The 57145-nt window shown below is 70.7% G+C and carries 50 protein-coding genes and 1 pseudogene (1 of these 51 cut by a window edge); 31 read left to right on the top strand and 20 right to left on the bottom strand.

The features are described from left to right. Together AQJ91_RS21935 and AQJ91_RS21940 are read left to right on the top strand one after the other, a co-directional pair. Positions 1–393 (top strand): annotated as a pseudogene (locus tag AQJ91_RS21935) (IS5/IS1182 family transposase); the annotation flags it as partial. Beyond that, positions 390–689 (top strand): hypothetical protein, encoded by a 300-nt coding sequence (locus AQJ91_RS21940; protein WP_234382744.1) that lies wholly within the window; start codon positions 390–392, stop codon positions 687–689. The pseudogene AQJ91_RS21935 and the gene AQJ91_RS21940, both read left to right, overlap by 4 nt. Positions 690–849: 160 nt before the next feature. Here AQJ91_RS21940 and AQJ91_RS53695 read toward each other — a convergent pair whose 3' ends face one another. From AQJ91_RS53695 to AQJ91_RS21960, 5 genes are all read right to left on the bottom strand, one after another. Continuing rightward, a complete protein-coding gene (locus tag AQJ91_RS53695; RefSeq protein WP_159054623.1) occupies positions 850–1368 on the bottom strand; it encodes a hypothetical protein in 519 nt (172 codons plus the stop codon). Then, positions 1365–2933: a S1 RNA-binding domain-containing protein gene (locus AQJ91_RS21945; protein WP_234382751.1), complete on the bottom strand. Its 1569-nt coding sequence runs from the start codon at positions 2931–2933 to the stop codon at positions 1365–1367. The genes AQJ91_RS53695 and AQJ91_RS21945 overlap by 4 nt, the downstream gene beginning before the upstream one ends. A 22-nt stretch (positions 2934–2955) precedes the next feature. After that, positions 2956–3315, bottom strand: a complete 360-nt coding sequence (locus tag AQJ91_RS21950; RefSeq protein ID WP_067024399.1) for a hypothetical protein — start codon at positions 3313–3315, stop codon at positions 2956–2958. A gap of 72 nt (positions 3316–3387) precedes the next feature. Beyond that, the gene (locus AQJ91_RS55840; RefSeq protein WP_234382753.1) at positions 3388–4263 is read right to left on the bottom strand and encodes a hypothetical protein; all 876 of its coding nucleotides are present in this window, start codon (positions 4261–4263) and stop codon (positions 3388–3390) included. Positions 4264–4645: 382 nt separating this feature from the next. After that, entirely contained in the window at positions 4646–5122 is a 477-nt protein-coding gene (locus AQJ91_RS21960) for a GNAT family N-acetyltransferase (protein WP_067024402.1), read from the bottom strand. Positions 5123–5176: 54 nt separating this feature from the next. Between AQJ91_RS21960 and AQJ91_RS21965 the strand changes: the two genes are divergently transcribed. Then, positions 5177–6001, top strand: coding sequence for an exodeoxyribonuclease III (locus AQJ91_RS21965; RefSeq protein WP_079085110.1), 825 nt, complete (start codon positions 5177–5179; stop codon positions 5999–6001). Positions 6002–6061: 60 nt separating this feature from the next. Here AQJ91_RS21965 and AQJ91_RS21970 read toward each other — a convergent pair whose 3' ends face one another. Both AQJ91_RS21970 and AQJ91_RS21975 read right to left on the bottom strand, forming a co-directional pair. After that, positions 6062–7321 (bottom strand): recombinase family protein, encoded by a 1260-nt coding sequence (locus tag AQJ91_RS21970; RefSeq protein WP_234382756.1) that lies wholly within the window; start codon positions 7319–7321, stop codon positions 6062–6064. Positions 7322–7571: 250 nt separating this feature from the next. Next, positions 7572–8192: a MerR family transcriptional regulator gene (locus AQJ91_RS21975; RefSeq protein ID WP_067024410.1), complete on the bottom strand. Its 621-nt coding sequence runs from the start codon at positions 8190–8192 to the stop codon at positions 7572–7574. Positions 8193–8357: 165 nt separating this feature from the next. Here AQJ91_RS21975 and AQJ91_RS21980 point away from each other — a divergent pair, with 165 nt between their 5' ends. From AQJ91_RS21980 to AQJ91_RS21995, 4 genes are all read left to right on the top strand, one after another. Beyond that, entirely contained in the window at positions 8358–9947 is a 1590-nt protein-coding gene (locus AQJ91_RS21980; protein WP_067024413.1) for a flavin-containing monooxygenase, read from the top strand. Further along, positions 9944–10870 carry an alpha/beta fold hydrolase gene (locus AQJ91_RS21985; RefSeq protein WP_067024416.1) on the top strand — a complete coding sequence of 309 codons (927 nt, stop codon included), beginning with the start codon at positions 9944–9946 and terminating at the stop codon, positions 10868–10870. The genes AQJ91_RS21980 and AQJ91_RS21985 overlap by 4 nt, the downstream gene beginning before the upstream one ends. Then, complete coding sequence (locus AQJ91_RS21990) at positions 10867–11751, top strand: SDR family oxidoreductase (protein ID WP_067024419.1); 885 nt, start codon at positions 10867–10869, stop codon at positions 11749–11751. Before AQJ91_RS21985 ends, AQJ91_RS21990 begins: the two co-directional genes overlap by 4 nt. Positions 11752–11840: 89 nt before the next feature. After that, complete coding sequence (locus tag AQJ91_RS21995; protein ID WP_067024422.1) at positions 11841–12083, top strand: hypothetical protein; 243 nt, start codon at positions 11841–11843, stop codon at positions 12081–12083. A gap of 149 nt (positions 12084–12232) precedes the next feature. Here the strand turns inward: AQJ91_RS21995 and AQJ91_RS22000 are convergent, their stop codons facing one another. Beyond that, a complete protein-coding gene (locus AQJ91_RS22000) occupies positions 12233–15460 on the bottom strand; it encodes a S41 family peptidase (RefSeq protein ID WP_067024425.1) in 3228 nt (1075 codons plus the stop codon). Between the two features lie 166 nt (positions 15461–15626). Between AQJ91_RS22000 and AQJ91_RS22005 the strand changes: the two genes are divergently transcribed. After that, the gene (locus AQJ91_RS22005) at positions 15627–16226 is read left to right on the top strand and encodes a TetR/AcrR family transcriptional regulator (protein WP_067024428.1); all 600 of its coding nucleotides are present in this window, start codon (positions 15627–15629) and stop codon (positions 16224–16226) included. A gap of 100 nt (positions 16227–16326) precedes the next feature. Continuing rightward, on the top strand, positions 16327–18576 hold the full coding sequence (locus tag AQJ91_RS22010; protein ID WP_067024431.1) for an MMPL family transporter: 2250 nt from the start codon (positions 16327–16329) through the stop codon (positions 18574–18576). A gap of 166 nt (positions 18577–18742) precedes the next feature. On the opposite strand, the gene putP is transcribed toward AQJ91_RS22010, so the two are convergent. After that, complete coding sequence (gene putP / locus AQJ91_RS22015) at positions 18743–20329, bottom strand: sodium/proline symporter PutP (protein ID WP_079085111.1); 1587 nt, start codon at positions 20327–20329, stop codon at positions 18743–18745. 195 nt (positions 20330–20524) lie between these two features. Here putP and AQJ91_RS22020 point away from each other — a divergent pair, with 195 nt between their 5' ends. The 3 genes from AQJ91_RS22020 (at position 20525) to AQJ91_RS22030 (ending at position 22466) form a co-directional block, all read left to right on the top strand. Continuing rightward, the gene (locus AQJ91_RS22020; RefSeq protein ID WP_067024848.1) at positions 20525–21031 is read left to right on the top strand and encodes a YbaK/EbsC family protein; all 507 of its coding nucleotides are present in this window, start codon (positions 20525–20527) and stop codon (positions 21029–21031) included. Next, a complete protein-coding gene (locus tag AQJ91_RS22025) occupies positions 21028–21873 on the top strand; it encodes a DMT family transporter (RefSeq protein WP_067024434.1) in 846 nt (281 codons plus the stop codon). Before AQJ91_RS22020 ends, AQJ91_RS22025 begins: the two co-directional genes overlap by 4 nt. A 143-nt stretch (positions 21874–22016) precedes the next feature. Continuing rightward, positions 22017–22466, top strand: coding sequence for a hypothetical protein (locus tag AQJ91_RS22030; RefSeq protein ID WP_079085112.1), 450 nt, complete (start codon positions 22017–22019; stop codon positions 22464–22466). Positions 22467–22468: 2 nt separating this feature from the next. Here the strand turns inward: AQJ91_RS22030 and AQJ91_RS22035 are convergent, their stop codons facing one another. Continuing rightward, positions 22469–22918 (bottom strand): HIT family protein, encoded by a 450-nt coding sequence (locus AQJ91_RS22035; protein WP_067024438.1) that lies wholly within the window; start codon positions 22916–22918, stop codon positions 22469–22471. A 354-nt stretch (positions 22919–23272) separates the two neighbouring features. Between AQJ91_RS22035 and AQJ91_RS22040 the strand changes: the two genes are divergently transcribed. Genes AQJ91_RS22040 through AQJ91_RS22050 form a run of 3 tightly spaced genes read left to right on the top strand, consistent with a single transcriptional unit; the run spans position 23273 to position 27108 of the window. Beyond that, on the top strand, positions 23273–25357 hold the full coding sequence (locus AQJ91_RS22040) for a zinc ribbon domain-containing protein (protein ID WP_067024441.1): 2085 nt from the start codon (positions 23273–23275) through the stop codon (positions 25355–25357). Between the two features lie 43 nt (positions 25358–25400). Then, entirely contained in the window at positions 25401–26777 is a 1377-nt protein-coding gene (locus AQJ91_RS54485) for a TIR domain-containing protein (RefSeq protein ID WP_067024444.1), read from the top strand. Positions 26778–26832: 55 nt separating this feature from the next. Next, positions 26833–27108, top strand: a complete 276-nt coding sequence (locus AQJ91_RS22050; protein WP_067024854.1) for a DUF1876 domain-containing protein — start codon at positions 26833–26835, stop codon at positions 27106–27108. Between the two features lie 23 nt (positions 27109–27131). Here AQJ91_RS22050 and AQJ91_RS22055 read toward each other — a convergent pair whose 3' ends face one another. The 6 genes from AQJ91_RS22055 to AQJ91_RS22080 form a co-directional block, all read right to left on the bottom strand. Beyond that, positions 27132–28292, bottom strand: a complete 1161-nt coding sequence (locus tag AQJ91_RS22055; RefSeq protein ID WP_067024446.1) for a serine hydrolase domain-containing protein — start codon at positions 28290–28292, stop codon at positions 27132–27134. 111 nt (positions 28293–28403) lie between these two features. After that, complete coding sequence (locus tag AQJ91_RS22060; RefSeq protein WP_067024448.1) at positions 28404–28850, bottom strand: organic hydroperoxide resistance protein; 447 nt, start codon at positions 28848–28850, stop codon at positions 28404–28406. 107 nt (positions 28851–28957) lie between these two features. Then, positions 28958–29440, bottom strand: a complete 483-nt coding sequence (locus tag AQJ91_RS22065) for a MarR family winged helix-turn-helix transcriptional regulator (protein WP_067024450.1) — start codon at positions 29438–29440, stop codon at positions 28958–28960. A gap of 10 nt (positions 29441–29450) precedes the next feature. Next, entirely contained in the window at positions 29451–30227 is a 777-nt protein-coding gene (locus tag AQJ91_RS22070) for an energy-coupling factor ABC transporter ATP-binding protein (protein ID WP_067024452.1), read from the bottom strand. Further along, positions 30215–30976: a cobalt ECF transporter T component CbiQ gene (gene cbiQ / locus AQJ91_RS22075; RefSeq protein WP_067024454.1), complete on the bottom strand. Its 762-nt coding sequence runs from the start codon at positions 30974–30976 to the stop codon at positions 30215–30217. The genes AQJ91_RS22070 and cbiQ overlap by 13 nt, the downstream gene beginning before the upstream one ends. A gap of 4 nt (positions 30977–30980) precedes the next feature. Beyond that, positions 30981–32039: an energy-coupling factor ABC transporter permease gene (locus tag AQJ91_RS22080; RefSeq protein ID WP_067024457.1), complete on the bottom strand. Its 1059-nt coding sequence runs from the start codon at positions 32037–32039 to the stop codon at positions 30981–30983. A gap of 178 nt (positions 32040–32217) precedes the next feature. Here AQJ91_RS22080 and AQJ91_RS22085 point away from each other — a divergent pair, with 178 nt between their 5' ends. Then, positions 32218–32577, top strand: a complete 360-nt coding sequence (locus AQJ91_RS22085) for an SsgA family sporulation/cell division regulator (protein ID WP_067024461.1) — start codon at positions 32218–32220, stop codon at positions 32575–32577. 6 nt (positions 32578–32583) lie between these two features. Here AQJ91_RS22085 and AQJ91_RS22090 read toward each other — a convergent pair whose 3' ends face one another. The 3 genes from AQJ91_RS22090 to AQJ91_RS22100 form a co-directional block, all read right to left on the bottom strand. Next, positions 32584–34266, bottom strand: a complete 1683-nt coding sequence (locus AQJ91_RS22090; RefSeq protein WP_067024465.1) for a penicillin-binding transpeptidase domain-containing protein — start codon at positions 34264–34266, stop codon at positions 32584–32586. Positions 34267–34366: 100 nt separating this feature from the next. Continuing rightward, a complete protein-coding gene (locus AQJ91_RS22095) occupies positions 34367–35998 on the bottom strand; it encodes a penicillin-binding transpeptidase domain-containing protein (RefSeq protein WP_067024469.1) in 1632 nt (543 codons plus the stop codon). 128 nt (positions 35999–36126) lie between these two features. Next, positions 36127–37869, bottom strand: a complete 1743-nt coding sequence (locus AQJ91_RS22100) for a dolichyl-phosphate-mannose--protein mannosyltransferase (RefSeq protein ID WP_067024472.1) — start codon at positions 37867–37869, stop codon at positions 36127–36129. A gap of 96 nt (positions 37870–37965) precedes the next feature. Between AQJ91_RS22100 and rsmI the strand changes: the two genes are divergently transcribed. The 14 genes from rsmI to galK all read left to right on the top strand — a co-directional run bounded on the left by rsmI (position 37966) and on the right by galK (position 55841). Continuing rightward, positions 37966–38814, top strand: a complete 849-nt coding sequence (rsmI, locus tag AQJ91_RS22105; RefSeq protein ID WP_067024474.1) for a 16S rRNA (cytidine(1402)-2'-O)-methyltransferase — start codon at positions 37966–37968, stop codon at positions 38812–38814. Between the two features lie 287 nt (positions 38815–39101). Further along, the gene (locus AQJ91_RS22110; RefSeq protein WP_067024477.1) at positions 39102–39524 is read left to right on the top strand and encodes a hypothetical protein; all 423 of its coding nucleotides are present in this window, start codon (positions 39102–39104) and stop codon (positions 39522–39524) included. A 46-nt stretch (positions 39525–39570) separates the two neighbouring features. Beyond that, on the top strand, positions 39571–40464 hold the full coding sequence (locus AQJ91_RS22115) for a TatD family hydrolase (RefSeq protein ID WP_067024480.1): 894 nt from the start codon (positions 39571–39573) through the stop codon (positions 40462–40464). A 300-nt stretch (positions 40465–40764) separates the two neighbouring features. Beyond that, the gene (locus tag AQJ91_RS22120) at positions 40765–42138 is read left to right on the top strand and encodes a ubiquitin-like domain-containing protein (RefSeq protein WP_324618020.1); all 1374 of its coding nucleotides are present in this window, start codon (positions 40765–40767) and stop codon (positions 42136–42138) included. A 35-nt stretch (positions 42139–42173) separates the two neighbouring features. Beyond that, the gene (gene rsmA, locus AQJ91_RS22125; protein ID WP_067024857.1) at positions 42174–43067 is read left to right on the top strand and encodes a 16S rRNA (adenine(1518)-N(6)/adenine(1519)-N(6))-dimethyltransferase RsmA; all 894 of its coding nucleotides are present in this window, start codon (positions 42174–42176) and stop codon (positions 43065–43067) included. Then, entirely contained in the window at positions 43064–43966 is a 903-nt protein-coding gene (locus tag AQJ91_RS22130) for a 4-(cytidine 5'-diphospho)-2-C-methyl-D-erythritol kinase (protein WP_067024486.1), read from the top strand. Before rsmA ends, AQJ91_RS22130 begins: the two co-directional genes overlap by 4 nt. Positions 43967–44183: 217 nt before the next feature. Continuing rightward, on the top strand, positions 44184–45293 hold the full coding sequence (locus AQJ91_RS22135) for a peptidoglycan recognition protein family protein (protein ID WP_324618018.1): 1110 nt from the start codon (positions 44184–44186) through the stop codon (positions 45291–45293). An 83-nt stretch (positions 45294–45376) separates the two neighbouring features. Continuing rightward, positions 45377–47179 (top strand): ABC-F family ATP-binding cassette domain-containing protein, encoded by a 1803-nt coding sequence (locus AQJ91_RS22140; protein WP_067024492.1) that lies wholly within the window; start codon positions 45377–45379, stop codon positions 47177–47179. Between the two features lie 235 nt (positions 47180–47414). Further along, positions 47415–49262, top strand: coding sequence for an outer membrane protein assembly factor BamB family protein (locus AQJ91_RS22145; RefSeq protein WP_067024494.1), 1848 nt, complete (start codon positions 47415–47417; stop codon positions 49260–49262). Positions 49263–49336: 74 nt separating this feature from the next. Further along, positions 49337–51181: an outer membrane protein assembly factor BamB family protein gene (locus tag AQJ91_RS22150; RefSeq protein WP_079085114.1), complete on the top strand. Its 1845-nt coding sequence runs from the start codon at positions 49337–49339 to the stop codon at positions 51179–51181. Between the two features lie 279 nt (positions 51182–51460). After that, positions 51461–52168, top strand: coding sequence for a helix-turn-helix transcriptional regulator (locus tag AQJ91_RS22155; protein ID WP_079085115.1), 708 nt, complete (start codon positions 51461–51463; stop codon positions 52166–52168). A gap of 470 nt (positions 52169–52638) precedes the next feature. Continuing rightward, positions 52639–53700, top strand: coding sequence for a galactose-1-phosphate uridylyltransferase (gene galT / locus AQJ91_RS22160; protein ID WP_067024501.1), 1062 nt, complete (start codon positions 52639–52641; stop codon positions 53698–53700). Next, the gene (gene galE / locus AQJ91_RS22165) at positions 53697–54659 is read left to right on the top strand and encodes a UDP-glucose 4-epimerase GalE (RefSeq protein WP_067024503.1); all 963 of its coding nucleotides are present in this window, start codon (positions 53697–53699) and stop codon (positions 54657–54659) included. The genes galT and galE overlap by 4 nt, the downstream gene beginning before the upstream one ends. 30 nt (positions 54660–54689) lie before the next feature. Beyond that, a complete protein-coding gene (galK, locus tag AQJ91_RS22170) occupies positions 54690–55841 on the top strand; it encodes a galactokinase (RefSeq protein ID WP_067024505.1) in 1152 nt (383 codons plus the stop codon). Positions 55842–56008: 167 nt separating this feature from the next. Here galK and AQJ91_RS22175 read toward each other — a convergent pair whose 3' ends face one another. Further along, positions 56009–56464: a GNAT family N-acetyltransferase gene (locus AQJ91_RS22175; protein ID WP_079085116.1), complete on the bottom strand. Its 456-nt coding sequence runs from the start codon at positions 56462–56464 to the stop codon at positions 56009–56011. Positions 56465–56734: 270 nt separating this feature from the next. On the opposite strand from AQJ91_RS22175, the gene AQJ91_RS22180 reads away from it, so the two are divergent. Next, positions 56735–57145: the 5' portion of a LuxR C-terminal-related transcriptional regulator gene (locus AQJ91_RS22180; RefSeq protein WP_067024508.1), read on the top strand. Its footprint extends 357 nt past the window's final position; 411 of the gene's 768 nt are visible here — the first part of the coding sequence; the start codon lies at positions 56735–56737; the stop codon falls past the right edge of the window.

Below are 57145 nucleotides of genomic sequence, written 5' to 3' on the forward strand. Positions count from 1 at the left end.
TTGGGCCTCGTCATCGACTGCGTCGTACTGCCCGCCTCCGCGCATGAGAACACCGCCGGCATCGCCCTGCTGGACGGTGTCGCCGCGCAGTGCGACACGGTGGCCAAGGCCCTGGTCGACCAGGGGTTCAAGAAGAGCGTCGTCGATCATGGCAAGAACCTGGGCGTCGACGTCGAGATCGTCGAGCGCAACCCGGCCGGCGAGGGCTTCGTTCCGCAGGCGAAGCGATGGATCGTGGAGCAGACGAACGGGATCTTGATGTTCTACCGCCGTCTCGTACGCGACTACGAACACCGGCTCGCCTCCTCCCGCTCCCGCGTCCTGTGGGCGATGACCTCCGTCATGAGCCGCCGCCTCACCAGAGCCACCATCACCGGCTGGAGGGCCGAATGAGCGAGAACCAGCAGGTCAAAGCCATCCTGGAACACATCGAGACCCGCGAGCGTGAACTGGCCGACCAGGCCGGGCAGTTCCGGGCCCGCATCGAGGAACTCACCGCGCAGCTCGGCGAGATCGAGGCGGAGAGCGAGAACCTGCGCACCACCCGCAAGACCCTTCTCGCTTTCCCCGCGCTCTCACCCACCCCCGAGCCGGAGCGTCCCGACATTCCGGACCACCCTGCCTACCAGCAGATCCTCACCGCCCTGGCCGACGCGGGCCGGCCGATGCGCGCCCGCGACCTCTGCTAGGCCCTCGACCTGCCGATCCTCCCGAAGAACACCGAAGGCATCCGCTCCAAACTGAAACGCCTGGTCAGCCGCGGCATCCTCGAAACCGAACCCGGCCTGTTCACCCGCCCCGCCGCCTGAGGGCAACACCGTGTCCGCGACCAGCAGCCCTTCCCCAACCTCAACCACGAAACGGACAAGAGCTCACGTTCCGCACTCTGAGAACGTTCGCTACCGGAGGCAGTGGCTGGCGCCCGGCTGGGGCCTTGACCGGCCAGCGCCTGAGCAGAAGGCTGACCCATTGCTGCGGCGTCCTCGGCGACGGGTCCTTGCGGGACGCAGGCAGTGGCGGGGGTGGCGTCCAGATTCGCCCTGCCTGTTCGATGTGACGCAGCATCCATGCCCGCGCCTCCGGGCCGGCGGTGTTCCAGACCCAGCTCATCGGTCGTTCGGCCATCGCCTGATCGAAGCTCTCAGGGGACTTGCCCCGACGGGACGGCTTCCTGGGGCGTGGCCGCGCGACGTCCGGAAGATTGTGGCTCAAGTTGGCCAGGAATCTGATGCGGTCCAGAGCCTCGTCAGGGGAGTTGTCCTGCGCCACGTGCTGCGCGCCTCCGGCCAGATGGCGGATCTCGGTGAACGCCCTGGCCGCCAGAAGCGCGGCTATGTCCCGGTCAAGCTCGGCCTCCTGGCCCCTCATGCCGATCCGTCCTTACTGCCGCCCTCAGGGCGGGTTGTGCGGGCCTGGGCGTGCGACAAGGCAATGCGGCGGCGCGCGATATCGACCTCAATGATCTTCACGGTGAGGGCGTCACCGACCTCGATGTCTTTCTCGGACGATGCATTCAGCTCGCTGGTGTGCACCAGCCCCTGGAAGCCGTCCTCTCGGTCTTCGATGCGGACGAACACGCCGAACGGGACGATCTTGGTGACCGGTCCGGTGACCACCTGCCCGATTCGCTGTGCGACCTGCGGCCACGGGTCTTCCTGCACTGCTCGGAGCGACAGAGGCACTCGTTCCCGGACCATGTCGACGTCGAGGACCTCGGCTGTGATCTCCTGGCCGACGCTGACGACGTCGGACGGGTGGTTGATCGGACGCCAGGACAGTTCCGGAATGTTAATCATTGCGGTGAAGCCGCCGATGTCCACGAAGGTGACGCCGAAGCTGGCGATGGTCACGACCGTGCCGGTGACAACCTGGCCGCGCCGCAGGGTCTTCAGGAAGGCCCAGTCCCGGTCGCTGGGCGTTGGTTCGGTCTGCCAGCGTGCGCGGAGAACGCCGTCCCCGTCGGGCAGTACAGCGGTGAACAGCGGGTGCCGCTCATCGGTAGCCAGGGATACGACGCCGGCAGCACGCGCGCTGGTGATCTGGGAGGTCGCTGCCTCGAATCGGGTCTCGTCCACGACCATGCTGCTGATCCGCCCGTCCTTGTCCTCCCAGAGGATTTCCATCAGGCCCTCCTTGGGCAGAGAGCCCATGGCCGCGTCTACGTCGGTGAGCAGGTCCGGCCACACGGCCAGTTGGGCGCGAGGGGCCAGCTGGGAGCGCACTGCCTCGATGTCGTCGCGGGTGAGGCGGTGCCAGCGGGAGGCGTTCGCGGCGTAGGTCTCCTCCAGGAACGTGGCGCGGTGGGCGCTGACCGTCCAGTGCAGGCGGGCCCAGAAGTCGGCGTCGGCCGGGCGCTGTACGTGCTGAGGGGCATCGGGGGCGAAGTCGTACGGCGATGCGTGCAGGCGTTCCGGGAAAAGTCCGAGCGAGCGGGTGCGGGCCAGCGCCGCTTCGCAAGGGCGGCTGCTGCCGATGTAGAGGTACTGGTCCCAGCCGACGTGCACGGTGAATGCCCCCTCCGCCTCCAGACGGCACCAGGCGCCGTTGTCGCGGAGCATGGCCCGGACGAGTTCCAGGCCGGCGGCCATCGGTACCAGGGCACCGTCGTGGAACCCGGTGAGGCCAGCTGGGAAGAGGTCGGCCAGGCCGTAGCCGTCGACCGGTGGCTCCAAGCCGAAGTGGGCGAAACCGCCGATCTGCGGCTCGCGTATGGCCAACTGGTCGACACCGGACTCTTCGGCGAAGGCGGCGATGGCCTGCAGGTATGCGGTTTCGACCGGTCCGTGGTCACTGGTCGCAGGCTCGACGCCGGCGTAGTGGCCGTGCTCATCGCGGTCGGCAGGGTCGTACTTGGTGACCTGGTAGACGTATGGCAGCACGTCACTGCCCGCCGGAGGTTGAAGGCGCTGCTGCTGGGGCCTGGTGGCGTTCAAGGACGCGGTACACCGTGCCGGGTCAGACGTCGAGGCGGTGAAGGATCTGTGTGAACTCGTCGGACTCGATCAGACCGGTGAGTACCTGGATCATGTTGCTGATGCCAGGATCGCGGACGATCAGACCGTCCGAGCACCAGAAGTAGCGGCCTCCCAGGGCTTCCCCGCTTTCGGCCCATCTCGCCATAATGGCCTCGACTTGTCCGAGGGTGATGATGGTCGCGCTCCAGCGGGATCCGTCCTTCAGGTCCACGAAGACGTCGATATTGTCCACAGATTCCAGATCCTCGCCGGAGTTCGGCAGGAAAGCGGCTTCGAAGTGCTCAGTGCGAACCCGGTACCAGGGCCCGTCCCAGCGGCCCGGCTGTGTGCTGTGGCTCATCGGGCGAGTGTGCCGGGCTGAACCGTCCGGCTCAACTGAGTTCTCCGGGCACCCTTCACGCCGAGGTGCGGTTCACGGGACAGGGGCGTACGGCGGGATGGTCCAGCGCAGTACCGTTTCGCCTGCGCGGGCTTCGATGGTGGCAGGGTAGACCTGTCCGTGAGCCCGCTCTCCGCGGTGGCGTATGGAGTGGTCCCCGGGATCCCAGCCGAGACCGAGCACTGGGCATCCGCCCAGGTCGATGGCACCCGCCAGCAATGGGTGACTCCAGCCGGCTCGGTTGAATCGGTGGAAGTCGGTGTGGGCGTCCACGGAGATCATCAGCCCGTTGCCGGGGCCTTCCTGGGTCCAGGCCCTGAGCCGTTCGGCGACCGCTTCGGCCTCGGCCAGGGGGAGGTCGAGCCACCCGCGCGGCCCGTGTCCGCTGGGGTGCTGCGGGATGCGGTCACCGCCGAACTGCGCATGGACGGTGTCTTCGTACTTGCCCCAGTAGGTGACGTCCGCCAGGCCGTCGGTGGACTGTCCGTCCAGGCCGGTGAAGTCGTCCAGCGCCTGAGCGTCGCCGAGGACCATGCCACATCGGTCGACCGGCAGGTCGCCGAGCTGCAGGGGTTCGCCGTCTTCGGAGCCGGGCCAGGGCAGGGCGAGGTCGACCTCCAGGACGGCGATCGTCGGTTCCCCGTCGAAGGGTGAGGCCGATGTCTGGGCCCGAACCTGCAGGGGCCGGTCTGCGGCGGCTGCTACAGCGATCGCCTCGCACATCCAAACAGACGGCTCACTGCCCTCGGGTCCGTGCAAGTGCCCGCCGCCGGTGGCTATTACGATCCGGGCCCGCTCGGACAGCGGCCGGCCCACCTGCGGCCAGTAGTCGATCCAACCCGCCATCCCCAGCACGAGCATCCCGGAGGGCGCGGTGACGGTGCCCAGGTCGACATCGGTCTCAGTCATCTGCTGATTGAACAGGCACGGAACCGAAAGGATCAAGGTGCCGTCGCGTCCGCGGTCCGCGTGGAGTGGTCCTGCGGGGGTGCGCTGCTGCGGCAGGAGCGGGCCGAGGTGCAGGTGGCGATCCCTGCGACGGGACACGAGTGGCCGCCCCATCAGCGGGAAACGATCTCCGGGCAACTGGGAAGCGATCTTCAGCCGCTTCTGTCCCGCCTGGCCAGCGGTACTCGTGAACACCCCACCGCAGCACTGTTCACGAGTCAACTCGTAGACGGTTCAATGAGATCCCGTCCGATCGCTTCGATCGGACGGGATCTCGGCGTTTCCTGGCGCAGGACTTCACGGGCCTGCGGCGAGATCAGGACAGCGACTTCTGCAGCGCCCTCTACAGCGCCTTCGCGAAGCACCGGCTCGACTCGTAGTCGCGGTAGTAGCCGAACTTGGTGCACGGCTCGTAGCCGCTGGACGTGTACAGGGCTATCGCCTCCGGCTGCTTGGTGCCGGTCTCCAGGACCATGCGGATACGGTCGGCCGCGCGCGCGTCCTCCTCGAGCGCCGCCAGGATGCGCCGTGCGAGCCCCTGCCCGCGCGCCTGCTCGATGACGAACATCCGCTTGACCTCGGCGTCCCCGTCCAGGTTGCCCTCGCCGTTCTCGTCCCGAACCCGCCAGGCGCCGGAGGCCACGGGCACGCCCAGCGCGTCGTACGCGATCAGGTACAGCCCGTTCGGCGGGTCGAAGTCGGACGCGTCAAGGGGCGTGGCGTCGCCGCCGTCGCCGTAGCGGACGTCGTACTCGGCCTGGACCTGGTCGTTGAGCTTGACGGCGTCGGGGTGGTCGAAAGAGACCCGGCGAATATCCATGCCGTTTACCGTATATCAATGCGGTAAAGTGGTTCCAGGGCAGGACCGAGTCCAGTGTGCCGGTATCGTGCCGGGGTGCTCACTGTGACCTCTGTCAACGTCAATGGACTGCGCGCCGCCGCGAAGAAGGGCTTCGTGGAGTGGCTCGCCGACACCGAAGCCGATGTGCTGTGCCTGCAGGAGGTGCGCGCCGAGCCGCAGCAGCTGCCCGAGCAGGTCCGCACGCCCGACGGCTGGCACGTCGTGCACGCCCCTGCCGCGACCAAGGGTCGCGCCGGCGTCTCCCTCTATACACGCCGCGAGCCCGACCGTATCCAGGTCGGCTTCGGGTCGGGCGAGTTCGACGGCAGCGGGCGCTATGTCGAGGCCGACCTGCCGGGTGTGACGGTTGCCTCGCTCTACCTGCCCTCCGGCGAGGTCGGCACCGAGCGGCAGGACGAGAAGGTGCGCTTCATGGGCGAGTTCCTGGCGTATCTGAAGGGGCTCAGGGAGCGGGCGGCCGCCGACGGGCGCGAGGTCGTGGTCAGCGGGGACTGGAACATCGCCCACCAGCAGGCCGACCTGAAGAACTGGCGCGGCAACACCAAGAACTCCGGGTTCCTGCCGGAGGAGCGGGCGTGGCTCGGGCAGGTCTTCGATCCGGCCGACGGCGGTTACGTCGATGTCGTACGGGCGCTGCATCCGGATGTGGAGGGGCCGTACACGTGGTGGTCGTATCGGGGGCGGGCCTTTGAGAACGATTCAGGTTGGAGGATCGACCTTGCCGTGGCGAGCCCCGGGCTCGCAGTGCGGGCTGTCAAGGTGGTTGTGGAGCGGGCGGCCAGCCATGCGGAGCGGTGGTCGGACCACGCGCCTGTGACTGTGGTGTTCGACAGGTGACATGGGCTGTGCGGGGCGCTCCGAGATGTCACGCGCCCCGCACAACCCGCCCGACAGGCCTCAGTTGTGCTGCCGTGTCTCAGGGCGTTCCCCGAGCGTGAAGGTCAGGCGAGAGGTGTCCGGCCCGGCCAGCCGGTCCGGTCCACCGCCCGACTGTCCCTTGGTGACTGTGACGCGAACTCCGTCCCTGAGGAGTTGCTCCCGTGTCACCACGCCGTCCGTGGCGAACACCTCGCGGTAGCGGCCGACGGTGTAGTCGTCCAGCCAGTCGGCGCGCACAGCTGCGGGAGCGGGGCAGGTCGTGCCGCGGGCAGAAGCACGGCAGACATAGTCGCCGTATGCATAGGCCTTCCGTGTGGCGAAGTACATGCGGCCGCTGCACCCGGCGCAATACGCGACCCCGATCAACAGGGATGTCTCCCGGCGCTTGGGGTGAATCCCGTTCGAGCGGGTGTCGAGGATGCCTTGGAGAGCTTGGAACTCCTCCTCGGCGAGCAGCGGTGGGCCGATCAGCACGGGTGAACCCTCTGCGTCACGGACGGTCTTCCCCCTGTGTACCCGGTGTCCCCTCAGCGTCGGCGTGCGGAGGATCTTGGACAAGCTGCCTGCTGTCCAGCGGAACCGCTCGAAGTCACGTCCGTGGCGCCTCCCACCCATGGGGCGTCCTTGAAGTTGGGCATGGCGGTCGCGTGGTACCGGAACGCCCGCGGCTTCGAGTTTGCGGGCGATGGTGACCAGGGACAGTCCCGAGTGCACGTCGTCCACAATCGCGCGGACAATGGCGACGGTCTCCGGGTCAGGAGCGAGACACCAGCCGACACCGGAGGGATGCGGCGCCTTCTTGTACCCGAACGGAACAAGGCCGCCGCCGTATCGGCCCGTCGCGCGCAGCACTTCGTGGGTGCTGGCGAGACGAGCGGAAATGGCGCGAGTCTCCTGCTCGGCTGCGTAGGCCAGATTCATGCAGCGGCGGATGGCGTCGCCATCCACCTGTGGCGTGACCACGAGCCGCTGCTCTTCGGGCATCCCGAAGATGAGTGTCGTTGCGTGCTTTTGGCCCCACTCGATCAACTCGGACATGTGGACAACGGATCGTGCAGCGCGGTCCACATGTGACCACACGATGGCGTCGTATTCGTCCGGGCACCGCAGCCAAGACGACAAGGAAGGCCTCTCGAAGGGGGACATCTTGCGTGCAGATACCTCGAGATCCGTGGCTTCGGCGATGAGCCTGAAGCCCAGTTGCTCGGTGCACAGCTGGATTGAGGCACGCTGCCTACCGGGTGAGGTGGTCACTTCGGTCAGGTTGCTGAGACGCACGGCTCCCAGAGCTCGCGGGTATTCGGTGGGAGCCGAAGCCGGCTGCGGGGGCTGAGGACTAGGCTTGGACATGTCGGCGCTCCGTGAAGTGTCGGCCATACCCCGGGGCTGGTAGGACAGTCGCCGGGGCCTTTTCGATCTCACTCTCGGAGTGCGAACGCGATTCCGTCTGTGATTCTCTGGAAAGTGCCTCGATGGAGTGAACATTGGTAAATTGCTGGACATTTGAGAAGTCGGCTCTTCTCGGGGGCTAGCCCCGCTTCCGCAGGCGCCGGTCCAGGGCCAGTGACAGCTCCGCCTCCACCACGCTCCGCGCCAGCGGGCGCAGCCGCGGGAGGTCCTCCTCGGGGGCGTGGCGCAGGACCAGTTCGGCGAACAGTTCGGCGAGCGCGTCGGCGTGTTCGCGGACCCGCTCGCCCGCCGCCAGGACCTCCGCCAGCGGGATGCCCTCGCGGACCAGGGCCGAGGAGACGTCGAGGAGACGGCGGCTGATGTGGACGATCTCGTCGCCGTCCGTGCCCAGGTAGCCGAGGTCCATCGCGGCGGCGAGGTTCTCCGGGGTGACCTCGCCCGCGAAGCGGTCGGCGAGTTCCTCCGGGGTGAGCCGGACCGGGGTCTCCTCGGTGGGGGTGTCCACGCCGAGCAGCTCACCCACGTTGCGGCCGTGGTCGAAGGCCTCCGCCAGTTCGGCGATGCCGTTCAGGGTGTGGCCGCGTTCCAGGAGGGCCGAGATCGTGCGCAGACGGGCCAGGTGGTGGTCGTCGTACCAGGCGATACGGCCCTCGCGGCGGGGCGGCGGGATCAGCTTGCGTTCGCGGTAGAAGCGCAGGGTGCGCACCGTGATGCCGGCCAGACGGGCCAGCTCCTCCATGCGGTACTCGCGTCGTTCTCCCTCGGCTGCCACGTCGGCAGCCTATGTTGTACCGCCGGTAACTTTCGTCGTCACGACCCCTACCCACGAGTACGGAGCTGCTCTACCCTCCCATTGCGCCAGTGTTCACTGGCGGAGTCACGAGCGATGCGTGGAGGCTTCGGGATGGCCGAGCACGAGCATGTACGAGTGGCGGTGGTCGGGTCCGGGTTCGGCGGGCTGGGGGCCGCCGTACGGCTGCGCCGTGAGGGCGTCACCGACTTCGTCGTCCTGGAGCGGGCCGGCGGTGTCGGCGGCACCTGGCGGGACAACGAGTACCCCGGGTGCGCCTGCGACGTACCGTCCCACCTGTACTCCTTCTCCTTCGCGCCCAACCCCGACTGGCCGCGCACCTTCTCCGGGCAGCGGCACATCCGCGCGTACCTGGAGCATGTGACGGACACCTTCGGGCTGCGGCCACACCTCCGTTTCAACTCGGAGGTGCGGCGGATGACCTGGAACGGGGAGCGGCTGTGCTGGGACATCGAGACCAGCAGCGGCAGCCTTTCCGCGGACTTCGTCGTGTCCGCCACCGGGCCGTTGTCCGATCCCAAGGTGCCGGACATCCCGGGGCTCGACTCCTTCCCCGGCAAGGTGTTCCACTCCGCACGCTGGGACCACGACTACGACCTGCGCGGCAAGCGCGTCGCCATGGTCGGCACCGGCGCGTCCGCCATCCAGATCGTGCCGGCGATCCAGCCCCTCGCCGGGAAGCTGACCCTCTTCCAGCGCACGCCGCCGTGGGTGATGCCCCGCGTCGACCGGGCGATCAGCGGGGCCGAGCGATGGCTGCACCGGCGGCTTCCCCTGACGGCCCAGGTGCGGCGCGGACTCCTGTGGGGCATCCGGGAGTTGCAGGTCCAGGCGTTCACCAAGCGTCCCAACGAGCTCGGCCTTGTCGAGCAGTTGGCCAGGCGCAACATGGCCCGCGCCATCAAGGACCCGGCCCTGCGCGCCAAGCTGACCCCGGACTACCGCATCGGCTGCAAGCGGATCCTGCTGTCCAGCGACTACTACCCGGCGCTCACCCGGCCCAACGTGGACGTGGTCGCGAGCGGGCTCGGCGAGGTCCGCGGCTCCACCCTCGTCGCCGCCGACGGCACCGAGGCCGAGGTCGACGCCGTCATCTTCGGTACGGGCTTCCACGTCACCGACATGCCCATCGCCGAGCGGGTCGTGGGCGCGGACGAGCGGACGCTCGCCGAGGTGTGGAAGACCGGGATGACGTCGCTGCGGGGCGCTTCGGTGGCCGGGTTCCCGAACTGGATGTCGATCATCGGGCCCAACACGGGGCTCGGGAACTCGTCCATGATCCTGATGATCGAGTCCCAGCTGAACTACATGGCCGACTTCGTACGGCAGTTGGCTGTGCTTTCCGGGGGGAATCCCCCCGGACCCCCCGGACCCCCCGGACCCCCCGGACCCCCCGGACCCCCCGGACCCCCCGGCCTCGGCGGCCGTGTCGCCCTCGACGCCCGGCCCGGCGCCGTGCACGACTGGAACGCGCGCGTGCAGGAGCGCATGAAGCGGACGGTGTGGAACACAGGCGGGTGCACCAGCTGGTACCTCGACGCGGAGGGCCGTAACACCACCATCTGGCCGGGGACGACGACCGAGTTCCGCCGGGCCACACGGCGGGTGGATCTCGCGGAATACGACGTCCTGCGCGTGTCCGCGGACACAGCTGCCGACAAGGGCGCGGAGGTGACCGCGTGAGCCGTCTCATGCACGTCCGCTCCGGGCCGTACGCCCCGCCCGCCCCCGCGCGTGAACTCGTCGCAGTCTCCGCCGACGGCGCGCGTCTGCACGTCGAGGTGCACGGGCCCGAGAACGCGCCCCCCGTCGTCCTCGCCCACGGCTGGGCCTGCTCGACCGCCTTCTGGGCGGCGCAGATCCGCGAACTGGCCGCCGACCACCGTGTCATCGCCTACGATCAGCGCGGCCACGGCCGCAGCCCGGCCGGCCTCGCGTACAGCACCGACACCCTCGCCGACGACCTCGAAGCCGTACTGGCGGCGACCCTCGCGCCCGGCGAGCGGGCCGTGATCGCCGGGCACTCCATGGGCGGCATGACGGTGATGGCCGCCGCCGCGCGCCCCGGGTTCCGGGAGCGCACGGCCGCCGTCCTGCTGTGCAGCACCGGGTCCTCGCGGCTGGTCGCCGAGTCGACGGTCGTACCGATCCGGCCCGGGCGGCTGCGGACCGGGCTGACCAAGCGGCTCCTCGGCTTCCGGGCACCCCTCGGGCCGGTCACGCCGCTGGCCAGACGCATCCTCAAGTACGGGACGATGGGCCCCGGTTCGGCGCCGCACATGGTGGAGGCGTGCGCGCGGATCGTGCACGCCTGTCCGCGCAAAGTGCGCCACGCCTGGTCGCGCGTGCTCGACCTGCTCGACCTCGACCACGGGATACGGGATCTCACGGTGCCCACGGCCGTCGTCGTCGGAGCGGCCGACCGGCTGACGCCGCCGGTGCAGGCGCGGGCCCTGGTCGCGGGGCTGCCGCAGTGCGTCGGGAGCACCGAACTGCCGGGCGTCGGGCACATGACGCCGGTCGAGGCGCCCGAGCTGGTCACCGGGAAGATACGGGAACTCGTCACCACCTACGTCCACGCCGGTCACGTGAAGGAGGGCGCATGAGCAGGGTGAGCCTCGAAGGACAGGTCGCCGTGGTCACCGGAGGGGCGCGCGGCGTCGGCGAGCTCCTCGCCCGCAAACTGTCGGCGCGCGGTGCGAAGATCGCGCTGGTCGGTCTCGAGCCGGACGCCCTCAAGCAGGTCTCCGAACGCCTGCACAGCGAAAGCGGCCACTGGTACGCCGACGTCACCGACCACGAGGCGATGGCGCGGGTGGCACAGGAGGTCAAGGAGCGGTTCGGGAAGGTCGACATCGTGGTCGCGAACGCCGGTGTCGCGAACGGTGGGCCGTTCGTGGACTCCGATCCGGAGGCGTGGCGGCGAGTCATCGAGGTCAATCTCATCGGGTCGGCGGTGACGGCCCGCGCGTTTCTGCCGGTGCTGATGGAGAGCCGGGGGTATCTGCTGCAGATCGCCTCCCTGGCGGCCATCACTCCCGCGCCGATGATGACCGCGTACTGCGCGTCCAAGTCGGGCGTGGAGGCATACGCGCACAGTCTGCGCGCCGAGGTCGGCCACAAGGGCGTACGCGTCGGCGTCGGATACCTCTCGTGGACCGACACGGACATGGTGCGCGGGGCCGATCAGGACGACGTCATGCGGGAGTTGCGGCAACGGCTGCCGTGGCCGTCCAACAAGACGTATCCGCTGGGGCCGGCGGTGGACCGGATCGTCGCCGGCATCGAGCGGCGGTCAAGCCATGTGTACGGGCAGTGGTGGCTACGCGGGATGCAGGGGGTGCGCGGGTATCTGCCGGCGCTCATCGGGACGGTCGGCCAGCGGGAGGTACAGAGGTTCGCGGCGCGGCTGGACGGGATGCGGACGGGGCTGGTCGGTGCGGGTGGCGCCGCCGATGAGCAGGCGCGGATTACGCGGCGTAACTGATCGAAATGCGCAGTGTGTCCGGCCGTGTGAATCTGGTCGAGGCCCCACCACGGGGCCCCATCCCCCACCCACTACGGGAGTGAACCCACATGGGTATGAAGGACCAGTTCCAGGACCAGTCGGAGCAGTGGCAGCAGAAGGCCAAGCAGAAGGCCCAGCAGGCCAAGGAGCAGGTGCAGCAGCGCGGGCGTCAGAAGGACGAGCCCGGCCGGCCCGCCGAAGAGCGCGGTGAGCGCGGTGAGCGCAGCGAGCGTGGCCGCGGGCGTGAGGACGAGACCGAGCGGGCGATGCGGGAGGAAGAGGACCGCCTCAGCCAGGACTACGATGCGTAGCCGCTGCGCTTGGCTTTAGCCGGGTTGCATGGGGTGCCCTGTTTGTTGGGGCGCCCCATGTCTGCGTTTTGGGTGCGTTGTTGGGTGCGGGTTTGTGGGGGCTTGTCGCGCCCCGCGGCGGAGCCGCTGATGTCACCGCCCCGCGCCCCTTACGGGCGCGGTGGGAGCCTTGGTCTTGATCTGTTCGGGGCGTTTGTGTAGTCCGGGGGGGTTGCTGGGGGGAGTTTTTCCAGTAGGTCCAGGGCCAGTTGTACTGCGTCGTCCAGTTGGGCATGGCGGCCCTCCGCCCAGTCGAGGGGGGTGCGGAGGATTTCGAGGTCCGGGGTTACGCCCTTGTTCTCGATGGACCAGCCGTATGCGTCGAACCAGGCCGCGTTCATCGGCACCGTGATCACCGTGCCGTCGCCCAGGCGGTGGCGGCCGGTCATGCCGACCACTCCGCCCCAGGTGCGCTGGCCGACCACCGGGCCGAGCTTCAACAACTTGAACGCCGCCGTGATCATGTCGCCGTCGGAGGAGGTCGCCTCGTCCGCGAGGGCGACCACGGGGCCCCTCGGGGCGTTCGAGGCGTACGACACCGGCTGGGCGTTTCTCGTCAGGTCCCAGCCCAGGATCGTCCGCGTCAGCTTCTCCACGACCAGTTCGCTGATGTGGCCGCCCGCGTTGCCGCGTACGTCGACGATGAGCGCCGGGCGTGACATCTCCATCCGCAGGTCACGGTTGAACTGGGCCCAGCCCGAGCCGCCCATGTCGGGGATGTGGAGGTAGCCGCAGCGGCCGCCGCTCAACTCCCGTACCACTTCCCGGCGTTTGGCCACCCAGTCCTGGTAGCGCAGCGGACGCTCGTCGATCAGGGGGACCACAGCGACCCGACGTGCCCCTCCTTCCCCCGCCGCGGGAGTGAACGTCAGCTCCACCGTCGTACCGCCCGCCCCGGCCAGCAGCGGATACGGACCGGTCACCGGATCCACCGGGCGTCCGTCGACGTGGGTGAGCACCGCGCCCTCCCGGATGCCCATGCCCGCCAGCGGTGAGCGCGCCTTGGAGTCCGAGGAGTCGCCGGGCAGGATCCGCCTGACCGTCCAGCCGCCGTCCCGGAGGACGAGGTTGGCGCCGAGGAGGCCCTGCCAGCGTTGGTAGTGGGGTGGGCCCTCGTTGCGGCGCGCGGCGGAGACGTACGCGTGTGACGTGCCCAGTTCGCCCAGCACCTCGCGCAGCAGGTCGGCGAACTCGTCGGGGGACGCGACCCGTTCGACCAGTGGGCGGTACTGCTCCAGCACCGTGTCCCAGTCGATGCCGCACATGCCCGGCTCCCAGAAGTACGCCCGGATCAGCCGGCCGGCCTCCGCGTACGCCTGGCGCCACTCCGCGCCCGGGTCCACCTGGTGCAGGATGCGACGCAGGTCGATCCAGACCGTCGTGTCGCTGTCGCCGGACTCGGTGGCGGGGACCGCCCGCAGGTCGCCCTCGTCCATGACCACCAGCCGGGTGCCGTCGCCGCTCACCGCGAACCAGTCCAGATGGTCGACCAGTTCGGACTTCTTGGCCTTGCTGATGTTGAAGTACTCGAGGGTCGGCCGGCCCGTGGTGTCGTCCGGGTTGGCGAACGTCTCGCCGAGCGCGCCCGAGATCGGCCAGCGCAGCCAGACCAGTCCGCCGCCCGCGACCGGGTACAGCGCCGAGTACTTGGAGGCGGTCACCGGGAAGGGGGTGACGCGGCTCTCCAGGCCCTCGATCTCGACGGTCACCGCGCCGCCGTCACCGCTCTCGTCCTCGGCGGGGTCCAGGCCCCCGGCGGCGGGCCGGCCCTCCGGGTTCAGCGCGAAGGGGGACGGGGTCGCCGAGGACAGGGGCACCAGGTACGGGCGGCAGCCCAGCGGGAACGACAGGTCGCCGGTGTGGACGTCGTACACCGGGTCGAAGCCCCGCCAGGAGAGGAAGGCCAGATAGCGGCCGTCCCTGGTGAACACCGGGTTCTCGTCCTCGAAGCGGCCGTTGGTGACGTCGACGATCAGCCGGTCCTTGATCCGGGCCATCTTGATCTGGCGCAGGGAGCGGCCGATGCCGGGGTGCGACCAGGTCAGCCACGTTCCGTCCGGCGAGAAGGCGAGTTCCCGGACCGGGCCGTTGATCGACTGGATCAGCTCGGTGACCTCGCCGTCGGAGTCCTCGGACACATCGAGCAGGAGGAGGCGGCCGTCGTGCGAGGCGATGGCCAGGCGCTCGCCCGCGGCGTCGGAGACCAGTTCCAGGACGCGGCCCAGCCCGCCCGAGGCGAGGCGGCGGGGCTCGCGTTCGCCGGTGGCCCTCGGCAGGTAGGCGATCTCGACCGCGTCCTCGCCCTCCGCGTCCGTCACATACGCCACCTGGCCGGCCGAGCCGAGCATCTCCGGGAGCCGGACCCGTACGCCGGGCGTGTCCGTGATCGTGCGCGCCGGGCCGTCGCGGTGGGTCAGCCAGTACAGGCTGCCGCGGATCACCACGGCGCTCGCGCGGCCCGTCTCGTCGACCGAGAGGCCGTCCACATGCTGGGCGGCAGGCACCTGGTACGTACGGCGGCCCGCGCGCGGACCGGACAGCCGTACGTCGAGCCGGCGCGGCTTCGCGTCCGCGGCCAGGTCGTCGACGATCCACAGGTCGCCCGCGCACTGGTACACCACCCGGCTGCCGTCACTGGACGCGTGCCGGGCGTAGAAGGCGTCGTGGTCGGTGTGGCGGCGCAGGTCGGAGCCGTCGTGGGCGCAGGAGTAGAGGTTGCCGACGCCCTCGTGGTCGGAGAGGAAGGCGATCCGGCCGCCGACGAACATGGGGGAGTGGAGGTGGCCGTCCAGGTCGGCGATGATCCGCTCGCCGTGCAGCCAGAGGCGACCCGTCGCGCCGCCCCGGTAGCGCTTCCAGGCGGCCGGTTCGTGCGGCGGGGTGCCGGTGAGGAGCAGGGTCTTGCGCTCGCCGTCGAGGTCGGCGACCTGGATGTCGGAGGCCGGGCCCCAGGGGAGTTTGCGGCCGGGGGCGCCGTCGGTGAAGACCTTGTAGGCCCAGGTGAAGTGAGAGAAGGGCTCGCCGTGCGAGGCGACCGCGAGGATCACCCCGTCCGGGGTCCAGCCGCAGACCTGGGTGTCCGCAGAACCCCAGTAGGTGAGCCGGCTGCCGGGGCCGCCGTCCACCGGGACCAGATGGATCTCGGGGACCAGGCTGCGCCAGCTCGTGTACGCGATGAGGCGGCCGTCGGGCGAGAAACGGGGGTGGCCCGCCTTGGTGCGGTCGACGGTGAGCCGCCAGGCGCGGCCGGGACCGTCGAGGGGGGCCAGCCACAGGTCGTCCTCGGCCACGAAGCACAACAGGTCGCCGCTCAGATGTGGAAGGCGCAGATAGCTCACCTCCCCATGCTTTTCCGGGGGATGGACCGCAGCAACTTATGACAAATACCGGACACGTGAGCCACGACACGAACGAAACCGTTTCGTTTCGCTGAGAGGTGCGCTACATTCGTCATGTACGAAACCGTGTCGTTCGGAGTGCAAGCCGGAGTGGAAGGTGAGTGGCATGACTGAGATCGCAACGGCGCGTCGCAGTCGCATCACGCCCGAGCGCGAGGCCGAGCTGTACACGGCCGTGCTCGAACTGCTCCGGGAAGTCGGCTACGACGCCCTGACCATGGACGCCGTGGCCGCCCGTACGCGATCCAGCAAGGCGACGCTCTACCGTCAGTGGGGCGGCAAGCCGGAGCTGGTCGTCAAGGCCATGCGGCACAACAAGCCGGGCAGCATCGGCGACGCCGACACCGGGTCCCTGCGGGGTGACTTCCATACCCTCGTGTCACGCGAGGACGACTGCGCCATGGAGCGGAACTCCGACCTGATGCGGGCCCTGGCCATGGCGGCGCACACCAATCCGGATCTGATGCGGGCTCTCAAGGAGCTGCTGGTCGAGCCGGAGATGGACGAGTTCCAGCGGGTGCTGCGGCGCGCGGTCGACCGCGGTGAGATCCGGGCCGACAGTCCGGCGCTGCCGTACATCCTGCACATGCTGGTCGGCGCGTTCGTCGCCCGCACTCTGATCGACGAACTGCCACCCACGCAGGAGTTCCTGCGTTCGTACATCGACGCCGTGGTCCTCCCCGCCCTCGGCGTCCAGTCCCACTGACACGTCCCCCAGTAAGCCCTCCACCTGACGTAACCGCTCACGTCGTCGGGCTGATCATCCCTGCCCTGATACACCCACGACCTGACCGGGAGACGCCCTCGTGGCCACGTTCCTGTACAAACTAGGCCGGCTCGCCTTCCGGCGACGGCATTTCGTCGCCCTGATATGGGTCGCGCTGCTGGCCCTCGCCGGCGTCGGCGCGGCCAGCGCGCCCTCCGCGGGCGCCACCTCCTTCTCCATCCCCGGCACCGAGGCGCAGAAGGCCTTCGACCTGCTGGAACAGCGTTTCCCCGGCGCCAGCGCCGACGGCGCGACCGGGCGCATCGTCTTCAAGGCGCCCGAGGGCCAGAAGATGACGGACGCCGCCAACAAGGCGACCGTCGAGAAGACCGTCGAGGAACTGTCCGACGGTTCCGAGGTCGTCTCCGTCACCGACCCGTTCACGACGAACGCCGTGAGCAAGGACGGCACGGTCGCCTACACCTCGGTGAGGTACGAGCTCCCCGGCATGGAGCTGGCGGACTCGACCAGGGACGCCCTCGAGGCGGCCGGGGACGAGGCCCGGGCCACCGGGCTGACCGTCGACGTCGGAGGTGACGCACTCCAGGCCGCCGCCGAGGCGGGGGCCATCGGCGAGGTCATCGGCCTCGCGATCGCCGCGGTCGTCCTCGTCGTCACCCTGGGCTCGCTGGTCGCGGCCGGACTGCCGCTGCTGACGGCGATCATCGGCGTCGGTATCGGCGTCTCCACCATCACCGCCCTCGCCAACGCGCTCGACCTCGGGGACACCACGTCCACGCTCGCGCTGATGATCGGTCTCGCGGTCGGCATCGACTACGCGCTGTTCATCGTGTCCCGCTACCGGGGCGAGCTGGCCGAGGGCCGCGAGCGCGAGGAGGCGGCCGGCCGGGCCACCGGTACCGCCGGTTCGGCGGTGGTCTTCGCGGGTCTCACGGTCGTGATCGCCCTGGCGGGCCTCTCGGTCGTCGGTGTCCCGATGCTGACCAAGATGGGCCTCGCGGCGGCGGGCACGGTCGTGATCTCCGTCCTCATCGCGCTGACCATGATCCCGGCACTGCTCGGGTACGCGGGCCGGAAGATCCGGCCGGCGGGCGAGAAGCGCAAGCGGCGCGGCGGCAACAAGGCCGAGAACTCCTCCGAGAAGCCCGAGCGGTCCGAGACGCCGGCCAAGCCCGGCATGGGCACCCGCTGGGCCAGCTTCGTCATCCGCCGTCCGGCCGCCGTGCTGCTGCTCGGCGTGGTCGGGCTGGGCGCGATCGCCGTCCCGGCCACCCAGCTGGAGCTGGGCCTGCCCGACGACGGCTCGCAGCCGACGTCCACCACGCAGCGCCGGGCGTACGACCTGCTGTCGGAGGGCTTCGGCCCCGGCTTCAACGGCCCCCTGATGATCGTGGTCGACGCCAAGAACAGCGACGACCCCCAGGCCGCGGCCACCGCGGTGACCGACGGGATCAAGGACCTCAAGGACGTCGTGACGGTCACCCCGGCGGCGTTCAACAAGGCCGGCGACACCGCGACGATCACCGTGATCCCGAACTCCAAGCCCTCCTCCGTCCAGACCGAGGACCTGGTGCACGCCATCCGTGACCAGGGCGCCGACGTCAAGGCCGACACGGGCGCGAGGGTCCTGGTCACCGGCACCACCGCGATGAACATCGACTTCTCGCAGAAGCTCACCGACGCGCTGATCCCGTACCTGGCCCTGGTGGTAGGCCTTGCCTTCCTGCTGCTGATCGTGGTCTTCCGCTCCATCCTGGTCCCGCTGAAGGCGGCTCTCGGCTTCCTGCTCAGCGTGCTCGCCGCGCTCGGTGCGGTGGTCGCGGTCTTCCAGTGGGGCTGGCTGTCCGGCCTGATCGGCGTCGAGGAGACCGGCCCGATCATGTCGATGATGCCGATCTTCATGGTGGGCGTGGTCTTCGGTCTCGCGATGGACTACGAGGTGTTCCTCGTGACCCGCATGCGGGAGGCGTACGTCCACGGCGAGTCGCCGAGCCAGGCCATCGTGACCGGCTTCCGGCACAGCGCCCGGGTGGTGGCCGCCGCCGCGGTCATCATGATGGCCGTCTTCGGAGGCTTCATCAGCTCCAGCGAGTCGATGATCAAGATGATCGGCTTCGGCCTCGCGATCGCGGTGTTCTTCGACGCGTTCGTCGTCCGTATGGCCATCGTCCCGGCGGTCCTGACCCTGCTCGGCAAGAAGGCCTGGTGGCTGCCGAAGTGGTTGGACCGTGCGCTGCCCAACGTGGACGTCGAGGGTGAGGGTCTGCGTGCGCTGGACGAGGACGGCCGCAAGGATCCGGACGAGGACCGGGAGCTGGTGGGCGTCTGACCGTGCCGACGGTACGCGTCTGACGCATAGCACCTGGTGAAGGACCAGCCGGTGAGGGCTCCGTGGGGACGGGGCGCCCTCACCGGCTTCTTTGCCAGAGGAGGATCAATGCGCTCCACGAGGCCTCGGTCGGAGTCGGAGTCGGGGGTGGGGGTGGCGAGTGCGGTCACATCCTCGGGCCGCCCGCGGGCGGCTGCGGGTACGGGGCCCACAGGTCCTCGTTCTGCGGCGCGGCAGCGCTCTCGCTCTGGGCGGCAGCGTCGTCCATCGCGTGGGTCCAGTCGCGTGTCGGGCGGCGTCCGACGTACTTGCCGAAGAGCAGCGCCGCCGCGGTGGCGGCGAGCACGCCGGGCACCATCTCGTAGATGCCGGTCTCCAGCGGGCCGAGGAGCGGGTCGATCTCGTCCCAGACCAGCACGGTGAGGGCGCCGGCGAGCATCCCGGCCTTCGCCCCGGCCGCTGTCATCCGCGGCCAGTACAACGACAGGAGGATCACCGGGCCGAAGGCCGCGCCGAAGCCCGCCCAGGCGTACGCGACGATGTCGAGCACGGCGCCGCCGCTCAGCGCGATCACATAGGCGACCAGTCCCACGGCCACCACACTCACCCGTCCGACCAGCAGCAGGATCGTGTCGGAGGCCCGCCGGTTGAAGAAGGCCCGGTAGAGGTCCTCGGCCAGGGACGTGGCCGAGACCAGCAGCTGGCTGTCCACCGTGGACTTGATCGCGGCCAGCACGGCGACCAGCAGGATCCCCGCGAGCCAGGGGGAGGTCAGTAGCGCGGAGAGCGAGATGAAGGCGGTCTCCGGGTTCTTGAGCGGTTCGTTGAGCGCGGCGATCCCGGCCAGTCCGATGAGCGAGGCGCCCACCAGGACGACGGTCACCCAGAGCACACCGAGACGGCGGGCCATCGGTATGTCCCGGGTGCTGCGGATGCTCATGAAGCGGATCAGGATGTGGGGCTGGCCGAAGTAGCCGAGCCCCCAGGCGAGCAGCGAGATCATCGCGACGACACCGAGCGCCCCGCCCTCTGTCCACGTGTTGGAGGCGAAGGATGCCTCGGCAACCGGGTCGAGCAGGGCGGGGGACGCGGCGTCGAGCTCACGGGTCAGCGCGCCGAAGCCGCCGAGGTGCCAGAGGATGATGGCGGGGAGGGCGATGGCCGCGAGGAACATGATCGTGCCCTGGATGGAGTGGGTGATACTCACGGCGCGGAAACCGCCGAGGATGGTGTAGACGACGATCACCACGGCGAAGAGGGTGAGCCCCAGTCTGAAGCCCGCGCCGAAGAGCTCGTCGAACAGGAGGCCGCCGGCGAGCAGCCCGCTGGCGACGTAGACGGTGAAGAACACGACGGTGACGACGGCCGAGAGGAGCCGGATCATCCTGCTCCGGTCCTCGAAACGTTCCTCCAGGTACGCCGACAGGGTCACGGAGTTGGTCCGCTCGGTGTAGACCCGCAGGCGTGGTGCGACGAGGCGCCAGTTGAGATACGTGCCGATGATCAGGCCGACGGCGATCCAGGTGGCGCCGATCCCGGCCATGTACACGGCGCCCGGCAGGCCCAGGAACAACCAGCCGGACATGTCGGCGGCTCCGGCGGACAGAGCGGCCATCGGGGCGTTGAGTCGGCGGCCACCGACGGTGAAGTCCTCGAACGTGGCCGTCTCGGACTGCGTCACGACGCCGACCATGACCACCGCGATCAGAAAGACGCCGAACGTGATCATGACCGGGACGGTCAGAGTGATCATGCGATACCCCCCTGTGGGCGTGCTGGAAGGGCTGGAGTGTAGGGGGTTGCGGCGCGTACCTGCGAGAGCGGTCGGTGGCAGCCGCCTTGATCGGTTCCGGATCGTGATGCGCGGCTCGGACCGGCGTCCGGACCACCCCGGGCGGGCGCAGAACCCGGTCGCATGCTCCGTACACGCACCGCTAGCGTGCCGTTCATGACGACGACCGACACTGAAGAGTCCGGAGCCCATCCACGTTTCGCCGAGGCCCTCGAAGAGCTGGGGCTCGGCGAACTGCACGCCCGTATCCGCCGTTTCCCGGACGCGACGCGCACCGCCGAGGAGGCCGCCGCCGCGATCGGGTGCGAGCTGAGCCAGATCTGCAAGTCGCTGATCTTCGCCGCCGACGGGGTGCCGGTGCTGGTGCTCATGGACGGGGCGTCCCGCGTGGACGTCGAGCGGGTGCGGCAGGAACTCGGGGCCGAGAAGGTGACGCGGGCCAAGGCCAACGTCGTACGCGAGACGACCGGCTACGCCATCGGCGGCGTACCGCCCTTCGGGCACAGGTCGAGGACGCGGGTTCTGGCGGACCGCTCCCTCCTCGGCCACGACACCGTATGGGCCGCCGCCGGAAACCCGCACGCCGTCTTCCCCATGGACCCCAGGACCCTGATCGCCCACGCCGGCGGGACTTTTGTGGACGTGCGCGAGCAGACCGTATGACCCCGCTGGTCACCGTGGCCGTCCTGCTCGCGGCCGTGACGCATGCCAGCTGGAACGCCATCGCCCACCGGATCACGGACAAGCTGGTCGGGTTCGCGCTCATTTCGGGCGGGGGCCTGGTCATCGGGCTGGCCATGGTGCCGTTCGTGCCGTTCCCGGCGGCGGGGGCCTGGCCCTATCTCTTCGCCTCGGCCGTCATCCACATCGCTTACTACGCCCTGCTCATGAGGTCCTTCCGGCTGGGTGACTTCGGGCAGGCCTACCCCATCGCGCGCGGCACCGCGCCCCTTGTCGTCACCGTGCTCGCGGCCGTCTTCGCGCACGAGGTGCCCGACGGGTGGGCGGCCGCCGGGATCGGCCTGTCCTGCGCCGGGCTGACCGGCGTCGCCCTGTGGGGGCTGCGCGGGCACCGGCCGAACTGGGCGGCGATCGGTGCGGCCCTCGCGACGGGGCTGACCATCGCGGTGTACACCGTCGTCGACGGGCTCGGCGTGCGTGCCTCGGGCTCGCCGCTCGGGTACATCGGGTGGCTCATGGCAGTGCAGGGTGTGGTGATACCGGCGTACGTGATCCGGCGCCGGCGCGGGCAGACGGTCGCCGTCCTGCGGCCGTTCGCCCGGCTGGGACTGCTGGGCGCCGCACTGTCCGTCGCCGCGTACGGCCTGGTCCTGTGGGCGCAGACCCGGGCGGAACTGGCGCCGATCGCGGCCCTGCGGGAGTCCTCGATCATCGTGGGCGCGGTGATCGGCGCCGTGTTCTTCAAGGAGCGCTTCGGTGCGCCCCGGATCGCGGCGGCGGGGCTGCTCGTCGTGGGTATCGGGCTGATGCTGCACGCCGGGTAGGCGCTGCGGCCGTACGGCAGTCACCGAGTCCACCTCGAACAGCGCCTTGCCGAGGACCTCCAGCTTGTCGCCGGGCACCCGCGCGTGTCCCCACCATCCGGTACTACGATCGGTGAGCGGGAGTTCACCGAGGGGGCGGGCCAGTGACGGGGCTCAGTGAAGGGCCGGACGCCGGAGTCGGCGGCCGGGTGGCGTTGGACGCGGACCAGGTCAAGCATCTGGAGTTCATCCAGGGGGTCATCACCCGCCTGGGCACCAACTCCTTCCTCGTCAAGGGCTGGGCCCTGACCCTGTCCGCCGGTTTACTCGCCCTCTCCGCCAGCCAGTTGAGCTGGCAGCTGGCCGCCGTCGGCGTGGTGCCGCTGCTGTGCTTCTGGTACCTCGACGGCTTCTTCCTCCGCCAGGAACGGCTCTTCCGGCACCTCTACGACGACGTCCGCCGACCCGGCAGCCAGGTCGAGACGCTGTCCATGAACGTCGGCCCGTACCTGGACCGGACACCATGGGCGCGCATCACGTTCTCGCAGACGCTGGCGCTGTTCTACGGGCCGCTGCTGGGGGCGGAGATCGCGATCCTCGTCATCGCGCTCTGAGGTCAGGCGTGGTTCTGGGGGCCCGTCATCTCCGTGACCCGGTGGGCCAGTTCGTCCAGCACGGCCGCGTCGTCGTCCGGGAACCCTTTCCCCTTCGGCGGCCAGATCGGGCCCATCGCGTCGCCGGGCCAGCGCGGCACCAGATGCACATGGGTGTGGAACACGGTCTGCGAGGCCACCGCGCCCGCCGAGTTGACGACGTTCAGACCCTCGGGCTCCAGGGCCGCGCGCAACGCCCTGCCCACCACCAGCACCGCCCGCGTCAGCTTCTGCACGCCGGTCTCGTCCATCGCCCACAGGTCCGCCGAGTGCGTCCTGGGCACGACCAGCGTGTGCCCCCGGGTCGCGGGGGCCAGCGGGAAGAAGGCCAGGGTGTGCGCGTCGGCGTACACCACGCGCGCCCGGCTCGGGTCCGCGACGATGCCGCAGAAGGCGCAGGCCGCGTCGTCCATGGGACCTATGCTCCCTCGTAGGGCTGGATCGGTCATGTTCAGCACGTCTCGCCCTCGCCTCTCTGATACGAACGCCGGCAATGATCTCCGGCGCGGGAGACCGGGACGAGGGCGGGTGGGAACGGCGGCATGGGCGGCATCTTCATCAACTACCGCAGAGGCGAGCACGAGCACGTCGTGCACAGGGTCGCTAACAGCGGACGGATTGGCTTGGGTTTCCTTGGTGTTGCTGTGATCTTTCCGGTCTCTTCGGGGCTCGTGCGGTTGCTGCGTGACCTTTCCGGGCGGAGCGCGTTGTGTAAGTGAGTTCGATGATCGGACAGCAGTCTTGAGTAGCTGGGCGGGGGTGACAGGGTGCGGCGGAAGGTCCAGTTGGGTGAGGGGGAGACGGGGCGGGTGGCGTGCGCGTCGGCGTCCGCGTTCCGTGGCCTGGATACCGTCACCGGCGAGGTCCTGGGTGCCGATGCGCTCAGTGAGCGGGTGGGCTGGCTCACGGCTTTGGTTGAGAGCATGTGTGCGGAGGTGACCGGCGCCCGCTGGAACCGCCCGGATCTGGCCCGGCTCGCTTCCGGGCGGGACCTGTCGGGGCAGCGGCTGCCGTCGCATGCGTGGATGGCGATGCGCATGCTGGGCTGGGCGGCGAGTGCCCCAGAGGGTGTGTACGTTCCCGACCGGGTGCGGCGGATCGCCGAGGAGCAGGCCGGGCGGGCGCTGCGTTCGGCCTGGTGGCGCACGCAGATCACCGATGCCGTGCTGGCGACCTGGCCCACCGGCCCGGACGCCGATCCGATCCGGCGTACCGGGGCCGAGTGGGAGGCGCTGCGGGCGGCGTGTCCGGACGGGCAGGCGGTGGCGGCCTCAATCCTGCGTGCCCGGACCCGGCAGGCCGCTGCTTTCCACGCAGCCCGTGGCCGGCTGCCCGCCGACATCTGTGAGCTGGAGGCGGCGCCGGGCGGCGGCCGTCAGGTGGTGCTGGCCGCCGCGGACAAGCAGCTGGCCACCCTGGCCCGCTGCGAGGACGACCCGGCCCGCTACGCGGTGCTGACCGTGCGCCTGCCGGTACGGCCCGACCCCCGCACCCGGGGTGACTGGCACCCCGTGGTGATCCGCTTCCGGCTACCCCCGACCATCCCGCTGACCGCCGCCCTGCACGCCCCGACCCTGCGCCTGCGCGGCGGACGCCTGTGCCTGGACGTCGCGCACACCACCGCCGTCCCCCAGGCCCGGCGGGACGGGCATGTGCGGGCGGTGGCCTTCGACTACGGGCTCAACACCCTCCTCACCGGCGGAACGCTGACCCTGACCGGCGGGGTGCAGCCGCATGTGCTCACCGACGCCCGCCCCGTCTTCCTGCGCGTGGACGGGGTGCTGGCCAAGGTCGACCGGCTGCGGATCCAGGCCGAACAGGTCTGGGCCAGGGCCGCCCACCTGCAGACCCTGACCGACGGCCATGCCGCGCGAGGGCGGCGCCCCGACCCGCTCACGGCGGCGAAACTGGCGGTGCTGCGCACCGAGCATGCCCGCCTGGGCCGCAAGCGCGGGCGGCTGAACGAGCAGCTGGCCCAGACCGCCGCCCGCTTCATGGTCGGCCACGCCCGCGCCGTAAGAGCGTCGGTGATCTACCTGGAGGACCTGCGGGACATGGAGGCCCGCGGCAAGGGCCGCACCCTGAACACCCGCCTCTCACAGTCCGTGCGCGGGCAGATCGTCACCCACACCCGCCACCAGGCCGCGAAATACGGGATCGCGGTGGTCATCGTTCCCGCCCGCGGCACCTCCCGGTACTGCCCCGCCTGCCTGACCGCCTTCCGCCACCGCGCCGCCCCCGACCGCACCACACCGGGCTGGAAATGGGCCATCTGCCCCAACGCCGCCTGCGGTTACAGCGCGGACCGGGACGTCGCGGCCTGGCAGCGGATCGGCGCCCGCGGCCTGCGCCACCAGCACCTGACCGTCCTGGACCGGGCGAGCGACACCTACGTGATCCGCCGCACGGTCGAGGAGCTGGACCAACCGGTCCGGCACACCACCCAGCCCGGACCCGCCACCCCGGCCGAGCCGCAGCAGCAGCCTGCTTCTGCTGCGGACCGGACGAAGGCGGGGCCGACGAGAAACCGCCCTGTGCCCAGGAAGCGACGCAGGGTCCCCGCCCCACCCGGAACATCCGCAGCAGCGGGCCCGGGTGGAAAGCGTCCGGCGGGGCGGATGCCCCAGCCACCCACCCGTCGCACCCAGCGGCGGCGCAGGCGGCAGGCACCGCACACGATGAGCACCCCCACCCGGCACCAGCCACGCGGGGCCAGACTCGGCGCAGGCTTCCACCTGCACACCCACGCCACGCCACACCACACGGACGGCATGGGCGACAGCCGGAGTCTCTTTTCCACCGGGACCGGGCCGAAAACCCAGCCCCACGCAGGAAAACCTAAGCTCATCTGAGACGCTGTACGCGGACCTGAAAGGGCACTTCGGCGCGGACCAGGTGTTCCTCGACCGGCCGTCCATCGTGCCGGGGCAGCGCTACTCCGACGTGCTGCGGGAGCGCGTCGCCGACTGCGACGTCCTGCTCGTCGTCGTCCACCGGGGGTGGGTGGACGCGCGGGACGACGAGACCGGCGTACGGCGGCTGGAGGTGGCGGGCGACTGGGTCCGGCGCGAGATCGACCAGGCCCTGCACAGCGGCAAGACCGTCGTCCAGGTGCTGCTGGACGACGCCGAGCCGCCCAGGCCCGCGCAACTGCCGGAGCGGATCCGGGAGTTGGCGATCCGGAACGCCCAGGCGCTGCGGCAGGAGGCGTACGGCTCGGATCTCGCGGAGCTGATCGCCGTACTGGAAACGGACGTGTCCAGGACCTGGGAGCCGGTTCCGCCGCCACCGGCGCCCTACCGGCCGGGCCGGTGGCTGGGCGTCGTCACCGCGGTGCTGTCCTGCGCCGGGCTCGTCACGGTCCCCGCGTTGCCCCAGGACGACGGCTGGGCCCGCGCGGACGGCCTCCCCCTCACCCTCTACGCCGCCCTGTTCTCCTGCCTGCTGCTGTGCGCGCCGCTGATCGCGGTCGCCGTCGGCCGTCATCTGCTCCGGCGGCCCGTCGACGCCTGGGAGCGGGACCTGCACGCCGTCAAGCACCGGACCTACGTCCGGCAGACCTGGCCGATGGCCGCGGGGCTGGTGCTGATCGCGGTGTTCGGCGCGCTGTCGATGTGGGGCGACGAGGGCACGCAGGCGTCCCTGATCCTGCTGCTGGTCCTGGGGCTCGCCGTCGCCCGCTCGGGCGCCCTGCACATCCGCCTCGAGCGGCGGGACGCCGACCTGTGGACCCGCTGGCCGCAGGGCCTGCCGGACCCGGTGACCCGGCCCGTGCTGCGCCGGGCGGTCGCACGGCTGGAACTCCGGCTGGCCGGGTTCCGGCCGCCGCTCTCGCGCGAGCAGCGGGAGAAGGCGAAGTGGGAGCTGGCCGGCCTGCGCGAGGCGCTCGGGCGGCTGTCGGGTGAGGCGCGGCGGTCGCGTGTGACGTGGCTGCGCCAGGACCACCCCTGGATGTTCGGCGGCTGTGTGCTGTGGCTGAGCCTCACCGCGGCGACCGCCCTGGAGGCCGGCATCGCCTTCGGGGCGGCGGGACGAGGGACGCCGCGTGTCTACGCCGCACTGGTCGTCGTGGCGCTCATCGGCACCGCCCTCGCACTGGCCACCATGGAACTCGGCCACCGCCACCAGCGCCGTATGCGCACCGACCTGGTGACAGAGGCCGGCGCGCGCGTCGCCGACCTGGCCGAGCGGGTCACCGCCCTGAGCGCTCCCGCCCGCACCAAACTGTCCTCCCCCGCACCGCGCCCCGAGGAATACGCCGAGCCCGACTAGGCGCCGGTACCCCCGAAGGAGCACTCTGGAAGCAGGTATTCCGGAGGTGATCGTCATGATGCACACCGCAGTGGGATGGCATGTCGAGCTGGAGTTCAGGGAGGACGAGACACACACCCGGGCGGTCGCGATGGTGCGGTTGCCCGACGGCTCGGAGGTGAAGGCCCACGGGCACGCCACGCGCCACCACACCGACTCCAATCAGCCACGGGTCGGTGAGGAGATAGCGGGCGCCCGGGCGCTGAACGAGCTCGCGATGACGCTGCTCACGAAGGCGCACGGGGAGATCGACTCGGCATCCGGACGGACGTCGCACCCGATCCACGCCTGAGTTACGCCTGAGCCACGACGCGTTCAGGCCAGCGAGGCCCTTACCGCCCGTACCAACCCCTGCGCCCTCGGATCCGCCGTCACCGTCTTGCGGAAGCCGTTCGTCACATAGCCGAACGCGATGCCCGCTTCGGGGTCGGCGAAGCCGAGGGCGCCGCCGCGGCCGGGGTGGCCGAAGGAGCCGGGGGAGAGCAGGGGCGACGCGGTGCCGTGCAGCATGTAGCCGAGGCCGAACCGGGTGTTGACGACCAGGACGCGGTCCGGGCCCGCCGACTCCTCCGCCCTCGCCAGCTCCACCGTCGCCGGGTCGAAGAGGCGTACGCCGTCGACGTCCCCGATCAGCGCCGCGTAGAAGCGGGCCAGACCGTCGGCCGTGGCGATGCCGTTCGTCGCGGGGAGCGCGGCGGCGCGGTAGGCGGGGTCGTTCTGGTCGGGGAACGGCGTGATCGCGGCGAAGGCGCGGCGGGTGAGGGACGCCGGGTCCTGGTAGGCCTCGGTGACACTGCGCTTCGGTCGGGCGCGCAGGGCGCCGGACGGCTCGGGCCCTTCGACGCGGCTGGAACGGCCCACCCGGTGCGCCTCCGACTCCGGCAGTCCCAGCCACAGGTCCAGGCCCAGCGGCGCGGCGATCTCCGCCGCGATCCACTCGCCGGCCCACCGTCCCGTCACGCGCCGCACCAGCTCGTCCAGCATCCAGCCGTACGTCAGCGCGTGATAGCCGTGGTCGGCGCCCGGCTCCCAGACCGGCGCCTGCGCGGCGACCGCCTCGGGGCCGCGCCGCGGGTCCAGCGCCTCCTCCGGCGTGATCGGGCGGTCCAGCACCGGGAGCCCGGCACGGTGGTTCAGCACCTGCCGCACCAGCAGCCGCTCCTTGCCGTGCGCCTTGAACTCCGGCCAGTACTCGCCCACCGGCGCGTCCAGGTCCAGCTCCCCACGCTGGTGCAGCAGCAGGAGTACGGCGGCGGCGACGCCCTTGGTCGCCGAGCGCACGACCTGCGCGGTGCCGGGTGCCCAGGGGGCCTCGCCGTCCACATCCCTGGTGCCGGCCCACAGGTCGACGACCTTGCGGCCGTCCCGGTACACGGCAACCGCCGCGCCTCGCTCCCCGAGCGCCTCGAAGTTCCGCACGAACGCGTCCCTGACCGGCTCGAAGCCCTCGGCCACTGTGCCGTTCACGTCGTCCACGCCGCGCTCCCTGTCCTGGCCCTGCTCGCCTCGCTCGCCTGCGACAGCCAGTGCAACACGGGGGTACGGCCTTGGATTCCGGTGTGTGGCCGACGTCTCGCCGGACAGACCCTAGCCGAGCAGGATCGTGACGTCGATGTTGCCGCGGGTCGCGTTCGAGTACGGGCACACCTCGTGGGCCTCGTCCACCAGCTTGGCCGCGATGTCCGCGTCGAGCACCGGCAGCGAGACGCTGAGGGCGACCGCGAGCCCGTAGCCGCGCTGCTGGTTGGGGCCTATGCCGACCTTCGCGGCGACCGTCGAGCCGGTCAGGTCGAAGCCGTTGCGGCGGCCGACCAGGACCAGCGCGTTGTGGAAGCAGGAGCTGTAGCCGGCCGCGAACAGCTGCTCGGGGTTGGTGCCGTTGCCGTCGCCGCCCAGCTCCGGCGGCATCGCGACCCTCAGCTCGAGCTGGCCGTCCTGACTGGTGACATAGCCGTCCCGGCCGCCGTGCGCGGTCGCCTCGGCGACGTACATGATCTTCGTCGGACGGGTGTCGACGGCGGTGCCGTCAGTCATGGCTGGCCTCCCCCAGGAAAGGTGCACGCAAATACATCGTGCACAAGGTACCGGCCAGTAGGAGAAGCTTCGATTACCAGGGGGTAGCAACCGCGGGTAACCGGAGCTCAGCGGGAGCGCTCGGCCACCGACTCCGCCCGGAGCGCGAGCTGTCGCAACTCCTCGCGCAACCGCGCGACCTCCGCGCCGCCGAGCCCGGTTGCCGTGCGCAGCACGCCGGGCACGCGCGCCGCGCGCTCCCGCAGTTCTTCCCCGCGCCCGGTGCACGCGACGAGCACCGAGCGCTCGTCATGGGCCGCGCGCTCCCTGCGCACCACCCCCGCGCTCTCCAGTCGCTTGAGCAACGGCGACACCGTGCCGTAGTCGAGCCGCAGTGCGCCCGCGAGCTCCTTGACCGTGATCCGGCCGCGTTCCCAGAGGACGAGCAGGACGAGGTACTGCGGGTAGGTGAGGCCCAGCTCGTCGAGGAGCGGGCGGTAGGCGGCCGTCACCGCGCGCTGTGCCGCGTACAGCGCGAAGCACAGCTGGTCGTCCAGCAGCAGCGAGCCCTCGCGCGCCGTCTCCTCGCCTGTCGGCTCCTCGTTCGTCACGCGCCCATTGTCACGGACGCCCCGGCGCGGCAGGCACCGAACGCGGGTCGAAGCCGTACGGCAGCTCCAGGCGGTGGGCGCGCATCAGCTCGTCGTCGGCGAGCAGATCGGCGGTCTTGCCGTCGGCCGCGATCACGCCGTCGCTCAGGACCAGCGAGCGGGGGCACAGTTCCAGGGCGTAGGGCAGGTCGTGCGTGACCATCAGGACGGTGACGTCCAGGGAGCGCAGGATGTCGGCGAGTTCGCGGCGCGAGGCGGGGTCGAGGTTGGAGGACGGTTCGTCGAGGACGAGGATCTCCGGCTCCATCGCGAGCACCGTCGCCACGGCCACCCGGCGGCGCTGGCCGAAGGAGAGGTGGTGCGGGGGCCGGTCCTTGAACGCCGCCATGCCGACCAGCGCCAGCGCATGGTCGACGCGCGCCTCCAGCTCGGGCCCCCTCAGGCCGGCGGCCGCCGGTCCGAAGGCGACGTCCTCGCGGACCGTCGGCATGAACAGCTGGTCGTCCGGGTCCTGGAAGACGATCCCGACCCGGCGCCGGATCTGCGCCATGTGCTCCCTGCCGACGGGCAGCCCGGCGACCCGCACGGTGCCGGTGCCGCCGGTCAGGATGCCGTTGAGGTGGAGGACGAGGGTCGTCTTGCCGGCGCCGTTCGGGCCGAGCAGCGCGACCCGCTCGCCGCGCGCGATGGTGAAGTCCACGCCGAACAGGGCCTGGTGGCCGTCGGGGTAGGCGAAGGCGAGGCCCGAGACCTCGAGAGAAGCTGTCACAGCAGTCACAGGGTCCATCCCAGCAGACACACGACGAGGGCGGCGAAGGGGAGCGCGAAGGCGTACGACCACTGCGCCCGGGACGCGGTCACCTCGTCGATCACCGGCATCGAACCGGTGTATCCGCGGCTGATCATCGCCAGGTGGACGCGCTCGCCGCGCTCGTAGGAGCGGATGAACAGGGCACCGGCGGACTTGGCGAGCACACCCCAGTGGCGCACGCCCCGCGCCTCGAAGCCGCGCGACTCCCGGGCGATCCGCATGCGCCGCATCTCGTCGGTGATGACGTCGCCGTACCGGATCATGAAGGACGCGATCTGCACCAGCAGGGGCGGCAGTTTCAACCGCTGCAGGCCGAGGAGGAGTTCGCGCAGCTCGGTCGTGGACGCCAGGAGCACGGACGCGGCGACGCCCAGGGTGCCTTTGGCGAGGACGTTCCAGGCGCCCCACAGGCCGCTGACGCTCAGCGACATCCCCAGCACCTCGACCCGCTCGCCCTCCGCCACGAACGGCATCAGCACCGCGAACGCCACGAACGGCACCTCGATCAGCAGCCGCTTGAGCAGGAACCCGGCGGGCACGCGCGCGACGTACGCGACGAGCGTGAGCAGGACGGCGTACAGCCCGAAGGCCCACATCGCCTCCCGCGGCGTCGACACCACGACCACCACGAACGCGAAGACCGCGGCGAGTTTGGTGTGCGGCGGCAGACCGTGCACGGGGGAGTGCCCGTGCCGGTAGAGCTTGTGCGCGTGCCCGGCGCCCATGTCGTCAGACGCTCGTGCTCGTGGGGGAGACGTCCTGGGTGGTCCGGCGCCTGCGCACCGCCCGGAAGACGCCGGTGCCCGCGACCGCGGTCACGCCCACCCCGATCACGCCCGCGAGACCGCCGGAGAGGCGGGCGTCGGTGATGTCCTTCACCCCGTAGTCGGCGAGCGGGGAGTCGGCGGCCGCGTGCTCCTCGGCCTTCTCGTCGATGCCCTGGTCGGCGGCGACCTTCTCCAGGCCGTCGGGGTTCGAGGAGGCGTAGAAGCTGACGAAGCCGGCCAGGACCAGGGAGGTCGCGAGGCCGGTGAGCCACAGCGCGCGGCGGGAGGTGCGCGCCGCGACGGGCGCCGTGCGCGCCGGCTCGGGAGCCGGTGCGTCGACGAGTGCGCCGTTCACCCGCAGCTGGAGGCGCCGGCGCAGGTCGCGCGCGCCGTACACGAGATCCGGGCGTACGGCGACCACGGCGCCCACGGTCAGCGCGGTGATCGTGGCCTCCCCGATGCCGATCAGGATGTGCACGCCGACCATGGCGGTGGCGACCTTGCCGATCGAGATGTCCGTCGTGCCGCCGACGGCGTAGAGCAGGGTGAAGGCGAGGGCCGCGGCCGGCACCGAGAGCAGGGCGGCGACGAAGGTGGCGGCGGTGATGGAGCGGCGCGAGCGGGGCAGGACCTTGACCAGGGCGCGGAAGACGGCGTAGGCGACGACCGTCGTGACGATGGCCATGCAGGTGATGTTCACGCCGAGGGCGGTCAGGCCGCCGTCCGCGAAGAGGATGCCCTGCATCAGCAGGACCACGGACACGCACAGCACCCCGGTGTAGGGGCCGACGAGGATCGCGGCGAGCGCGCCGCCGAGCAGGTGGCCGCTGGTTCCCGCCGCGACGGGGAAGTTCAGCATCTGCACCGCGAAGATGAACGCCGCCACGAGGCCGGCCAGCGGCGCCGTGCGCTCGTCGAGCTCGCGGCGCGCGCCGCGCAGGCTCACGGCGACGGCGGCCGCGGCGACGACACCGGTCGCGGCGGAGATGGGAGCGTCTATGAATCCGTCAGGCACATGCACCGTTCGATGATAGTGGCTTGTTGCGAACGATTCGCAAGAGCGAGTCGACGGGAAGAGTCGGGGGGAGGGTGGGAGGAGGCCATACGGCCCAGGGAGCGCGATCCCGGAAATGTGCGACATTGGAAAGGGAGTGGACGCATAGCTTCCACACAGGTCACGCACCGTAAGGGGCTGGACGATGTCTGTAGTCGAGCAGTACGCGCGAGCCCACATAGTCACGGACGCGGACATCCTCGAGGAGGAGCAGGACGCCGTCCCGGTCGTCCTGCGCTACGACCCGGACGACGACCCGCGCTCGGTGCGCGTCGGACTGCCCGGGCGCGGGGCGCACGAGTGGACCTTCTCGCGCTCCCTGCTCGAACAGGGCCTGCGCGCCCCCGCGGAGAGCGGCGAGGTGCGGGTGTGGCCGTGCGGACGGGTGCAGGCCGTGGTGGAACTCCACTCCGCGCAGGGGGTCTCGGTGGTGCAGTTCGAGACGAAGGCGTTGATGCGGTTCCTGCGGCGGACGTACCTGGCCGCAGACCCCGTGAGCCGCTGAGGGCGGTCAGCCGCCCATCTTCAGCAGCGCCGCCACGATCGGCCCCGCCGTCTCACCGCCATGTCCGGCCGCCTGGACCACGCCCGCCGCCGCGAGATCGCCGCGATACGCCGTGAACCAGCCGTTGGGCTTCTTCTGGTTGTCGACCTCCGCCGAGCCGGTCTTCGCGCCGGCATCGCCGGTGACCCCGGACATCGCCTCCGCCGCCGTGCCGTAGGCCGCCGTGTACGCCATCAGCTCACGCAGCTGCGACAGGGTGGACGCGGACATCGTGCGCGACGCCGTGGCGAGCGTGCGGTCGTCGACCGACGGGGACACCAGGTACGGCTGGCGGAAGACGCCCGCCCTGACCGTCGCGGAAACGGACGCCATGTTGAGGGGATTCATCCGCACCCCGCCCTGACCGATCAGCGAGGCCGCCATCTGCGCCTGCGACTGCACCGGCACGGACCCGTCGAAGGTCGGGACGCCCACGGACCAGTTGTTCAGGCCCAGGCCGAAGACCTGCTGGGCCTGCTTGGTCAGGCTGTCGTTGTCCAGCTCCGGCGCCTGGCTGATGAAGGCCGTGTTGCAGGAACGGGCGAAGCTCGCCTTGAAGGTGCCGCCCTTGATATCGAACTTGTCGTCGTTCTGGAACTTCCAGCCGCCGTACGTGAAGTACTTCGGGCACGGATGCGGCTCGTTGACCGACGCCAGGTCCTTCTCGATCAGCAGCGACGAGGTGATGACCTTCATGGTGGAACCGGGCGCGAGCGAGCCCTGGAAGGCGACGTTGAAGCCCTTCGAGGAGTTCGCGGCGGCCAGGATCTCGCCCGTCGACGGACGCAGCACCACCACCGACGCCCGTGACTTCGCGGCCACCTGCTTCTCGGCGGCGGCCTGCATACTCGGGCTGAGCGTCGTCTTCACCGTGCCCGGCGTGCCCTTGCTCAGCTCCAGCAGGGTTTTGTCGGACAGCTCCGCCGCCTTGGACTCCTTGCCGCGGATCACCCGCAGCTCGACGCCCGCCTTGCCGCCGGCCTTCTTGCCGTACTTCTCCCGCAGCCCGTCCAGCACCGAGCCCAGCGACGGGTACTTCGCCTCCGTCAGCTCGCCGCCGTCCCGGTCGAGCGCCTTGACCGGCGGGGTCCCGGACTCACCGGTGACCAGGGTGTCGCCGTCCTTCAGATCCGGGTGCACCACGGAGGGTGCCCACTCGACGATCGGCTCGCCGTCCTTCTCGGCCCGTACGACCGTCAGCGAACTGTCGTACGCCAGCGGCTTGCTGGTGCCCTTGTACGACACCGTGGCCTTCACGGAGAAGGGCACCTTGGCGCCGCTGCGGGTGCCCTCGGTGAGGGCGACGTCCTTGATGTACGCGGCCTTGGTGTAGCCGGTGAGCAGGGCCGACGCCGCCTCGGTGTCGTCCGTGGCGGCCGCCGCGTCGGTGACCTCGCCCTGCTGCCAGGCGGTGAGGAAGGCGCGGGCCGCGGTGGTGACCTCGGTCGCCGACAGCGGGCCCTTCTTGACCGGCTCCCCCTTGTCGTCGGCCGCCGACGACGCCGTCTGCGTACGGTCGTCGGCCGCCGCGCCGCCGCCGTACAGCGCGTAGACACCGAACCCGGCACCGCCCACGACCACGGCGATCATCCCGCCGACCACGACGGGTCTCGTCTTCCGTCGCTCAGCGACGCGCCTTCTGTTGCCCACAGCTCCCGATCCTCCGCGAAATCCCCAGGGTCCCCGTTGTCCTCATGCACCTCAGTCAACGACGGCAACCACCCTAGAGTCCCGTCCTGTGCGGGTGAGTTCAGCCACCCGCCGCCAGTACGGCCCGTACGATCGGGCCCGCCGCGTCACCTCCCCGTCCGCCCTGCTCCGTCATGGCCGCGGCGGCCACATCATTGCGGAAGCCGGTGAACCAGCTGTTGGCGGTCTGCCCGTCGACCTCGGCGGTACCGGTCTTCGCACCGATGTCGCCGCCCAGCGTTGCCATGATCTTCGCGGCGGTGCCCTGTGTCGCGGTGAGCCGCATCATCTGCTTCAGCTGCGCGGTCGTGTCGGCCCGCAGCCCCCGGGCGGTGGCCAGTTCCCGGTCGTCGAGCTCCGGCGACACCAGGTACGGCTGGCGGAACTCGCCCGTCATCGCGGTGGCCGTCACCGACGCCATGGTCAGCGGGTTCATCTGGACCTGGCCCTGGCCGATGGCGTTGGCCGCGCGGTCCGGGCCGGCGGAGGCCGGGACGTTGCCGTCGAAGGAGGTGATACCGGTCTTCCAGTTGTCGCCGCGAAGCCCGAACCGCTCCTCGGCCTCCGCCGTCAGCGAGGCGTCGGTCAGCGGCTTCTCGTCGACGAGCTTGATGAAGCCCGTGTTGCAGGAACGCATGAAGGTGTCGGCCAGCGTGGCGCTCGACGTCTCGTTGGGTTCGAGGCCCGGCAGGTTGTTGAAGGTCTGGCTCTGCCAGGTCGCTGTCGACGGGCAGGGCGCCGGGCCGTTCATCGAGGTCACGCCGTTGTCGATGAGCATCGCGGCGGTGATGATCTTCATCGTGGAGCCGGGGGCGACCTTGCCCTCGAAGGCCGCGTTGAAGGCGTCCTCGCGGTGGTTGGCCACGGCCAGCACCTCACCGGTGCTCGGCTTCACCGCCACCACCGACGACTCGGCGTACTGTTTGACCGCCTTCTCGGCCGCCGCCTGCACGCCCGCGCTGAGCGTGGTGCGCAGCTTGCCGGGCTCGCCCTCGGTGACGGTCAGCAGCGAGGTGTCCGGGGCGCCGTCGGCCGGGTGCCGGATCACCAGCTCGACACCGGGCTTACCGCCCGCCTTGTCGCCGTACTTGGCGCGCAGCTGGTCCAGGATCGGGCCCAGGGACGGGTACTTGGCCTTCGTCAGCACCGTGCCGTCGCGGTCCACGGCCTCGATCGGCGGATTCGACGCCGCCTCCGTGACCAGCGTGTCGTCCTGCTTCAGCTGCGGATGGACCACGGACGGCTTCCAGTCGACGAGCGCCCGCCCGGTGGTCACGCCGCGCACGACGGTCAGCTCGCTCTTGTAGGTGAGCGGCTTGGACGTCCCGTCGTGCGACACCTTCGCCTGCACCGTGAACGGCACGGTGGCGCCGCTCACCGTCCCGGTCGTGATCTTCACCCCGGTGATGCCGGCGTCCTCGCCGTACGCGGTCAGCAACGGCCTGGCCGCCCCGTCGTTGTTCGTGTACGACGCCGCGGTCACGGCCTCGCCCTTCTCCCAGGCCGCGAAGAACTTCTCCGCCGTCTCCTCGATCTCGTCACTGCTCGGCGGCCCGCTCTTCTTCGGCGACGCCGCTCCGCTCGCACCGCCGCCGTTCAGCGCGGACACGATGTTGTAGGCGCCGTAACCGGCACCGCCCACCATCACGGCGAACACCCCGCCGATGACGGTGACCTTGACCCCCTTGCCCATGAGGTGGATCCCCTCCCCGTTTTCCAGTCTTCCGCACTGTAAGAGGCGTGAGCGAAAACTGTGAGAGGTGTTTCCTTTTGTTGTCCGAAGAGAGATCGGCCGAGGGGGTGCACCCCGGTCGCGAATCCTCAGACCCAGGTGTCCAGCCACATCCGCGACCGCCAGGAGTCGATCGGCACCGCCGTCCCCGTGTACAGCGGCCAGAAGTAGATGAAGTTCCAGGCGATCAGCAGCACCAGCACGCCGGCCCCCGTCGCCCCCGCCACCCGCCGGGTGTCGTTCGACCCCGGCGGCCCGACGATCGCGCCGAGCAGCATCGCCACCGCCAGACACAGGAACGGCAGGAAGACCACGGCGTAGAAGAAGAAGATCGTCCGCTCCTGGTAGAAGAACCAGGGCAGATAACCGGCCACGATGCCGCAGGCGATGGCGCCGGCCCGCCAGTCGCGGCGGAACAGCCAGCGCCACAGGACGTACAGGAGTGCGAAGGCGGCCACCCACCACAGCAGCGGCGTGCCGATCGCCAGGACCTCACGCGCGCACTTCTCGCCCGCGTCGGCGGGGCAGCCGTCCTTGCCGGGGGAGGGGGACTCGTAGAAGTACGAGACCGGGCGGCCGGTGACGATCCAGCTCCACGGGTTGGACTGGTACGTGTGCGGGGACGACAGGCCGACGTGGAACTCGTACACCTGGTGCTCGTAGTGCCACAGGCTGCGCCACCAGTCGGGGAAGAGCCACGACCAGCTGCTGTCCTTGCCGTCGGTGGCCGCCCAGTTGCGGTAGTAGCCGCCGCTGCCGTTCGTGGCGGAGAGGATCCAGCCCGTCCACGACACGATGTACGTGACGATCGCGACCGGCACGGTGGCCAGGACGGCAGGCCCCAGATCGTGCTTCACCACCGCGAGGTGCGGGCGGCGGGCGCCGGCGACGCGGCGGGAGCCGACGTCCCACAGCACGGCCATGATGCCGAAGGCGGCCAGGAAGTAGAGGCCGTTCCACTTGGTGCCGATGGCCAGGCCCAGCATCAGACCGGCCGTCCAGCGCCAGGGGCGCAGGCCGAAGGTGGTGTTCTCGGCGGTGTACGCGTGCGGCCGGACCCGGCCCTCCGCGTCGGCCGGCAGCGCGGTCGCGAGTTTCTCCCGGGCCTTGTCCCGGTCGATCACCAGACAGCCGAACGCCGCCAGCACGAAGAACATCAGCACGCCGTCGAGCAGCGACGTACGGGCCATCACGAACGCCAGCCCGTCCACCGCCATCAGCGTGCCCGCGAGGCAGCCGAGGAAGGTGGAGCGGAAGACACGGCGCCCGATCCGGCACAGCATCAGCACGGACAGGGTCCCGAGCAGCGCCGTCATGAACCGCCAGCCGAACGGGGTGAACCCGAACATCAGCTCGCCCAGCCCGATGACGTACTTGCCGACCGGCGGATGCACGACGTACGCCGCGTCCGTCGGGAGCGGGACATGGCCGTTCGTGGAGAGGATGAGGTCGTTGGCCTTCTTGTCCCAGTTGACCTCGAAGCCGCGGTGGACGAGCGCCCAGGCGTCCTTGGCGTAGTACGTCTCGTCGAATATCACGGCCTTCGGGCTGCCCAGGTTCCAGAACCGCAGCACACCCGCCAGCAGCGTCACCAGCAGCGGCCCGACCCACGCCGACCAGCGCACGAGCCGCTCGGTCAGCGCCTTCGGCAGCCCGAGCACCGCCCACAGACGCGGGCTGGGCTGCGCGTACGGCGGCACGAGCCGGTCGCGTACGTCGCTTCTGGGCCGCGCCGTGTAGCCGAAACGGCGCAGCCGCTGTTGCCACGACGGCCGCTGCTCATGCGGTGCCTGGTCCTGCCGGGTGTCCGTGGAGGACGCGGTACTGGTCACCGCGCCATCGTAGGGAACGGCGCTGTGTGAGTCCCGTGCATGTCGTGTAAGCGTGCGGATGCGTTTGCCTCCGGCCGTCCCTGCGAGGATGGGAGCGTGATTGGAACCCTCGTACTGGCAGGCACGCCCATCGGCGACATCGCGGACGCCCCGCCCCGGCTCGCGGAGGAACTGGCCGGTGCCGACGTCGTCGCCGCCGAGGACACGCGGCGGCTGCGGAGGCTCACACAGGCGCTCGGGGTGACACCCAAGGGGCGCGTGGTGTCGTACTTCGAGGGCAACGAGACGGCTCGTACGCCGGAGCTCGTCGAGGAGCTCCTGGGCGGCGCGCGTGTGCTGCTCGTCACCGACGCGGGGATGCCGTCCGTCTCCGACCCCGGGTACCGGCTGGTCGCCGCCGCCGTCGAGAAGGACGTCCGGGTCACCGCCGTCCCCGGGCCGTCCGCCGTGCTCACCGCGCTCGCGCTGTCCGGGCTGCCCGTCGACCGGTTCTGCTTCGAGGGGTTCCTGCCGCGCAAGGCCGGGGAGCGGCTGTCGCGGCTGCGGGAGGTCGCCGGGGAACGCCGGACGCTCGTCTACTTCGAGGCCCCGCACCGGCTCGACGACACCCTCGCCGCGATGGCCGAGGTGTTCGGCGCCGAGCGGCGGGCCGCCGTCTGCCGGGAGCTGACCAAGACGTACGAGGAGGTCAAGCGGGGCGGGCTCGGTGAGCTGGCCGCGTGGGCGGCCAAGGGCGTGCGCGGCGAGATCACCGTCGTCGTCGAAGGGGCGCCGGAGAAGGGTGCCGAGGAGATCGACGCCGCGGAGCTGGTGCGGCGGGTGCGAGTGCGGGAGGAGGCGGGGGAGCGGCGCAAGGAGGCGATCGCCGCGGTGGCGGCGGATGCGGGGGTGCCCAAGCGGGAGGTGTTCGACGCGGTGGTGGCGGCGAAGCACTCCGCGGGGTGAGGCCGTTACCGGGTAGCCCCGTTGGGGGGTGGGGTTCGCTGCGGGCTGGGGGGGTCCGTTGTGGCTGGTCGCGCAGTTCCCCGCGCCCCTTTGGGGGCGCCTTGCGCCCCATGGGTGGGCAAAGGGTTGTCGTGGAAGGCAAAGCTCAGGCCGGGCCGCCAGGGCCTTTTGGCAAGGAACCGCCAAAACGCCGCCAACACTCGACAGGCCTGCTGCGTTCGCGTCGGTGGAGGCGTCCACTGGGGTGAGGGGCGTACCCGTCCCTCCAGCGGACAACTGGAGCTGGCATGAGTGAGATCGCAGGGCAGACCACCGGCCTCCGCAGTGCGGCGACGGCCGTCGTTCACGAGTCGTACTCCTTCGCCTGCATGCGCTGCGGGCACGGTTGGGAGCAGTCGTACGAGATCGAGCACCACACGGACGCCGACGGCCGCGAGTTTGTCATGTACGTGGCCAACGGCCAGGTCGTGCCGTCCCCGCTGAGCAGGCCGACCTGTCCCAACTGCGAGAACCACGTCGTACGGATCATGCGGCCGGGGCGGGTCTCGTCGGTGCACGACGCGGTGGAGCGGATGCACCGCAAGGTGCCGCGCAGCCGTACCGCGGAGGGCGCGGACACCGGCGCGGACACCGGGGCGCCCGCGCCGAAGGAGCACCACCACTGGCATCTGTCCGATCTCCTGCACCCGTTCCAGCGCGGGGCGAGCTGACCCGGGCGCCGACCGCGCGGGCATGCCCCTTTCGTAGGATCGGGGCATGCCTTCGAACGCCTCCGCCGCGTCCTCCGACAAGAACGCGGCCCCGCCGCTCCCGGAACCCCTCCGGGTGCCTGTCGCCGACTCCCACACCCACCTCGACATGCAGTCGGACACGGTGGCGGAGGGGCTCGCGAAGGCCGCGGCGGTGGGCGTGACGACGGTCGTGCAGGTGGGCTGCGACGTCCGCGGCTCGCGGTGGGCGGCCGAGACGGCGGCGACGTACGACGCCGTCCACGCGGCCGTCGCCCTGCACCCGAACGAGGCCCCGCGCATCGTGCACGGCGACCCCGACGGCTGGTCCCGGCAGGGGGCACGCGAACCGGGCGGGGACGCCGGGCTCGACGAAGCGCTCGCCGAGATCGACCGGCTGGCCGCGCTGCCGCAGGTCAAGGGCGTCGGCGAGACGGGACTCGACTACTTCCGCACGGGCCCCGAGGGCAAGGCGGCCCAGGAACGCTCCTTCCGCGCCCACATCGAGATCGCCAAGCGCCACGGCAAGGCCCTGGTCATCCACGACCGCGACGCCCACGCGGACGTGCTGCGCGTCCTGAAGGAGGAGGGCGCCCCCGAGCGCACGGTCTTCCACTGCTACTCGGGCGACGCGGACATGGCCGAGATCTGCGCCCGCGCCGGCTACTACATGTCCTTCGCCGGCAACGTCACCTTCAAGAACGCCCAGAACCTCCGCGACGCCGTGGCCGTGGCGCCCCTTGAGCTCCTCCTCGTGGAGACCGACGCCCCCTTCCTCACCCCGGTCCCGTACCGCGGACGGCCCAACGCCCCCTACCTCATTCCGGTCACGGTGCGCGCGATGGCCGCCGTACGAGGCCTCGACGAGGACGCGCTGGCGACCGCCCTCGGCGCGAACACGGCGCATGCCTTCGGCTACTGACGCATAACCGGCCGACAACGCTCGCAAGGGTTCACCTCGGACACGGTCGCGACCGTGTGTAGTCGCGCCGCTTTGGAGAGTCACCCCCGCTCCGCTAGGTTCTGTGGGCCCGATCCGGACCCCTCTGGACCCCTCCGGCCCCTGGAGCGTGTCGGCGTGAACAGCAACCCGCAGTACCAGACGTTCGAGACGTACGGCCCTGACGATCCCTACGACCCCGACCCCGACCCCGACCCCGACCCCGACCCGGGACCGAGACCCGAGTACCAGCCCCCGCAGTACGGCTACGGGGTGTATGGCATGGAGGGGGCGCACGGGTTGGTCGGGGCGCCGGGTGTGTACGGGATGAGCGGGGCGTACGCGGACACCTACGCGCCGGCTTACGAGACGGCCCGCGAGGCGGGCGGCACCCTCGGCGGCGAGCCCGGCCACGCGCCCGCCTACGCGCTCGGAGACGCAGCGCTCCCGCGCCAGGGCGGGAGTGTGGCGGTCGACCGGGCGCCCGCGCCCGTGCCTGTTCCGCGCGCCGGAGTGGGGCGGCGGGCCGCGCGCCGGCGTGAGGCGCAGAGCGCCGAGCGGGTGGACGGGCCCATGCGTCGGCTGTTGCCGCAGGCGCTGGTCGTGGCGTTCCTGGCCGGCGGCACCACCGCGTTCGTCGCCGAGGACAAGACGATCGAGCTGAGCGTCGACGGCAAGCCGCGCACCCTGCACACCTTCGCGGACGACGTGAGCGAGTTGCTGGCGGAGGAAGGTGTCGAGGTGGGGGCGCACGATGTCGTCGCACCCGCCCCCGGTACCGAGCTCACCAGCGGTGACGAGATCGCGGTGCGCTATGGGCGCCCCGTGCGGATCACGCTCGACGGGCACCAGCGCGAGGTGTGGACCACGGCACGCACGGTGGAGGGGGCGCTCAAGCAGATGGGGGTGCGTGTGGAGGGGGCGTACCTGTCCGCTTCGCGCTCCCTGCGGATCGGGCGCGCCGGGCTCACGCTCGACGTGCGCACCGAGCGGTCCGTGACGATCATGGCGGACGGTCGGGCGCGCACCATCCGCACGAACGCCGCGACCGTGCGCGAGGCGGTCGAGCAGGCAGGCATCGCACTGCGCGGCCAGGACACCACCTCGGTCGCGCCCGGAAGCTTCCCGCGCGACGGGCAGACGGTCACCGTGCTGAGGATCAGCGGCAGCAGGGAGGTCCGTGAGGAGCCGATCCCCTTCGAGGTGCGCCGGACCGAGGATCCCGGGCTGTTCCGGGGCACCGAGGTCGTCGAGCGGGCCGGACAGGCGGGGCTCAGGAGGGTCACCTACTCCCTGCGCACCGTCAACGGCGTCAAGCAGAAGCCGCAGTGGACCAAGTCCGAGCTGGTGCGGGAGCCGCGGACGCAGGTGGTGAAGGTGGGGACGAAGCCGCTGCCGACGTCCGTGCAGGGCGCCGACCACCTGAACTGGCAGGGGCTCGCGGCGTGTGAGTCCGGGGGGCGGGCGGACGCGGTGGATCCCTCGGGGACGTATGGCGGGCTGTACCAGTTCGACACGCAGACCTGGCGGAGCCTCGGCGGCACCGGACGGCCGCAGGACGCGCCGGCGGCGGAGCAGACGTTCCGGGCGAAGAAGCTGTACGTGCGGCACGGGGCCAGTCCCTGGCCGCACTGCGGGGCGCGGCTGCACGGGTGAGCGGCGGCCCCGTGCCGCCCCGTACCCTTGTCGCCGTGAGCAGCCCCTCCCCCGACGCCCTTCTGGGCCCCGCCGACGTCCGTGAACTGGCGGCCGCCCTCGGCGTACGCCCCACCAAGCAGCGCGGCCAGAACTTCGTGATCGACGCGAACACCGTCCGCCGTATCGTCCGCACCGCGGAGGTCCGCCCCGACGACGTGGTCGTCGAGGTCGGCCCGGGGCTCGGGTCCCTCACGCTGGCCCTGCTGGAGGTGGCGGAGCGGGTCGTCGCCGTCGAGATCGACGACGTACTGGCGGGCGCGCTGCCCGCCACCGTCGCGGCGCGCATGCCGGAGCGCGCGGACCGGTTCGCGCTGGTGCACTCCGACGCGATGCACGTGGCCGAGCTGCCGGGCCCGGCCCCGAGCGCGCTGGTCGCGAACCTGCCGTACAACGTCGCCGTGCCCGTGCTGCTGCACATGCTCGACACCTTCCCGACCATCGAGCGCACCCTCGTCATGGTGCAGGCCGAGGTCGCCGACCGGCTGGCCGCGCCGCCCGGTTCGAAGGTGTACGGCGTGCCGTCGGTGAAGGCCAACTGGTACGCGGAGGTCAAGCGGGCCGGCTCCATCGGCCGCAGTGTCTTCTGGCCCGCGCCGAACGTCGACAGCGGGCTGGTCTCGCTCGTCCGCCGGACCGAGCCGGTCAAGACGACCGCTTCCAAGCGTGAGGTCTTCGCCGTCGTCGACGCGGCGTTCGCGCAGCGCCGCAAGACCCTGCGGGCCGCGCTCGCCGGGTGGGCGGGTTCCGCGGCCGCGTCCGAGGCGGCCCTCGTCGCCGCCGGGGTCTCGCCGCAGGCGCGCGGCGAGTCGCTGACCGTCGAGGAGTTCGCGCGCATCGCCGAACACAAGGAAGCCGGCGCCGAGACCGAGGAGCAGGCCCAGCCGTGAGCGTCACCGTGCGCGTCCCAGCCAAGGTCAACGTCCAGCTCGCGGTGGGCGCCGCCCGCCCGGACGGCTTCCACGACCTGGCCAACGTCTTTCTCGCGGTCGGCCTCCATGACGAGGTCACCGTGTCGCCCGCCGACGAACTGCGCGTGACCTGCGCGGGGCCGGACGCCCACCAGGTCCCCCTCGACCGGACGAACCTGGCGGCGCGGGCGGCGCTCGTCCTCGCGGAGCGCCGCGGTCTCGGGGAGCCCGCCGTGCACATCCACATCGCCAAGGACATCCCGGTGGCGGGCGGTATGGCGGGCGGCAGCGCGGACGGCGCGGGCGCGCTCCTGGCGTGCGACGCGCTGTGGGGCACGCACGCCTCCCGCGAGGAACTGCTCGACATCTGCGCCGAGTTGGGCAGCGACGTGCCGTTCAGCCTGGTGGGCGGGGCGGCGCTCGGGACCGGGCGCGGGGAGAAGCTCCGTGCGCTGGAGGTCGGCGGGAGCTTCCACTGGGTGTTCGCGATGGCCGGGCGCGGGCTGTCCACGCCGGCCGTCTTCCGGGAGTTCGACCGGCTGGCGGAGGGGCGTGACATCCCCGAGCCCGTCGCCTCCGAGGCGCTCCTGGACGCCCTCGCGGACGGCGACCCCGGCGCGCTCGCCGCCGCCGTCTCCAACGACCTGCAGCCCGCCGCCCTCTCCCTCTTCCCGGAGCTCGCCGACACCCTCGCCGCGGGCCGGGCCGCCGGTGCGCTCGCGGCGCTGGTCTCCGGGTCGGGTCCGACGACGGCGTTCCTGACCCGCGATCCCGAGTCGGCGGCGAAGGTGGCCGAGGGGCTGACGGCGTCCGGAACCTGCCGGTCGGTGCGTACGGCGGCGGGGCCGGCGGCGGGGGCGACGGTGCTGTCCGCGTAACGGACGCCGGCCGGGCACCTCCAGCCGGCCACCTCCCGGGCGTAAACCCCATCTCCCTCTCGTAACCGCATCTTTGCGCGATCTCCACAGGGAAATACTGCTTTCGGAGTACGGATGGGGCGCGTGGGGCGACTAGGGTCCCTTGATGTTTCAAGTGCCCGTCGTGAGGTTTCCGGCGGGGCTCCCGTCATGCGTACAGCTGGAAGGGGACACTTCCGTGTCCGAATCCCCCACCCCCTCCCACCGCAGGAAGCGGCCGCTCTCGCGTCGCGGCATGATCGGCGCCGCCGGCGCCGTGGCCGCCGGTGCCGCGCTGACCCCGGTGGTCTTCGCCGCGAACGAGTCCGACGACAAGGGCAGCACGTCGTCCGGATCCGGTGACCCCGGTACGACGCCGGAGAAGTTCCCCACGACCCGGACCGAGGCCGCCACCGGCACCGGCGAGGCCACCACCGCGATTGCCGCCTCCTACGTCGGCCTGCGCTGGAGCGGCGCGAAGGACGGCGCCGCCATCCGGCTCGCGGATGGCGACTGGCTGTCGGCGACCGGCGGCTGCGCGACCGTCGAGGGCGGCGGCACGGCCCTGGTGGCGGCCGGCAACGCCACCGCGTACGAGGTCAAGGCCGAGGCCGGTGTGTCCGGCCTGCGCTCGCTGGCGATCGACACCACCGACGGCCCCGGCCGCACCTTCAAGGTGCCCTCGGAGCCGACACGCGTGCGTGGCGTCGGCTACCTCTCGCGCCCGGCATGGGGCGCCGACGAGTCGAAGCGGTTCAAGGCGGACGGCACGGTCAACTCGCCGGAGACCTACTACCCGTTGCAGACCATCACGGTCCACCACACCGCCACGCCGAACGACGACCCCGACCCGGCCGCCACGGTCCGCGCGATCTACGAGTTCCACGCGATCACCAACGACTGGGGCGACATCGGCTACCACTTCCTCATCGACGAGGCCGGCACCCTCTACGAGGGCCGCTACTCCGGCGACGACGTAGTCCCGGCCTTCGACAAGGACGGCAACGTCGTCACCGGCTTCCACACCGGCGGCTTCAACTCCGGCAACCTCGGCATCGCCCTCCTGGGCACGCTGAACGACCGCGGTCCGACGGACGCGGCCAAGTCCGCGCTGACCCGGCTGATCAAGGTGATCTCCCGCTTCAAGGGCCTGGACCCCGCCGGGCAGACCACCTTCGTCAACCCGGTCAACGGCGCGACGAAGGACGTCGACACCGTCAGCGGCCACCGCGACTGGATGGCCACCGAGTGCCCCGGCCAGACGATGTACGACCTCCTTACCGAGGTCAGGGCGGCCGCAGCCCGCTGACCTGCGGTGACCTGCCCGGGATCGGTCACCGACCGGCGCGCATTACGCTGGGAGGCTGACCGATCCCCCTGGGCAGGAGAAAAATGGCCGTCAATCTGGTCAATGTCGAGAACGTCAGCAAGGTGTACGGCACCCGTGCCCTGCTCGACGGCATCTCGCTCGGCGTCTCCGAAGGGGACCGCATCGGGGTCGTCGGACGGAACGGTGACGGCAAGACGACCCTGATCCGGATGCTGGCCAAGCTGGAGGAGGCCGACACCGGGCGCGTCACGCACTCCGGCGGGCTGCGGCTCGGCGTCCTCACCCAGCACGACTCCCTCGACCCCGAGGCGACCGTCCGGCACGAGGTCATCCGCGACCTGGCCGACCACGAGTGGGCCGGCAACGCCAAGATCAGAGACGTCCTTACCGGGCTCTTCGGCGGGCTCGACCTGCCCGGGTTCCCGCAGGGCCTCGACACCGTCATCGGGCCCCTCTCCGGCGGCGAGCGGCGGCGGATCGCGCTCGCCAAGCTGCTCATCGACGAGCCGGACCTGATCGTCCTCGACGAGCCCACCAACCACCTCGACGTCGAGGGCATCGCCTGGCTCGCCCAGCATCTGCGGGAGCGGCGGTCCGCGCTCGTGTGCGTCACCCACGACCGGTGGTTCCTCGACCAGGTCTGCACGCGCATGTGGGACGTCCAGCGCGGCGACGTGTACGAGTACGAGGGCGGCTACTCCGACTACGTCTTCGCCCGCGCCGAGCGCGAGCGCATCGCCGCCACCGAAGAGGTCAAGCGGCAGAACCTGGTCCGCAAGGAGCTGGCGTGGCTGCGGCGCGGCGCGCCCGCCCGTACGTCCAAGCCGCGCTTCCGTATCGAGGCAGCCAACGAGCTCATCGCGGACGTACCGCCGCCCCGGGACAGCAGCGAGCTGATGAAGTTCGCCTCCTCAAGGCTCGGCAAGACCGTCTTCGACCTCAAGGACGTCACCGTCCAGGCCGGCCCCAAGGTGCTCCTCAAGCACGTCACCTGGCAGCTCGGCCCCGGCGACCGGATCGGCCTCGTCGGGGTGAACGGCGCCGGCAAGACCTCGCTGCTGCGGGCCATGGCCGAGGCCGCCCGCAGCGAGGGCGAGACACAGCCCGTGGGCGGGCGGATCGCCGTGGGCAGGACCGTCAAGCTCGCCTATCTGTCGCAGGAGGTCACCGAACTCGACCCGGCCACCCGGGTGCTGGAGGCCGTGCAGCAGGTGCGGGAGCGCGTCGACCTCGGCAAGGGGCGCGAGATGACGGCCGGGCAGCTCTGCGAGACCTTCGGGTTCAACAAGGACAAGCAGTGGACGCCCGTCGGCGACCTGTCCGGTGGTGAGCGGCGGCGGCTGCAGCTGCTCCGGCTCCTCATGGACGAGCCCAACGTCCTCTTCCTCGACGAGCCCACCAACGACCTCGACATCGAGACCCTGACGCAGCTGGAGGACGTCCTCGACGGCTGGCCCGGGTCGATGGTCGTCATCTCCCACGACCGGTTCTTCGTCGAGCGGACCACCGACCGGGTGTTCGCCCTGCTCGGCGACGCCACCCTGCGGATGCTGCCGCGCGGTATCGACGAGTACCTGGAGCGGCGCCGCCGGATGGAGGAAGCGGCCGCAGCGGCCGCCCCCGTCGCCGAGAAGGCGACCCCGGAGAAGAGCTCCGCCGACTCGCGCGCCGCCAAGAAGGAGTTGCAGAAGATCGAGCGTCAGCTCGACAAGGTCGCCGAGAAGGAGACCAAGCTGCACGCCCGGATCGCCGAGAACGCCACCGACTTCGCGAAGGTCGCCGAACTCGACGCCGAACTAAGGGACTTGGCCGGTCAGCGGGACGAACTGGAGCTGCGCTGGCTGGAACTGGCGGAGGACGCGTAGCGCCGAAGGCCGCTCGAAAGGCGGCGCGCGCGTCACGTGAAGGGGGCGTGAAGGCGCGTAACGAGGGCATCACGGGCCGGTCCTCCCTTGGGAACAGGGGAGGATGCGGCCCGCTGTGTTGTCGGTCCCGAGTGATAGAAAGGTCCGTCTGAGAACAGTCTGAGAACCGCTGGTGTGGCGGAAACGCGACGGCACAGGGCGCGGCACCACATCGGTCACAAGGGGGAACCAGCTCATGAGCCAGCCGCCCAACCAGCCGCCCCAGGGCGGTTTCGGCGCACCGCAGGACCCACGGCAGGGTGGCTTCGGCGCACCGCAGCCCCCGCAGCAGCCTGCGCCGCAGACCCCGCCCCCGCCGCAGGGCGCCCCCCAGGCACCCCCGCCGCCCCAGGGCCCGCCCCAGGCGCCGCCGCCCCCGCAGGGCCCGCCGCCCGGCGCCCCGCAGTCCGGCTACGGCTACCCGCAACAGCCCGGCTACGGGCACCCGCAGCAGCCGGGCGCGTACCCGTCCGGCCCGTACGGGCAGCCGCAGGAGCAGCCGGGACCGTACGGCTATCCGCAGCAGCCCGGGCCCTACGGCCAGCAGCCCGCCCCCGGTTACGGCTTCCCGCCCCAGTCGCAGTACCCGGGCGCGCCCGGCACCCCGGGCTCCGGCTCGCGCAACCCCTTCAAGGGCAAGCCCGGCCTCGCCATCGGCGCCGCGGTCGCGGCGCTGGTCGTCATCGGCAGCACCGTGTTCGCGGTGACCAGCGGCGGCGACGACGACCCGAAGAAGCCGGTCGCCCAGGGGAGCGACGACCCGAAGGTCTCCGCGTCCCCGACCGGCACCGGCAGCGGCAGCGGCGAAGGCGGCGCCGACCCGGAGAACCTCAACGGGGGCCGCCAGGCCGGTGAGGCGAAGGTGCTCTGGTACAAGGACGCGCCCGACGCGCCCAAGTCCGGCGCCGACGCGCCCGGTCTGTGGATCACCGACAGGGCCGCGGTGAAGGTGGCGTACAAGCAGCTCTTCGCCTTCAACGTCGGTGACGGCGAGGAGGCCTGGGCCCCGATCACCTTCCCGCAGAAGATCTGCTCGGTCACCCCGCAGAAGTCGTCCGACAACAAGATCGTCGTGGCGTACGAGAGCGGCAGCAGCGACCGCGCCAAGTGCAACCAGCTCCAGCAGGTCGACCTCAACACCGGCGCCAAGGGCTGGAAGGACACGGTCTCCAGCAGCGGACTGTTCGACAGCACGCTCAAGGTCGAACTGTCCATCACCGGCAAGACGCTGATGGCGGGCCGCTCGCAGTCCGGCACGGCGTACGACGTCAACACCGGCGACAAACTGTGGGACAAGAAGCGGTACGGCGACAAGTGCTTCCCGGACGCGTTCGCGGGCGGTGAGAAGCTGATCGCCGTGGCGTCCTGCGACGCCACCGGCACCAACGAGCACGACGAGATCCAGGAGCTCGACCCGGCGACGGGTAAGGCCAAGTGGACGCAGAAGATGGACAAGGGCTGGAAGATCGCGCGCCTCTTCTCCATCGACCCGTTGGTCGTCTACAGCACCAACGAGGACAAGAAGGGGTGGAACATCTCCACCTTCGGCTCCGGCGGCAAGTTCCGCTCGCAGGTCGGCGTCGACCTCGACATCGGCGTCCAGTGCGGCTGGGCCATCCTCGAGCGCAACCTGGGGGGCTGCGCCGGTGCGGCGGCCGACGCCGACACGCTCTACCTGCCCACCAAGGCGATCTCCACGGCCAACGAGATCGTCGCGATCAACCTCGCCGACGGCAAGGAGAAGTGGCGCGTCAAGTCCCCGGCGGACGAGCCGATGCTGCCCATGAAGGTCGAGGACGGCAAGCTCATCGCCTACGTCAAGCCGTCGTACGACGCGGGCGGCCAGGTGCTGTCGATCCCGGTCACCGGCAGCAGCCACCAGCCGACGAAGCTGCTGCAGAACCCGGCGGGCGCCGCGCGGATCGAGAACGGCTTCTTCTCCCGGGTGTACGACTGGGTCGACGGGCGCTTCTACCTCGCGAGCGCGCGGCTGACCGGCAACGACGAGGCGAAGGAGAAGCTGATGCTCGCCTTCGGCAAGTGAGGCGTGCGCCCGCTGTCCCCTTCCCCGCAGTCCCCACCGCGTCCGCCGCTCCCCTTCCCTGAGGTACCCACGCCATGACCCAGCCGCCGCCCCACCAGCCCCCGCCCGGGGGAGGGTTCGGCCCGCCGCAGGACCAGCCGCCCCAGCAGCAGGGGGGCGGCGGCTTCGGCGCGCCCCAGCCGCCGCAGCAACCTGCGCAGCCGCCCGCACAGCCTCCGCAGGCGCCGCCGGGCCCGCCGGCCGGAGGGGCGCCGGGGTACGGCTACCCGCAGGCACCTCAGGCTCCCCAGGGAGTCGCGCAGACTCCTCCGCCCGGGTACGGCTATCCCGGGCAGCAGCCCCATGCGTACGGGCAGCAGCCCGGTGCGTACGGTCAGCCGCCGAATCCGTACGGGCAGCAGCCCGGCTACGGCTATCCGCAGCCGGGCATGCCGCTGCACCCCCAGCCCGCCGGGCCGGCCGGTGGCGGGCGGAAGGCCAACACGCGGCTGGCCGTCATCGTGGCGGCCGTCCTGGCCATCGCGCTGGTCATCGGCGGTGGCGTGCTGTACGCGAAGTCAGGTGACGAAGGCGGCAAGGACGACACCGCCGGCTCCAGCGGTGGCACCGGCGGCGGGGACAACGACAACGGGGGCGGCGGCGCCACCACCCCCGGCAAGGAGAAGGTGCCGGCCGACCCCAACTCCCAGGTCCTCTTCCAGGTACCGGCGCCCGATGTCGACGACGACACCAGCATCGACGTGGCCGGCTCGTGGCTGACCGACAAGGCGTACGTCAAGAGCGGCGTCTCCGAGATCGTCGGCTACGACCCCGAAAAGGGCACCAAGCTGTGGACGATCCCGCTGCCGGGCCCCGTCTGCCAGGCCAGTAAGCACACCACCGAGGACAACCTCACGGCCATCGCCTTCCAACCCGCGAAGCCGACCAAGGCGAAGCCCTCACACGGCTGTACCCAGGTCGCGGCGATCGACCTCGACGCCGGCAAGAAGCTGTGGACGAAGACCGCCGAGGTCGAGGGCGAGCCGATCCGCTACGACAACATCACTGTCAGCGGCGGCACCGTCGCCGCCGGCGGCACCGGCGGCGGCGCCGGGTTCGACGTCGAGACCGGCAAGCCGCTGTGGACCCCGAAGGCCGACGCCGACTGCTACGACCTCGGGTACGCCGGCGGCGAGAAGCTGGTCGCGGTCGGCAAGTGCGGCTCCTACGACCAGCCCCAGCTGCGCATCCAGACCCTCGACCCGAAGTCCGGGACGGTGATCTCCGAGTACAAGATGGCCGAGGGCATCGAGTACGCCAGCGTGGTGTCCACCGAGCCGCTCGTCGTGGCCGCCAAGGTCGGCGACGTCGAGGGTGCCGTCGGCATCACGGACGCCTTCTCGATCGACAACAAGACCGGCAAGCTGCGCATCCGCATCTCCGTGCCGGCCGACAAGTACGCGGCCCGCTGCTCCGGCGTCACCACGATCGAAGCCTGCACGGGAATCGTGGTCGGCAACGACCGTCTCTACGTGGAGACCGACCAGCACGACGGCGGCGGCGAGTTCGGCCGGACCAACGAGATCGTCGCCTTCGACCTGGCCACGGGCAAGCAGACCGGGCAGCGTGCGGACGCGGGCGACAGGTACACCATCACGCCGCTGCGGATGGACGGCGGCAACGTGATCGCCTACAAGCGTCCGCCGTACGACAAGGGCGGGCAGATCGTCAGCATCGACGGTGGGAGCTTCAAGGAGACGAAGCTGCTGGAGAATCCGGCCGCGAAGGCGGTACGGGATGTGGAGACCCGGATGTCTCCGGATTACGCCGAGCTCGTCTATGCGCAGGGGCGGCTGTACATGTCTGCCAAGTTCGCGAGCGAACTGGGCAGTTCCAACCAGAAGAAGTACCACGTGATCGCGTTCGGAGCGACGGGCTGACGAACCATCGCCCATGGTCGTGACGACGGCCCCGTTCCTGTTCAGGGACGGGGCCGTGCACGTACCGCTCATCACCCTCGAATGCGGGGAAAGCCAGAAACTCCGTCGATCCGGGGCACTTCTCACCGGTAGGGGGAGCGCAACGTCGAACAAGCGTGTAGCTTCCGGGGGCATGAAGGGCGGGGAGCCGGGAGGGGGCTTCTGTCCGCGCGGACCAATGGGCATCCATAGTGCGGCGGTATCCGAGGGGATCCATTGGGGGGACTGGGGGGTTGCTCGATGGGAGTGCGGCTGATGGTGGTCGATGACCACCGATTGCTCGCCGAGGCGTTGGCCTCGGCGCTGAAGCTGCGGGGACACCGGGTGCTGGCCGCGGCGGCGCCCGCCGCGGGTGCGGCGGAGCTGGTGATCGCCCGTGCGCCTGAGGTGTGCCTGCTGGGTACGGCCACGCCGGCCGAGCCGGGGATGTTCGACCCGGTGGTGAAGATCAAGCGGGAGCGGCCGCAGGTGGCGGTGCTGGTGCTGGGGCCGGTGCCGAGCCCTCGCGGGATCGCGGCGGCGTTCGCGGCGGGGGCGTCGGGATATGTGCGGCATGACGAGCGTATTGAGGGCGTCGAGCGGGCGATCATGAAGGCGCGGGCGGGGGAGGCGGCGGTGGCGCCGCAGCTCCTTCAGGGCGCGTTCAGTGAACTGCTCAATCCGGCGGCCCAGCCGGACGACGAGGGGCAGCGGCTCCTTCAGATGCTGACGCCGCGGGAGGTGGAGGTCCTGGTCCGGGTTGCTGACGGCGAGGACACCCGCCTGATCGCGGCGGGCATGGGCATCGCCCCGTCGACTGCCCGGACCCATGTCCAGCGGGTCCTGATGAAGCTGGGGGTCGGGTCGAGGCTGGAGGCGGCGGCGTTGGCGGCGCGTACGGGGTTGCTGGATCGGGCGGGGCCTGTGCCGCACGCACAGCCGGAGACGGGGACAGGGCCGGAGTCCTGACCGGGGGGAGACCACCGGGGGGAGACCGTCGCCACGGGGAGGGTTTTCATCGCCATGCCGATCCTGCTGGCTGGCCAGCAGGATCCATGCCGCGATTCCGGCTGTTCACGCATGCCGTTCTGGCCTGGGCCGCCTGCCGTTTCTGCCTCGCACCGGCCTTGGTCCGGGGCTCCCAGGCCATCCCCGAGGGGCCTATCAGGGAACCTTGATCACATTTCCCTGAGCGGCACTGTCTGCGCGTTGCCGCGCTCTGCGGCGGAACAGCCACGCCGCCGGCCCGGCCCCTGCCAGGGCAACCACTGGTTCGATGGTCGAGCCAGTTCGTGGCGGAACCTATGCCTGCGCGTTCAGTGATCGACACGTCTGGTGATGCTCTTTGTTTGATTGTGATGTTGACGGTTGTGGGGAGTTGTGTTTCGATGTGTTGAGTTCTGTTTGATGATCAGAGTGGCTCGAATGAGGAGTCCGGCGTGAAGAAGACCTCGACCCGGCTGGCCGACGGTCGTGAGCTCATCTACTACGACCTGCGCGACGACACCGTGCGGGACGCCGTGGACCGGCGGCCGCTGGAGCGGACCGTCACCACGTCCGAGGTGCGCCGGGATCCGCTGCTCGGCGACTCGGTCGCCGTCGCCTCGCACCGGCAGGGGCGGACCTACCACCCGCCGGCCGACGAGTGTCCGCTGTGCCCCTCGCAGGGTGAGCGGCTGAGCGAGATTCCGGACTCGTCGTACGACGTTGTCGTGTTCGAGAACCGGTTTCCCTCGCTTGCCGGTGACTCGGGGCGGTGCGAGGTCGTCTGCTTCACCTCCGACCACAACGCCTCCTTCGGTGATCTGACCGAGGAGCAGGCGGGGCTGGTGCTGGAGGCGTGGACCGACCGGACGTCCGAGCTGTCGCATCTGCCCTCCGTGGAGCAGGTGTTCTGTTTCGAGAACCGCGGTGCCGAGATCGGTGTGACGCTGGGGCATCCGCACGGGCAGATCTACGCCTACCCCTTCACCACCCCGCGTACGGCGCTGATGCTGCGTTCTCTCGCGGCCCACAAGGACGCCACCGGCGGGGAGAACCTCTTCGATGCCGTCCTGGAGCGCGAACTCGCCGGTGAACGGGTCGTCCTCGAGGGTGAACACTGGGTGGCCTTCGTGCCGTACGCCGCGCACTGGCCGTACGAGGTCCACCTGTATCCGAAGCGCCGGGTGCCCGATCTGCTCGGGCTGGACGAGGACGCGCGCACAGAGTTCCCCAAGGTGTATCTGGAACTCTTGAGGCGCTTCGACCGGATTTTTGGTGAGGGTGAACCTCCTACGCCGTACATCGCCGCCTGGCATCAGGCACCGTTCGGCTCGCTGGAGGAGTTCGAGGGTGTCCAGCGTGAGGACTTCGCGCTTCACCTCGAGCTTTTCACCATCCGCCGCACTTCCGGCAAGCTGAAGTTTCTCGCGGGTTCCGAGTCCGGCATGAACGTGTTCATCAACGACGTGCCGCCGGAGCGCGCGGCCGAGCGACTGCGAGAGGTAGCGAGTTCATGAGTGGGAAGTACCTGGTCACCGGTGGCGCGGGGTACGTCGGCAGTGTCGTCGCTCAGCACCTGATCGAGGCGGGGCACGAGGTCGTCGTTCTCGACAACCTCTCCACCGGGTTCCGGGAGGGTGTGCCCGCCGGGGCGTCCTTCGTGGAGGGTGACATCCGTGACGCCGCCAAGTGGCTGGACTCCTCCTTCGACGCCGTGCTGCACTTCGCCGCCTTCTCGCAGGTCGGCGAGTCCGTCGTCAAGCCCGAGAAGTACTGGGACAACAACGTCGGCGGCACCATGGCGCTCCTCGGCGCCATGCGTGAGGCCGGCGTGCGCAAGCTCGTCTTCTCGTCCACGGCGGCCACCTATGGCGAGCCCGAGCAGGTGCCGATCGTCGAGTCCGCGCCGACGCAGCCGACGAATCCGTACGGTGCCTCCAAGCTCGCCGTCGACCACATGATCACCGGTGAGGCGGCCGCCCATGGTCTGGGTGCCGTGTCGCTGCGGTACTTCAACGTCGCCGGTGCGTACGGGGAGCAGGGCGAGCGGCACGATCCCGAGTCGCACCTCATCCCGCTGGTCCTCCAGGTCGCGCAGGGGAGGCGGGATGCGATCTCCGTCTTCGGCGACGACTATCCGACGCCGGACGGCACGTGCGTGCGTGACTACATCCACGTCGCCGATTTGGCGGACGCCCACCTCCTCGCGTTGGATGCCGCTGTTCCGGGCGAGCACCTGATCTGCAACCTGGGCAACGGCAACGGCTTCTCCGTCCGCGAGGTCATCGAGACGGTGCGGCAGGTGACGGGGCATCCGGTCCCCGAGGTCGTGGCTCCGCGCCGGGGCGGCGACCCGGCGGTGCTCGTGGCGTCGGCGCAGACGGCCCGTGAACGGCTCGGCTGGAACCCGTCCCGCGCGGACCTCGCGGGGATCGTGGCGGACGCGTGGGAATTCGCGCAGCGGCGCGGCAACTAGGTACGTGGTACGGAAAGGTCAGGGGCAGGGATGAGCGAGGCTGTCGCCGAGCGGTTCGAGGAGCTGTACGGGGCCGGGCCCGAGGGGGTGTGGGCGGCGCCGGGCCGGGTCAACCTGATCGGCGAGCACACCGACTACAACGACGGCTTCGTCATGCCGTTCGCCCTGCCGCACACCGCGGTCGCCGCCGTCTCACGGCGTGCGGACGGCGTCCTGCGGCTGCACTCGGCGGACGTCGAGGGTGGCGTCGTCGAGCTGCGGGTCGACGCGCTCGAGCCGCAGTCGGACAAGAACTGGACCGCGTACCCGTCGGGTGTGGTCTGGGCGCTGCGGGAAGCCGGACATGCCGTGACCGGCGCGGACATCCACCTGGCCTCGACCGTGCCGGCGGGCGCGGGACTGTCCTCGTCGGCGGCGCTGGAGGTCGTCGTCGCCCTGGCGCTGAACGACCTGTACGAACTCGGGCTCAAGGGCTGGCAGCTGGCCCGGCTCTGCCAGCGCGCCGAGAACGTCTACGTCGGTGCACCCGTCGGGATCATGGACCAGACCGCGTCCGCGTGCTGCGAGCAGGGCCACGCCCTGTTCCTCGACACGCGGGACCTGTCGCAGAAGCAGATCCCCTTCGACCTGGCCGCCGAGGGCATGCGCCTGCTGGTCGTCGACACGCAGGTCAAGCACTCCCACAGCGAGGGCGAGTACGGCAAGCGCCGCGCCGGCTGCGAGAAGGGCGCCGCCCTGCTGGGCGTCGACGCGCTGCGGGACGTGGCCTACGACGAGCTGGACGCGGCGCTGGAGCGGCTGGGCGACGACGAAGAGGTACGGCGGCTGGTGCGCCACGTCGTCACCGAGGACCAGCGCGTGGAGCACGTCGTCTCGCTGCTGGAGTCGGGTGAGACGCGGGCGATCGGGCCGGTGCTGGTCGCGGGCCACGCCTCCCTGCGGGACGACTTCCGCATCTCCTGCCCGGAGCTGGACCTCGTCGTCGACACGGCCCTGGCCTCCGGCGCCCTCGGCGCCCGCATGACCGGCGGCGGCTTCGGCGGCTCGGCGATCGTGCTCGCGGAGGCCGCCGACGTGGAGGCGATCACCAAGTCGGTCGAGGAGGCCTTCGCGGCGGCCGGCTTCACGGCGCCGCGCGTGTTCGCGGCGGTGCCGGCGGCGGGGGCACGGCGCGTGAAGTAGCGGTACGGGGGTGGGGGCGGGTGCCCTCACCCCCGTAAGGCCGCTGCCGCTAGAGGTATCCCCACGCCCGCTGCCCGCGTCGTCGGGGTCCGGCACCGACTCCCGAGCAAAACCGGAGCGGGCCGTGCGTCTGGACCCCGCCGCACCTGCCGGAAGCGGTCTGACGCTCACCCCAGCCGCTTGGTCAGCGTGTACTCCGTGATGCCCGGCGGATAGTCGGGGATCACACACACCACGTCGTACCCCTGCTTCCTGTAGAACTCGGGCGCCTGGAAGTCCCACGTCTCCAGGCGTACGGCCGTACAGCCCCGTTCCTCGCGGGCCAGCCGCTCCGCGTGTGCGAGGACATGCGAACCGAGCCCTGTCCCGCGGTGGTGCTCGGCGACCCAGAGGCAGGCCACATGGAGCCAGGTCGTCCAGGTGTGGCCGACGAGTCCGCCCGCCAGTTCGTTCCCCTCGGTCAACGCCCACACATGGAGCGGAAGTTCCCGTTCACCTGGGGTTCCGCGCAGCGCGCGGATGACGGAGGAGGCCGCGGTGTTCGTGTCCCGCAGCCGGACGCGGAGCAGATCGCGTCGTTGTCTGTCGACTTCCGTCTCGATACGAAACATGCGGCACACCATAAACGCGCTGGACAACCAGTTCTGCAAATTACCTTCCGCTCCCGGCCCTCGGCCGTACCCTGATGAACAGCACCGGTGGGGGCCGGTGCTGATCAGGGGGCGAGACAAGTCGGGTACGACGCCCGAAGTGGGGGTAGCAGTCCTTGCACGGCGGCGGCCGTGCGGCCGTCTCGCTTCGGGCGTCGTGCCTGCGCCGGAGTCCGTCTCCCGGTGTCGTCCTTCGACGATGAGGTATCCCCTGCTCTTCGAGAGCTTGGGGAAGGGGGTTTCGTGGTTCGCATCCGAGTCCTGGTCGTCGACGACCATCGCATCTTCGCCGAGTCGCTCGCCGCCGCCCTGGCCGCCGAGCCGGACGTCGACGTGTCCGCGGCGGGCAGCGGTCCGGCCGCGCTGCGCAGTCTGGAGCGGGCGGCCGCCGAGGGGCGCCGGTTCGACGTGCTGCTCGTCGACGCCGATCTGGGGGGCAACGTGCCAGGTGTACGGCCTGCCGTGCCCGTTCAGGACGGCAATGAGGACGGGCTCGTCGACGGCATCTCGCTCGTCGCCGGAGTCCGGACCGGGCAGCCGGCTGTCCGGATCGTCGTCCTCGCCGAGAAGGACGATCCGCGGCGGGCCGCGCTGGCCCTGCAGGCCGGGGCGTCCGGGTGGGTGGCCAAGGACTGCTCGCTGTCCCGGCTGCTG

This window comes from Streptomyces dysideae (assembly GCF_001514305.1).
GTDB lineage: Bacteria > Actinomycetota > Actinomycetes > Streptomycetales > Streptomycetaceae > Streptomyces > Streptomyces dysideae.

What these genes read in the sequence shown, in the direction of transcription:
- AQJ91_RS21940 (WP_234382744.1), top strand. Translation starts at nt 390, where the DNA reads ATGAGCGAGAACCAGCAGGTCAAAGCCATCCTGGAACACATCGAGACC.
- AQJ91_RS53695 (WP_159054623.1), bottom strand. Translation starts at nt 1,368, where the DNA reads ATGAGGGGCCAGGAGGCCGAGCTTGACCGGGACATAGCCGCGCTTCTG.
- AQJ91_RS21950 (WP_067024399.1), bottom strand. Translation starts at nt 3,315, where the DNA reads ATGAGCCACAGCACACAGCCGGGCCGCTGGGACGGGCCCTGGTACCGG.
- AQJ91_RS55840 (WP_234382753.1), bottom strand. Translation starts at nt 4,263, where the DNA reads ATGACTGAGACCGATGTCGACCTGGGCACCGTCACCGCGCCCTCCGGG.
- AQJ91_RS21960 (WP_067024402.1), bottom strand. Translation starts at nt 5,122, where the DNA reads ATGGATATTCGCCGGGTCTCTTTCGACCACCCCGACGCCGTCAAGCTC.
- AQJ91_RS21975 (WP_067024410.1), bottom strand. Translation starts at nt 8,192, where the DNA reads ATGGAGGAGCTGGCCCGTCTGGCCGGCATCACGGTGCGCACCCTGCGC.
- AQJ91_RS21980 (WP_067024413.1), top strand. Translation starts at nt 8,358, where the DNA reads ATGGCCGAGCACGAGCATGTACGAGTGGCGGTGGTCGGGTCCGGGTTC.
- AQJ91_RS21990 (WP_067024419.1), top strand. Translation starts at nt 10,867, where the DNA reads ATGAGCAGGGTGAGCCTCGAAGGACAGGTCGCCGTGGTCACCGGAGGG.
- AQJ91_RS21995 (WP_067024422.1), top strand. Translation starts at nt 11,841, where the DNA reads ATGGGTATGAAGGACCAGTTCCAGGACCAGTCGGAGCAGTGGCAGCAG.
- AQJ91_RS22005 (WP_067024428.1), top strand. Translation starts at nt 15,627, where the DNA reads ATGACTGAGATCGCAACGGCGCGTCGCAGTCGCATCACGCCCGAGCGC.
- putP (WP_079085111.1), bottom strand. Translation starts at nt 20,329, where the DNA reads ATGATCACTCTGACCGTCCCGGTCATGATCACGTTCGGCGTCTTTCTG.
- AQJ91_RS22020 (WP_067024848.1), top strand. Translation starts at nt 20,525, where the DNA reads ATGACGACGACCGACACTGAAGAGTCCGGAGCCCATCCACGTTTCGCC.
- AQJ91_RS22025 (WP_067024434.1), top strand. Translation starts at nt 21,028, where the DNA reads ATGACCCCGCTGGTCACCGTGGCCGTCCTGCTCGCGGCCGTGACGCAT.
- AQJ91_RS22035 (WP_067024438.1), bottom strand. Translation starts at nt 22,918, where the DNA reads ATGGACGACGCGGCCTGCGCCTTCTGCGGCATCGTCGCGGACCCGAGC.
- AQJ91_RS22050 (WP_067024854.1), top strand. Translation starts at nt 26,833, where the DNA reads ATGATGCACACCGCAGTGGGATGGCATGTCGAGCTGGAGTTCAGGGAG.
- AQJ91_RS22060 (WP_067024448.1), bottom strand. Translation starts at nt 28,850, where the DNA reads ATGACTGACGGCACCGCCGTCGACACCCGTCCGACGAAGATCATGTAC.
- AQJ91_RS22070 (WP_067024452.1), bottom strand. Translation starts at nt 30,227, where the DNA reads ATGGACCCTGTGACTGCTGTGACAGCTTCTCTCGAGGTCTCGGGCCTC.
- cbiQ (WP_067024454.1), bottom strand. Translation starts at nt 30,976, where the DNA reads ATGGGCGCCGGGCACGCGCACAAGCTCTACCGGCACGGGCACTCCCCC.
- AQJ91_RS22085 (WP_067024461.1), top strand. Translation starts at nt 32,218, where the DNA reads ATGTCTGTAGTCGAGCAGTACGCGCGAGCCCACATAGTCACGGACGCG.
- AQJ91_RS22095 (WP_067024469.1), bottom strand. Translation starts at nt 35,998, where the DNA reads ATGGGCAAGGGGGTCAAGGTCACCGTCATCGGCGGGGTGTTCGCCGTG.
- AQJ91_RS22110 (WP_067024477.1), top strand. Translation starts at nt 39,102, where the DNA reads ATGAGTGAGATCGCAGGGCAGACCACCGGCCTCCGCAGTGCGGCGACG.
- AQJ91_RS22115 (WP_067024480.1), top strand. Translation starts at nt 39,571, where the DNA reads ATGCCTTCGAACGCCTCCGCCGCGTCCTCCGACAAGAACGCGGCCCCG.
- AQJ91_RS22120 (WP_324618020.1), top strand. Translation starts at nt 40,765, where the DNA reads ATGGAGGGGGCGCACGGGTTGGTCGGGGCGCCGGGTGTGTACGGGATG.
- AQJ91_RS22140 (WP_067024492.1), top strand. Translation starts at nt 45,377, where the DNA reads ATGGCCGTCAATCTGGTCAATGTCGAGAACGTCAGCAAGGTGTACGGC.
- AQJ91_RS22145 (WP_067024494.1), top strand. Translation starts at nt 47,415, where the DNA reads ATGAGCCAGCCGCCCAACCAGCCGCCCCAGGGCGGTTTCGGCGCACCG.
- AQJ91_RS22150 (WP_079085114.1), top strand. Translation starts at nt 49,337, where the DNA reads ATGACCCAGCCGCCGCCCCACCAGCCCCCGCCCGGGGGAGGGTTCGGC.
- AQJ91_RS22155 (WP_079085115.1), top strand. Translation starts at nt 51,461, where the DNA reads ATGGGAGTGCGGCTGATGGTGGTCGATGACCACCGATTGCTCGCCGAG.
- galE (WP_067024503.1), top strand. Translation starts at nt 53,697, where the DNA reads ATGAGTGGGAAGTACCTGGTCACCGGTGGCGCGGGGTACGTCGGCAGT.
- galK (WP_067024505.1), top strand. Translation starts at nt 54,690, where the DNA reads ATGAGCGAGGCTGTCGCCGAGCGGTTCGAGGAGCTGTACGGGGCCGGG.
- AQJ91_RS22175 (WP_079085116.1), bottom strand. Translation starts at nt 56,464, where the DNA reads ATGGTGTGCCGCATGTTTCGTATCGAGACGGAAGTCGACAGACAACGA.